Below are 57,671 nucleotides of genomic sequence, written 5' to 3' on the forward strand. Positions count from 1 at the left end.
CGGTAACGGCGGGTGACTTAACGGTTAATGCGGGTACGAATGCAGGTAACGGCATCGCGGCGTCTGGCAATGTCTTGCTGAAAGCTAATGGTACAAGTTCTGATTTGAATTTGAACGCCAACGTGACCAGCAGCGCAGGCCACATCAGCCTGAACGCCGCACAAGACGTGTTGCTCAGCGCAACACTGAACACCACTGGCACAGACAAAACTGTCGATGTGTTGGCGGCAAACAATGTGACCATGTCCAACGGTGCGACCATCACCACGAACAACAGTGATGCACGTCTTGAAGCAACCTCTGGCAACATCACGACTGAGATCGTTAACCTGGGCACAGGCAGTTTGAATCTCATTGCCGGCACAGACATCTTGGATATTGATGACAGCAGCTTAATCACCGCCAACGGCTTGACTATGACGGCGGTAGGGGCGATTGGTTCAGCGACCAATACTCTGAACACCACGGTGGGTACGTTAGTAGCCAGCGCCACCAATGGCAGTGTGTATGTTACAGACACTGATGATCTTATCGTTGGCAATGTGACCAGCTCGAACGATGTTGCGTTTGTGACGTCAGGCGCTTTGACCATGGCCGATAACGCCATGATCACGGCGAACAACTTGAGCTTGTCAGCAGGGGCAGCAATCGGTTCTGCGACCAATGCTATGACCACTACGGTTGAGACGTTAACAGCCAGTGCCGGTGCAGGCAGTGTGTTTGTGACGGAAACAGATGGTCTGACACTAGGTGAAGTAACCAGCACCAACGGTGATGTGACCTTGACGACAACCGCAGGGAATCTCGTGTTGGATCAAGCGGTAACGGCAAACGCGGTGAACTTAGTATCTGGTGCAAGCATTGTTGATGCAGGTACAAATGGCTTAATCACAGCGGATACCTTGACCATGACGGCGGTAGGGGCGATTGGTTCAGCGACCAATACTCTGAACACCACGGTGGATACGTTAATCGCTAGTGCCACCAATGGCAGTGTGTATGTCACTGACACTGATGATCTTATCGTTGGTAATGTGACCAGCTCGAATGAAGATGTTGTATTGGCTGCGTCAGGTGCTTTGACCATGGCCGATAATGCCATGATCACGGCGAACAACTTGAGCTTGTCAGCAGGGGCAGCAATCGGTTCTGCGACAAATGCTATGACCACTACGGTTGAGACGTTAACAGCGAGTGCCGGTGCAGGCAGTGTGTTTGTGACGGAAACAGATGGTCTGACACTAGGTGAAGTAACCAGCACCAACGGTGATGTGACCTTGACGACAACCGCAGGGAATCTCGTGTTGGATCAAGCGGTAACGGCAAACGCGGTGAACTTAGTATCTGGTGCAAGCATTGTTGATGCGGGTACAAATGGCTTGATCACAGCGGATACCTTGACCATGACGGCGGTAGGGGCGATTGGTTCAGCGACCAATACTCTGAACACTACGGTGGGTACGTTAATCGCCAGCGCCACCAATGGCAGTGTGTATGTTACAGACACTGATGATCTTATCGTTGGCAATGTGACCAGCTCGAACGATGTTGCGCTTGTGACGTCAGGTGCGTTGACCATGGCCGATAACGCCATGATCACGGCGAACAACTTGAGCTTGTCAGCAGGGGCAGCAATCGGATCTGCGACCAGTGCTATGACCACCACGGTTGAGACGTTAACAGCCAGTGCCGGTTCAGGCAGTTTGTTTGTGACGGAAACGGATGGTCTGACACTAGGTGAAGTAACCAGCACCAGCGGTGATGTGACCCTGACGACAACCGCAGGGAATCTCGTGTTGGATCAAGCGGTAACGGCAAACGCGGTGAACTTAGTATCTGGTGCAAGCATTGTTGATGCGGGTACAAACGGCTTGATCACAGCGGATACCTTGACCATGACGACGCAAGAGGCGATTGGTTCAGCGACCAATACTCTGAACACTACGGTGGGTACGTTAGTAGCCAGCGCCACCAATGGCAGTGTGTATGTTACAGATACTGATGATCTTATCGTCGGCAATGTGACCAGCTCGAACGATGTTGCGCTTGTGACGTCAGGTGCTTTGACCATGGCCAACAACGCGATGATCACGGCAGATAATTTGACCATGACAGCGGGTACGTCAATCGGTTCTGCGACCAATGCTATGACCACCACGGTTGAGACGTTAACGGCCAGTGCTGGTGCAGGCAGTGTGTTTGTGACAGAAACAGACAGCGTCCGCCTTGCGTCTATCACAGCAACTGATAATGCGGTAAATGTGACTGCTGCGTCGGATATTACGATCGACCGCGTTATCGCTAAGAGTGTCAGTCTTGTGTCCAGTGCGGGTAGCATTTTGAGTGGTTCAACCAGTACGGCTAACGTGACGGCAACGGATCTAAACTTGCAATCAGGCGCTAACCTAGGCACGGCGACGGCAAACCTCACCACGGATGTGGATGTGATCGAGGTGTTAAGCGGTGGCGGTGTGTATATCACGGAAGCGAATGATGTCCGTATCAATCGTGTGGCAGACAATGCGGGTGTGACAGGCAACAACGGTAATTTTGCCTTTACTACCACAGCAGGTGATATCGCGTTCAGTGATGGGGTTGTTATAAATGGCTCTGGCGATATCCGTTTGGAAGCTGGCAATGGTACTTTGCTCGGTGAAGATCTAGCGATTAGCACGTCTGGCAATGTTGAGATGATTGCTGATGCGTTAACGCTGGGCAATGTCGAAGCCACGAATGTGTCATTAACGGCTAAGAAAACAGACATTGCTTTCAGTCAGATTAAAGCTGATGAAACAGCCACTTTGTTAGCGGCCGGTAAGCTATTGTCGGTGGCGGATGACTCGGTTGAGACAAATGTTACTGCGTCTACCTTTAACGTTAGCTCGAAAGGTCATGCGTTAGATCTTGTGAATAACGGCTTTATTACCGCTGTGGCGAATGTGTCTGATGATTTGATTACGGTGAAGGCCGATGTTTTGGTGAATAAAGGCACATTCGGTGATGCTCAACGCATAACTAGTGGTCAAGATTCTTACATCACAAGTAACAACGATGCGGAAAAAGCGATTTATGCTCAGTTCGTTTCTCAAAATCCATCGGCTCAATATGGCAGCATGGTTGAGGATACCTTGTCGGAAGGGCAAATGGAGCAAAGTCTCATTGGCTTCGAGTCCCTCAATAACGCTAATAATTCACAACAAAACGACGTTGAAAATAGCTTGTTGTCTCGATTACAAGATGAAAACCGTGCTGCGTTAGCAGATCAGCAAAATGGCGTTGACGATTTTGTGTATATATCCCGTACAGAGGCTAATGCAGGGAATCGTTCTGAATCGAACGGTGCATCGGAAGCGAAAACTCAAATTGAGCAACAATTAGAAGCGTCCATTTTGCGTGGTAGTTCGCAAACAGCTGGTGCAAATAATGGTCTTACTTTTGGAGGGGATGTTGACCAAGGTCGCCCAAGCATGTCGCCAATACAAACCTTAATGTCTGACTTGGTGAATACAAACGGTAACCGCCAAATTGATATTTTAGGCAACACGACGGCCGATTATTTGTTCTTCTATTCTACAGATGACAATGACGAAGAATCGATTCTTGAATCTATTCTATAAGCTGAAACATACTCTAAATAATAGTGACTAGAGGGGAGTGATCTTCTCTTAGTCACTGAGTTTAAGGAAAATGATAATGAAAAAAAGTTCAGTGATATACATACCTGCACTCCTTGCATCTTGTTCTTTCGTCAGTTTATCTGTTGCTGCAGAAAGAGTTGTTGCGCCACAAGAGGGTGTGAAAGACAGTGTATTTACCTTGTCTGATGGCTCAGATCAGGCCGACCCCTCGCTGTCGAAAGCACTAGATGATGTGCTGGCTAATTCTAACGCTGATGCAGCGCAACCCGCTGATCCACGGGAAAGAGTATTAAGCGTTAACAGTATTGTTCAGCAAGTATTAAAGCAAAACTCACAAGTTATCTATGCGGACATTCAACGTCAGGTTAGTGCGGAAAAGGTAAATTACGAGAATGGCGCATATCAGTCTGAGTTCTTTTCCAGTTTAAATTACAGTGATGCGCATACTCAGCGGACTGCGCAAGAGAAACTGTCATCTACTACAGCTGCTAATTTAAATATTTTGGATGAAACCAATACCTCATTCAGTGCAGGCGTGCGTAAATTGCTCACCACGGGTGGTGAAGCCACAATCAGCTTTGATACAGTGGAAAAAGACAACAACATTATCCCTTATTCATATACCTATTCTGATACACCAGAGCGTGATTCTGAATTTACCAGTGCGGTCAGGCTTCAACTCACTCAGCCATTATTAAAAGGCCTTAATAATGTTGAGGTAGAATCCCGTATTCGTCGTGCTGAACTTGAGGTAGATATTGTTGAAGCACAATATCAACAACAGTTACTAAAAATAGTGTCCCAATCCCTGTCTTTATATTGGCAGCTATACAAAGCGACGCGCTTTTTAGAGATACGTAATTTGGCGGTTGAGAATGCTGAAAAAATGGTAATTGATATTGAAACACGTATCAAAAATGGTAAAGAGCCTGAAAGTGCTTTGGTGGATGCTAAGTCTGAATTGCTAAAGCGTATGGTTGCATTAGCCAGTGCTCGACAAGTACAGAATGAAGTCAGTTATCAAATTTCCACCCTGGTTAACGATGATTCTGATAACCTCGGTATGGTTCGATATGTGCTCCAGTCTGGCCCTAATCATGCGCCATTTGAGTTATCTGGTTCGTTTGAAGAGTACTATCAAAGGGTTTACGCTATCTGGCCGAATGCAAAAATTCTACAACAAAATATTGCTATTCAGGATGAAGAAATTCGGGTGGCAGAGGACAGCGATTTACCAACCTTGGATTTAGAGCTGGGTTACAGCACAAGCAACCTAGCGAGAAGCAGTAATGCGGGGGACGCATTTGATCAAGAATATCCAACTTGGAATATAGGGCTAAACTTCTCAATGCCAATTGGTCAAAATCAGCGTGCAACCGCACAAAAATCCATGGCCATGTTGAAACAAGAACAACATAAGCAAGACCTGAGAGCGGTTGAAGTCAGTTTAAAAAATGACTTACGTGCACGTTTATACCAAGTACGAACCACCCATCAAGAGATGAGCAATTTAAAAGAAAATATTGATATTCTTGAAGAGTTGTATTTATCCGAAGTGCGTAAATTCAACTTGGGTTACGGTAATATTAAAGACATTTACCTACGAGAAGATACGCTTAATCTAGAGCGTCAACGCCATATTGATGGTGTGATTAAGTATGAATTATCAAAAGTTTCTTTAGCGCTAGCTGATGGTTCATTACTCGATATGTGACGCTATGGTGTTGTTCTCTTAGGTTTTTCTAGTTGAGAGAAAAACCTAAGAGTAAGCTTCTTATCGCAAATAGCCGAAAAAAGAAGTTAGGTTCGAGACTAATATCAAAAATAGTCGTAGTATTGAAAACGTCCTATTGATGATGAAAAGTAGTCACAGCATGATAGCAATAAAAAAAAGTGTTGCCGGTTTGTTAATGGGGTTGAGCGTGTCTTTTGTGGGTGCTCAACCTGTGGTTGGTGTTTTGTATCCTGATATGAACTTGAAATTAGCCATGGCAGACAGTGGTGTGATACGCCATGTTCATGTGAAATCAGGCTCTGTCGTGAAGGCGTCTGACCCTCTCATTACCCTAGACAGCACAATGCAGTCGCTCGAAGAAAAACGCAATAAACTAATTTGGCATGACACTAAAGAGCAGCAGAGTTTAGTGGCGCGACGTGATATTTTGCAGCAAAAGTATACGGTTGCTCGATTACTTTATGAGGAATCCCGTTCGATCAGTCTAGATGAACTAGATGGATTGAAATTGCAACTCATTGACCTAGAAGGTCAAATTGCTCAGCTTAATGAACGTGAAGAGCGTGAGCGCATTGAGTATGAAATCAGTGCACAACGTGTGAAAGATCGCATTCTACGTGCTCCCATTGCTGGCATAGTTACCCAGGTGGTTCAACATCAGGGTGAATGGGCGCCTGTCGGTGAGCCTATTATTGGTTTAGTCGATGTGACTAAATTGTACGTAAAGCTCAATGTTCGTGACGCCGTTGCTCGGAATCTAGCCTTAGATTCCACCATCCCCGTGCAAGTCGAAAACCTTTCAATTCAACAAGGCTATATTGACTACATTGCCCCCATAGCTGACGCCGCAAGTGGTTTGGTTGAGGTGAAAATTAAGCTAAATAATCCTGATGGTGCGATGCGACCTGGTGTGAGAGTGTCTGTCGATTTAGACAGTCACTAGCATTTATCTATAAAATCTTCCGATAAGTTGTTTGTATGGGAACATTGGTTTTCAACGCTAAATCGAAAATGTTTGCTCACTGTTCTTTTTTAATTATTGCGATAATCAATTTAATAACACAAAAGCGCTTTTGCGTTTCTGGTAAAGGTCAATAAATACGATGGCATCCGTTAATATTATCGAGTTTATCGATCGCCTTAGAGCGCTGCGTAAGCGCAATTTCCAATCGTCTCCAGACGTTTTCTGGGCTGATTTTGTCAATATTTCTTCTGTGCTCTGCCTTTCTGAAGGGGCACATATCCTGACAGTGACGGGGGCAGCATCACTGGTACTTCAACAAGAACAGATTGCCTCTGTAGACTCTTTCAATCAAAAGGTTAGTTTACTTTCGCTCCCTGAATCAGAGTGGTTAACGGACTTAGTTGAGCGAGGGTTAAAAAATGGCTTTTCTGCTCATCATGATAAAGTCGCCCTACAAGACAAACCCCATTGGTTGTGTTTCAGGTTAACCACATTACAACCCAGAGTGCTGATATTAAAAATAGCTGAAGAAAACAATGCTCGACTGAGCGATGTGGTGCTTCGAGCTCAACTAATGGCAGATATAGCCAGTGATGTGCCTGCTAAAGATGATAAAAGCGAAGCGGATTCTTTGTCACTGTTGTCGGTGATGCCTGAAATATACGCGGCTGAATCATTAGGCTTATCCGCTTATGCTTTAGTCAATGAGTTGGTTGCGAAATGCAATGATATTGATTTGTCCGCAATAGGCTGGCAAAGAAATGAATATGTGCGGATAGAGTGTATTAGTCATTTTGATCGTTTTGAAGAAAAGGCTGACCTAATAAAACTGTATGAAGCAGCATTGGAAGAAGCGGTTGATCAGCATTCTGTGTTACACCTTTCTTATGCGAACACAACCGATGGCATGATCGTCTTAGCTCATGAACAATTACGCCGGGCACTGGGTTGCGACGATTTAGCAACACTGGTTATTTTTGACACCAAAGGTAAGCCTATCGGCAGTGTGCTAATTGTAAAGATGAAAGGGCAGATACCGTCGAGTGTGGTGCACTCATTAACCTTTGTTTTGAGTCTTCTGTCGAGTCGATTTGATGACCTTAAACGCCAACAGGATGGTTTTTGGAAACGACTAAAACACAAAGCATCTAACGCTTTGGAAGTATTAATCGGTCCTGAATGGTTATGGACAAAAGTCGCTTCTGTGTTATTAGGAGCAATCGCTATTTGGTTGGTATTTGGCTCTTTAAGTTTTCGAATTGAGTCAAATGGGGAGTTTTTAACCGACCGGACCCAGAGAATCAATGCATCACAAGATGGTGTTGTGAACGAAGTACTTGCTACGGTCGGAGACAATGTTGAGCAAGATCAAACTTTGTTAGTACTTGAAAAACAGGATATTTTGTTGCAATTAACCGAGTTGTCCGCAGAGCGACAACGCTATCTATCAGAAGAAGATAAAGCCAGGGCGACTAATGACATTATTGAAACTGAAATTGCCAAAGCCCGTGGTGCACAAATTGATGCTCGTATTGCTCGAGTGCAGGGGATGCTGGATGAGACCAGTATTCGTTCACCTTTTTCGGGTGTCATCATTGAGGGTGAGCGCAAAGACTTATTAGGAGCACCGATTCGAAAAGGCGATGCATTGATGACGGTGGCCCGAATCGAAGATATTTATTTGACCTTATCGGTCGATGAACGGGATATCCATTTTGTTGAAGTGGGTGATCGTGGTGAGTTTGCTTTAGTGAGCCAGCCTTTGTCACCATTGGCTTTTGAAGTGGATAAAATTATTCCGATTGCTGTGGATAGTGGTCAAAAAGGGGCGGCTTTTCAAGTGAAGGCCAAGCTGCTTGAAGCGCCACAAACTTGGTGGCGTCCAGGTATGACGGGCGTGGCTAAGATTGATAAGGGGGAAGCCGCACCTTATTGGATTTTAGGTCATAGGTCTTACAATCAGTTAAGGCTGTTATTGTGGTGGTGAGGGTGTGAAAAGAATTATTTTGTTCATGGTAGGCCGAAATCAACCTCTCGTAACAATTGGAAAAGGTAACGAAAAGCATCATGTCTAGCACCTTTAGTGAAGGATGGTATCAGGTCGCTCAGTTAAAAGTCGCCTTGATCCCGACGACCAAGGTACACAAACAGCTGTATCGTGGCTTAGTGTGGTATGTGTTACAGGATGCGTGTTCTGGGAAGTTTTTTCGTGTTCCTGAAACCGTATACCGTTTTTTGAGCCGTCTTACGGTGAGTAAATCCATTGAACAAGTGTGGCAAGAGTTTATTGAGGCTTACCCTGAAGAGGCTCCAGGCCAAGAAGAAGTGATTCAGGTTTTATCTCAACTCCATCACAGTAACTTATTATTTTATCGCTCCGAGTCCGATCATGAAGCGATATTAGACCGTAAAAATAAGCAAACACGCCAAGAACATCTTACCAAGTTGATGGCATTCATGTATCTACGGGTGCCAATTTGGAACCCCGACACCATGCTATCTACTTTCGCAAGGCTGTTGTACCCGCTATTCAGTAAGACGGCTTTTATCGTGTGGTTAATTGTTATCGGACTGGGTGTCGAGACGGTTTTGTCGAACTGGGGAGCTGTCCGCACACAGGGGCAGGGTTTCTTGTCACCGGATAATCTTTTTTTACTTTATGTGGGCTTGTTTGGTCTTAAGTTTATCCATGAAATAGGTCACGCGATTGCCATTAGGCATTTTGGCGGTCAAGTTAATACCATTGGTCTGATGTTTATCATTTTGACGCCTCTCCCTTATGTCGACGCAACTCAAACATGGTCTCTGCGCAATCGTTGGCAACGTGCCATTGTTGGTGGCGCAGGCATGTACTTTGAGCTGTTTATAGCGGCTTTGGCAGCCATGGTTTGGTCACAAACAGCACCAGGTGTGCTCAATAGCCTGGCGTACAACTTGATGATTATTGGTTCGGTGTCGAGTTTGCTCTTTAATGGCAACCCATTGCTGAAATTTGATGCCTATTACATTTTGTCTGATGCGACAGATTTGCCAAACTTGTACAAGAAAGGCAGCGAACAATGGTTGTACTATTTAAATCGCTGGCTTTTAGGAACACAAAAAGCTGAGTCTCCGTCTGATAATGCCTATGAAAGATCTTGGTATACGTTTTATGGTGTAGCAAGCTTATTTTATCGTTTAGCGATTGTGCTGATTATTACCTTGTATGCAGCGGACTTATGGATTGGCCTTGGTGTCGCCATGTTGGTGGTGTCATTTGGTATGTGGGTAGTGATTCCGCTGTGGAAGTTATTACGCTTTTTATCCAGTAATGGTCAGTTGCGGAAAAATCGACGTCGAGCCTGGTTTGTTAGTGCAAGTGTGTTCTTTACCTTGGTGGTGGCTATTTCTTTGATTCCTATCCCTTACAACATCAAGGCGCCTGGCGTGGTACAAGCGACGAATAGTAGCCAGATGTTTACTCAATCGGGAGGTTACCTGCTGGATGCTAACTTAGTCAGTGGGGGGGCTGTCGCTAAGGGAGATGTGCTGGCACGTTTTAATAATCCAGATTTGAATCATCAATACGAGCTGGTGACTCAACAGATGGCAGAAGTTAACTGGCGCTTACGTCAGTCTCTCGATAATGATCAAGCCAGTCAAGTGGCCTTAAGGCGCCAGCAATTGGCATTGCAGGAGCAGCGAGATGAGCTTAATAGTCGTCTGGAAAAGTTGGCCGTTGTGGCGCCTTTTGACGGTGTATGGATGCCCGCTCAGCTCAAAAGTAAATTAGGAACTTTTTTTAACCAGTTAGATGAAGTCGGCACCTTGTATGATTTATCAAGTTTGCGATTTTCTGCCGTAGTGACCCAAGAACAAGCGTCGAACCTATTTGATTCTCAACTTAGCTCAAACAGTGAATTACGCCTTGCTGGCCAAACTGATACTACACTGAGTATCCAGCAGTTGCAGCTCAATCCATTTCGTCAAACAGTATTGCCATCGCCAGCATTGGGTTGGGCTGGCGGAGGGCCTATCATGGCGCAACGAGATGAAAATGGTAGCATGGTGGCGCAAGAACCCTTTTTTGAAATTACCGTACCTTTGTCCCTTGATGAGAGCCCAGAACTTCGTACTTTGGAAGGCATGACAGGTTGGTTATTGATTGACTTACAATGGAAATCTATTTTTTGGCAAGCTCGACAAACTGTCTTGCAGGTTCTACAACGCCGGTACCAAATTTAATTTATGAGTGCATTTTTTGAACCTCGGCTGTCTTTAGATTCGCCCTCTGCTCTAGCCTCAAAATGGCATTTGTGGCGCAACAAACGTAATCATTCGGCACGAGTGCAAGGCTATTTAGAGGAAGGAAAACAGATCACTGGGTTGGTCGATCAATACAGAGCGTTAAGTGAGTCGGATTTTTCTGCTCAACAGCAACGTTTTGAAAGCCTTGCTCGACGTGGCCGACTTGCAACTCAGCGGGAAGACTTACACAAGGCTTTAGCGTGCATTGTTGTGCTTAGCGAGCGTCATCTTGGTATGGCGCCTTATCCAATACAATTAAGCTGTGCCCTTGCCATGATCGATGGTTATCTTGTTCAGCTTGCTCCCGGCGAAGGCAAGACACTGACCATCGGCGTGGTGTCCGTGATCTTTGGCTGGAGCCAAAAACCCTGTCATGTCATCACCGCCAATGATTATTTGGCAGAACGTGATCGTGAAAAGTTGCAGCCATTGTATGAAGCGACAAATGTTGTCGCCAGCTTTGTTGAGCAAGAACTGGATCCAGAAGAGAAAGCAAGGCGTTACCAAGCTCATATTGTTTATGCAACCGCGAAGCAGCTGCTTGCTGATTATTTGAATGATGTGATTAAACTCGGCGGGTTAGCAAGTCGAACACGCATGGCACTCACAAACTGGCAGGCCGGCGGCCATTCGCTGCAAATGCGCGGTTTATATTATGTGATCATTGATGAAGCGGATTCCATTCTCATTGATGACGCCACCACGCCCTTGATTATCTCAGCCCAAGAAGAAAATGGTTTGTTGCACGAGGCAGTACTGATAGCAAAAGAGTTTGTTGATACGCTAGAGGCTGATCGAGACTACAAATTGCAGCAGGACGATTGGGACATTCAATTCACGCCGTTAGGCCAGCAAAAAATCACCGAGGGAACGCAAAAGTTTCCAATGCTTTGGCATCATAGAGGACGTTTAGAGGATCTTATTTCTCAAGCTATTTTAGCCAGAGACCGTTTCAAATTGGATGAGCATTTTGTCATTGTTGATGAAGAGGTGATCTTAGTAGACGAATCAACAGGGCGCATGATGCATGGTCGTTCTTGGAGCTATGGCTTACATCAGGCCGTGGAAGCTCGAGTAGATGTACCACTAACCCCTCCTAGTAAGACGCTTGAAAAAATGAGTTTTCAGAACTTTTTTCAGTCCTATCACCATTTAACGGGAGCCAGCGGTACTTTACAGAATGTTCAGCAAGAGCTTTTTCATACCTACCGTGTTCATACATTGGAGATGCCCACGCGTTTGCCTCTGAAGCTCAAAGTATCGGACTTCCAGTGTCATTTATCAAAGGAAGATAAAAACCAAGCATTAATTGCGCTTATTCATCGTATCCAAGAATCAGGGTTGCCGATCTTATTAGGGACGCGCCGAATACGAGATACAGAACAGCTTGAGGTGATTCTAGAGCAAGCTGGTTTTGAATTTAATGTGCTAAATGCGAAACGGTTAGCGCAAGAGGCTGACATTGTCGCAACGGCTGGTGAAATGAGAAAAATTACCTTGTCTACTAACATGGCGGGGCGCGGTACGGATATTCCGGTTGAAAAAGAGGTGCTGGCATTGGGTGGGCTGCAAGTCATTATGTACGAGCCGCACGACTCTTCTCGTATTGATTGGCAGTTGTTTGGTCGAGCTGGGCGTCAAGGGAATCCCGGTCACGCATTTCCACTGCTCAGTTTAGAAGACCCCTTGTTTCAGAATTTGAAGTGGCGTCAGCGGCCTCTATTTTGGTTGGCGCGGCAGCTTTTGAATCATTCGATCGGTAGATCTCTGGTAAAAAAATTGGTGACATCCGCACAAAGAAACGCACAAGCAAAAGCGTTCAAGCAGCGTAAGTATATTGCCAAAACGGTACGTTCTTCCCAAGAAAGAATGAGTTTTATACGTAATAAAACACAGCTTAAAAGTTAACGGCAAGCTGATCACATACCCTTAATAGAGCAATAAAAAAGCCACTTACCTCGTTTGTATGATCGAGTGTAAGTGGCTTTTTTGTGTCACAGGTTCAGTTGTGTCACAGGTGTCATCAACTTGCTGGCGTATTAGGCTTTGCTAGCGGCTACTTGTGTCGCTTTGATGTAACCTAGAATTGTGTCTTTTAGTTGAAGGCGTTGTTTTTTCAATTGCTCTTCTTCTAGTGTGGTAGATGGAATGATTTCTTGTTCCATTTTTTCCACTTCTTTGGTTAGGTGGTTGTATTCTTCGTAAAGTTTTTTGAAGTGTGCGTCATCCATTTTAAGAGTATGAATGTCGTCTTTAAATTCTGGAAATTCATGTACTAAGCTGTGGTCTTCGATTGGCATGATGGCCTCCTGTCGTTATGTTATTTGCCACTAGATTAGCCCAGTTGCGTCTTCCATGACTTGATATTCATCAGGGTTTTGCGTTCTTTCTGGTTGCCCTGCTTAAAAGTTTAATTCAATGCGCGGTTTGCTGTTTTTGCTCAAGTCGATTTCTGGGGAGCAAACAAAGACTCGCGACGAAGGTATGTCTGCTTTGACCAAGTAATCTTTGAGTTCGTTGGCGCGCAGTAGCGCTAAGGCTTTGCCACGTGCTTGTGTTTCGCTGTCCAGCTCGCTTGGCGGTGTTTCAAACCCTAGGTCACGGTAGCTGGTGATGCCGCAAGCTTTGAGCTGACTGTCTTTTTTATCCTTCATTAACGCGGCTAATTGCGTTAAAAAAGGATCTTGCGCTTCGCTTAGTGTATCGGCTTCAGGCTCGAAAATGAGGGGTTCCACGCGGATCTTCAAGAGCTGATCGCCGGCAAATTGCGCGATACTAATGACGTTGGCATAAGGAATAAAAGTTTGCATTAGGTAGCTGCTTGATGCGGTGTACAGAGCTTTGCGCACCGGCAAAAACAGAAAATCGCGCCAGCCGAATTCTGGGTTGTCTATGTCGCCAGAAAACGGAATGTCTAAGTCTATGTTGTTATCGCTGTCTTTTAAAATACCCACCGCAATGTTCAGCGGCACAGCGCCTGCTTTAATAACAGAACTACTTTCTTTGCGACCGCCAAGCTCAAATTCCCGCAACACTATGTTGGATTTGCCATCGAGAACACCTTCTTTGGCGTTGAGCGTTAGGTCAAGATCCAACTGCCCAGAATCGATTTGGTAGCCCAATACGCTTGCGATGTAGGAGGAGAAGGGTGGTAACTCAGCTTCACGAACCACAAATTCACTGTTTAGAGTGAGCCTGTCTGCCAAAGGCCATAAGGTGACATCGCCGCTCAGGGTAGCGTATTTGTCGTTACGAGCCTTGAAAGCCAAAACCGTTGCTTGTTGTTTGTCTCTTGTATTGAGGTTGCGTAAAGATAGGGTGTCAATTTCCACGGAGCGCTGCAGCATAGGGGCGATGCTTTTGTCTTGAACTGATATTTTGGACTCACCGGTGGTGTCGTACGCATCTAAGATAATGTAGTAGGGTGCTTTGATGGCCGCTGTTTGTTCAGGCGCGTCGGTTTTTTCCGTGCTGATGCCGTCAGTGTTGACGTTCGTACTTGTATTGTCTGAAGACGTCGGTGTTTCCTCACTGACAAACACCAAGTTTTCTAATTGTTTCTGTTCGCCGATGAAGGCTTTGATATCAAAAGAATCCAGGGTGATTTGTTTGATTTTCGCGCCTTCTTGATCGGCGTTCACGTCTGTGACAGAGATTTTTGTAATCTTGCTCAATGGCGGAAGTGGCGATGGGGTCGTGTCTGAGAGGAATTCTGACACCGTTAAGTTATCGATGTTCAGCTGTGCAAGAGCAAGCTCAAACAGGTCTCCTTGTTGCGAGAAAGAAACGCCAGAAACGTCTGCGCTGCTCCAAGAAGCGGCGCGCTGCTCGGGAGACAAAAAAGTATCGAGGGCGGCACTGGAGAACGTCACATTGTCACCATTTATTGCTGGTGCTTGCTCGCCTTGTATATCCACATTGAATGCGTCTGCAGTGAGCAGCGCAGAGTCCAGCAAGATGCGTTGTTCGTCTTGGGAGGCCCGCAACCCGTCGATACGGGTCTCCAATTGGCTGTTTTGCAGCAACAGAGCATCGCCTTTTTTTTGTAGATCAAGGGTGTTGGTCAGGGCGAAACGATCAAAGGTGGCCTTGTTGTTGGCCTGTTGAACGTCAAACCCTGAGCTTTCCAAAGTGGTCGCAAGAGACAGTGTTATGTCTTGCTTGTCGTCCATTGAAAATGCTACCTGATTCAAACTAAGCTGCAGTGTCTGGTTTTGCAACGCCAAATCGGTCATAGCAAGGGATAAGGTGTTTAGATTGAGTTGTGTTTCAGCCAGTGTGGCGGTCAGGCCAGTGTTATTTTGTGATATATCGAACGGTGTGGTTAGCGTGGCGTTCTCGAAACGTACCGTCTGATCAGCTTGTGCTAAATCTGCGTTTATGGCTTTGATATCTAACGAGCCAGATGCCGAGAGAGCATTTTCACCCTGTGTAAAAGTAAAAGGTGTTACCAGCTGAAGCTGATCAAGCTCTACCTGTTGATTCCCTTGACTAAATAGCGCTTTTTGTAAGTCGGCTGTCAGATCTACGATAGCGTCTATTCCTGTGTCGTTTTGTTTGACATCAAAAGGTGAGCGAAGAGTGAAGGACTCAAATTGCGCTTTTTGATCCGCTTGAGTGAAAAGCGTGTTCAGCAGTGTAAGGTCGAGGGCGCCAGTTGCGGCAATGCCCAGGTCATCTTGCTTGATATTAAAAGGCGCATCGAGTGAGAGTGATTTCAGTTGCGCATTTTGATCCGCTTGCTGAAAAGCAGGATCTTGTATTTGTAGATTTAAATGGCCCGTTGCACTGAGTGCTTGATCATCTTGCTGAATCTTGACGGGTGAATTTAGACTTAATTGACTGTATTCCAGTGTCTGATCGTTTTGTGAAAAAGCCAATTTGTCAGATTGAACGTTAACCGTGCCGGTCATCGACGCTTGCTTGCCACTCTTTTCGGCATTGAACGGCGCATTAAGCTGCAAAGAGTCAAACCCCAGGCGTTGCTCGTTTTGAAGCAAGGATGTTAGCTCTGATCGCACCGACAGTTTGCCTTCACCCGAGAGATGTTCTTCGTCGCTGTACTGAAAGCTTGGTGCGACTAAAGACACCGCGGTGGATTTACTGGTAATGCGATTGTCTGCGTTATCACTGGTAAAAAGCTCAAGATCACTGGCGTTTGCACTGATATTAAGATTTTGCGTGTCTACCGAGAGGATGTCGTCTGCCTGCTGTAACGCCAGTGTCAGCCCTATTTCTAAATCGAGCTGACCTTTGCTTTGCTGAAAAGGGGCGGGAATAAAATGACGAAAGTCCTCGATTAACAGGCGAGTCTTGTCCAAACGAATGTCTGCTTTGGTTTGTTCTGGCGTGTAATTAAATTGGCTGTTTAGTGACAAAATAGAAGCATTCACCCCAGTGGCAAGGGCGATTTTACCTTTCCAGTTAAGCCCTTTCCCCGACACATTATTTAACTTCAAGGAAGATAAGGTGAAGGTGTCTTCCATCGAGTCTGTGGTCAAATCAGGTTGTCGAGCGAGATTTACCTGGCTGTCGGTAAACGAAAATGAGGGCAAGATAATCGACCAAGGTGTACTTTGGTTCTGATCACTGGCGTCGACCGTTTCGTCACTTGCATTGCTATCTGGTGTGTCTGAACCACTGTCGGTATCCGAGTTGTCTGTGCGGTACTGGGTTGTATTAATGCCCGCGACAATCCAGTCATTTTCTTTTTGTTTAAGGTCTAACGTTAAACCGGTAATTTGTGCTTCAGAGATGCGTACCGTTTTGGTGAACAAAGGCCACATTTCGACCTTAAACAAAGCGCGTTCTAGGGTAAAGGTGTCTTGTGTTTCGTCGCTGATCACGACGTTTTTTAGATCGATTCTAGGCGGGAAAAAATCCACCGATAATGAGCTAATCGACAACGCCAGGTTTTGTTCTTTGAAATACGAGGTTAATACATGCTCAGCAACATAGGGCGTCACGAACCAGGTGACTGTGATTAAACCGGTTAGAGCGGAAAATGGGTAAAACACAAAGTGGCGGATGTGTCGGCGGGTAATCATAAAGAGCCTTTTAAGTAGTGGGCTTATGAATAAAGGTTAACGTTTTTGCTCTTCTTTTACTGTTTTTTCTAAGGAATTTACCAAATCTTGTGTTTCTGATGACTCTAGGTTTTCAGTGCGTAAAGGCATGCGCATTAAATAGGTGCTCACGCACAAGCCAATGGTGATCAATCCAACAGTGGCCCAAAAACGATGAACTAAAAAAATCGAGATGCCCATACCCGCCCACATAAAAATAATGGCGCGGTTACGTGACTTTTTTGGGATGCCGTCGGATGATTGCCAGTCTAAGATTATAGGGCCGAAAAATTTATGGCCAAGTAACCAAGCGTGGAAGCGTTCTGAGGATTTTGAGAAACACCAAGCAGCCAACAACACCAAGGGCGTGGTTGGCAGTAAAGGAAGAAAGATGCCAATGATACCGGTGATAAGAGAAAACCACCCTAAAATCAAATATAAAATCCGCTTCCCTTGCATAAGGTGCCTTCTGTTTAGATAAGGAAGAGGCGAGCGTTTAGTTGAGTCGCTCGCTTTGTAAAACCGCTTTTCGAGAATGTTTACCCTATCACGGCAAAGAGTAAAGTATTAGTTTCCAGAATTAAAAATCGCTGCCATGCTGTTTTCTTCCTCATTGGCGATCAGTGGCCAGCCACCTAAGCGTTTCCAGCGATTAACCATTTCGCAAAATAATTCTGCGGTTTTTTCCGTATCGTATTTTGCCGAATGTGCTTCCGAGTTACTAAAAGGGATAGACGCCGCTTCACAGGCTTTAGCCAATACCGTCTGACCAAATACCAAACCGGCCAAACTGGCGGTATCAAAGCTTGAAAAGGGGTGGAAAGGATTTCGCTTAATGTCCGCACGTTCAATCGCGGCGTTAAGAAAACCATGATCAAAAGCGGCGTTGTGGCCAACCAAAATAGCGCGTTTACAACCGACGGACTTTAGCTCTTTGCGCACTTTAGTAAACATTTGCGTTAAAGCTTCGCTCTCGGGCATGTCTTGTCTGTCTGGGGCAAAAGGGTCTATGCCGGTAAAATCCAGAGCGGCTTTTTCGAGGTTGGCACCCTCAAAAGGTTTAATTAAAAACTCCAAGGTTTCATAGATATAAAAGTCGCCATTTTCGTCAACACGAAGAATGCTGGCGGCCATTTCTAGCAATGCGTCTGTTTTTTGATTAAAGCCTGCGGTTTCTACGTCGATAACAACGGGTAGGAAGCCGCGGAATCTATCTTTGATTTCATGGTTTGACAAAAGAAGGTCCTTAATTCTGCCGTTAGATCAAGAGTAACGGTGTATAATAAGGCGAAATCATAACACATTTGATAATGCTTGAACGAGATGTCTAAATGGGAATTACCCAACAACTTCTAATTCGTACCACCTTTTTATTGACGAGCTGTGTGCCCTTCATTCAGGCGCATGCTATCACGCATTACCAATCTGATATTGCCAACTCAGAATGGCTGCTGTCGGGAGACATTTTTTCATGCAGTCTAACGCACCCCGTCCCTCATTACGGCGAAGGCCACTTTATTAAAGAAGCGGGCGAGCCAATGAAATTTATTTTGCAGCCTCAAAACGAAAAACTCGGTCCGGGTCAGGTTTATATCATTTCTCAAGCGCCGACCTGGTCCCCTGGCATACGCCCAGAAACGTTAGAAATTTTGCCGTATCCAGGTTATGGATTGACTGTGGAAGTGGGCGGTAAAGTGGCTGAACGCATGTTGACCAGTTTGGACAGAGGTCGTCACCCTGTTGTAGCCGGAACCGCTTGGGAAAACAGCCGTGAAACCGTGGAAGTGGGTTTGTCGAACATTAACTTCGCCCCCGCTTATAACGAGTTTCGTCGTTGTTTATCGACCTTGTTGCCAGTGAATTACGATCAAATTGCGCGAACTGCAGCGCTGTTTACCAGCAATGGGGTGGATTTGACAGAGCGTATTCGAGCGCGTTTGGATTTGGTGGCGCTGTATGTGTCGTCTGATCCGACTGTGGAATACATTTATATTGATGGTCATGCTGACTCTTATGGTTCTCGACGAGATAACCGTGAGTTGTCCAAAGTCCGTGCTGAAAAGGTCACCGCGTACTTGTTAGACAAGGGCGTGCCTGCGGATAAAATCATTTCTCGCTATCATGGTGAGCGTTACCCATCGACAACCAATGGCACTTCCCAAGGCCGAGAGCGTAACCGCCGAGTGACCATTCGTTTGGAAAAAAACGACGCCAGTTAATTCTTATCTCGGTCGATCTTTATCGATGGATGAAAAGAGCCTCTTTCACGCAATTATCGTAGTGAAAGGGGCTTTTTGCTTGCTAAGCAAGAATCGAGATCTTACACTTAAGTCCCTTTTTTTAAATCATTTGCGCCGCCGTTTTACGGAATATATGGGAGCGCGAGCTCGTTGAGGAGAATAGAAATAATGTCTGACGTGAAGAAGGTAGTGCTTGCCTATTCTGGCGGCCTGGATACTTCAGTAATCGTGAAGTGGCTTCAAGAAGAGTATAACTGTGAAGTGGTCACCTTTACCGCTGATTTGGGTCAGGGTGAAGAAGTTGAACCAGCTCGCGCGAAAGCTCAAGCGTTGGGTATTAAGGAAATCTACATCGAAGATTTGCGCGAAGAATTCGTCCGTGACTTCGTTTTTCCAATGTTCCGAGCGAATACCATTTACGAAGGTGAATACCTGCTAGGTACGTCTATCGCTCGTCCTTTGATCGCCAAACGCTTGATCGAAATCGCCAACGAAACTGGCGCTGATGCCATTTCTCACGGCGCAACAGGTAAAGGCAACGACCAAGTACGTTTTGAGCTTGGCGCTTACGCTCTTAAACCTGGTGTAAAAGTGATTGCCCCTTGGCGCGAATGGGATCTAACGTCTCGTGAAACCTTGATGGCGTACTGTGAAGAACACAATATTCCAGTGGATTTCTCTACTAAGAAGAAAAAATCCCCTTACTCCATGGACGCTAACTTGCTGCATATCTCCTTCGAAGGCGATCAGCTAGAAGATCCTTGGACAGAGCCAGAAGACGACATGTGGCGTTGGTCTGTGTCTCCAGAAGACGCGCCAAACGAACCGACTTACCTAGAGATCGGTTATGAGAAAGGCGACCCAGTGTCTATTAATGGCGAAGCCATGTCTCCTGCGACTATTTTGGAAACACTGAACAAAATTGGTGGCGCGAATGGCGTTGGCCGTGTGGACATCGTCGAAAACCGTTTTGTGGGCATGAAAGCTCGTGGTTGTTACGAAACACCGGGTGGCACCATCATGATGAAAGCACATCGTGCGATTGAGTCCATTACCCTTGACCGTGAAGCTATGCATTTGAAAGATGAAATGATGCCACGCTACGCGAAAATCATTTACAACGGTTTCTGGTGGTCAGAAGAGCGTCGTATGATGCAAGCCATGATCGACACGTCTCAAAAATACGTAAATGGTACCGTTCGTCTTAAATTGTACAAAGGCAATGTGACTGTTGTGGGTCGTCAATCTGAAAACAGCTTGTTCGATAGCTCTATTGCGACATTTGAAGACGATGCTGGTGCATACGATCAAAAAGACGCAGCGGGCTTTATCAAGTTGAACGCTCTTCGCATGCGTATTGCTGCACAAAAAGGCCGTGGTTTTCTAGATAACGACAAGTAATACCTTGTTCTAAGCGAAAATACGCTTTCAAAAAACGCCTCATTCTTGCAGAATTGAGGCGTTTTTATTTTTGTACACTTGGTCAGCATTATTCACGTTATCTAGTCTAGCAATACGCCGATTAAGTGCGCCGATTTTGAAGGAAGGTAAACATGACAATTTATAACCTAGGGTCGATCAATTTGGATCACCTTTACCAACTGGATCATTTTGTGCGTCCAGGCGAAACCATGGCATCAAACAGTTATCAATGTTTGCTCGGTGGTAAAGGGGCAAATCAGTCGGTTGCCTTGGCTAAAGCCGGTGCGACGGTGAAACACATTGGCGCCGTGCATCACAGTGATCAGGCGGTTTTGCGTCAGCTAGAAGACCTTGGTGTTGATACTTCCTTGGTGGCTCAGCTCGATGTGCCGACCGGTCATGCGATCATTCAGCTGAACAAACAGGCCGAAAACTGCATTATTTTGTATCAAGGTGCGAATCATGCGTTGACGCAAGAACAGGTCGATCAGGCGTTGTCGACCGCAGAGCCGGGCGACTGGATTTTGCTGCAAAACGAAACCAACTTGATCGAATACACCATGAAAAAAGCCCAGCAGCAGGGCGTAAAAGTGGCGTTTAATCCGGCTCCTATGGACGCGGCGCTAACCAAACAGGTGCTTGAGTTGGTGGATTTGTTAATTGTGAATGAGGTCGAAGCGATGGACCTGATCGGCACCACAGACATAGACAGCACCATCGCCGCTTTCCCAAAAGTGTACCCAGAATTGGCGGTATTGATGACCCTTGGCAAAGCCGGTGTGTATTATTTTAAAGGGTCAGAGACCGTATTTGCTGCCGCATTTTCGGTGCAAGCCGTAGACACCACGGCCGCTGGCGATACCTTTATTGGTTTTATTTTGTCGTCTTTAATGAAGGGCGAAGAGATGAAAAATGCCATCACCCGTGCCTGCGCGGCATCGGCTATTTGCGTTACACGTTTAGGCGCGGCTTCGGCGATTCCAACACAAGATGAAGTGACCGAATTTCTGGCGAAAAACACCTAATTTAGAACACAGCCAAACACACAGAATGAAAGAAGGAAAACAGCATGGCTCGTAAAATTATTATTGATACAGACCCAGGCATCGACGATGCGATGGCGATTTTGTTTGCTTTTCAAGCACCGCAGTTAGAAGTGCTGGGGTTAACCACGACCTTTGGTAACGTCTCTGTGGATTTGGCGACACAAAACGCTATTAAGCTGACAGAAATTGCCCAAGTCACTGTACCAGTGGCCAAAGGGGTAGCAGTGCCGAGTCATATTGCGCCTCGTCCACATCCAGACTTTGTTCATGGTAAAGACGGTTTTGGCAATATTAATCTACCTGCTCCAGCTGGCAGTGCCATCGATAAAAGCGCCGCGCAATTTATTGTCGACACAGTGCGAGCGTTTCCTGGTGAAGTGACCATCATCGCCCTTGGCCCTTTGGGTAACTTGGCAAAAGCTTTAGAGCTTGACCCTGAGGTGGCGGATCTTGTGGACGAAGTGGTGCTCATGGGTGGTACCGCGATTGAATACGGCAATGTCTCACCCGTTGCTGAAGCCAACATTATGAACGACCCGCATGCCGCGGATAAGGTGTTTACCGCACCTTGGCAAGTCACCATGATAGGGCTTGATGTGACCCATCAGGTATTGCTGGACAACGATATTTTGAGTCGTATCAAACAGGCAAACCCAGAAGAAGGCGGTTTCTTGTTCGATTGCGCTCAGTATTACATCGACTTCTATAGCAGCCGTTTTGACATGAATGGCTGTTATTTTCACGATGCCTCTACTATTGCGTATGTTATGGATCCGAGCATTTTTGGCGTTGAGTTGGGCGCGGTTCGAGTCGCCTGTGAAGGCATTGGCATTGGCCAAACCATTTTCGCACCACAAGGCATGAGTTTCCCTGAACCTCACTGGAATGACGTGCCTATGACTCAGGTTTGCATGGAAGTAGACAGTGAAAAATTACTGACCTTGTTTGAGACAACCCTGTCTTAAATCGTTAGAATGACGCATAACACACAAGGGCGTGGGCATTTCCCACGCCTTTTTTTATAGATAAAGAGAATAATATGAAACTATTAGTTAGAAACTTAGCGCGCAATACCACAGAAGAAGAGTTAAAAAGCTTGTTTGCTGTACATGGCACCTTGCAATCCTGCAACTTGGTCATGGATAAAGAAACCGGCGAATCTAAAGGCTTTGCGTTTGTTGAAATGCCAAAGGTAGGCGAGGCCAAGGTAGCCATCAAAACCTTGAATGGAATGGACGTAGATGGCTCGAAAATTCGTGTGAAAAAAGCCGACGATGGTGCTAAGAAAGACGACCGCGACGAAGAATAAATCCTCCCTCGACACGCTTAATTTCATCGATGAAAGTTTTTTAAAGCAGAGGCATTAGGCGTGCGCCTTAGTAAAAGTATCAATAAACGCCACATCTTTGTTAGAAATCGTGTGGTAGTTCAATTTAATGTAATGCTTGTTGTGTTCGTTAAACACATCCAAAATAGGGTCACACAAGGCTTTAATGGTGGCGGTTTTTCCTTCGTGAATAGCATTTAATTCTATTTTAACCATCTTCGACCCTTGCAAACCCGCCGGTGCTTCCACTTCAATCATCTGCGTAGAAATGTGTGTGCAATGAATGGGCATAACCATCCCATTGGTCAAATACATTGAGCCTGTCCAAAAACAGCGAACATAAGAAGGTTGAGACTTGTGCACCTTGTTATCCTTTGCTTGATGAAGATCTAAAATGGTCTTTGATTTTGCAAGCATACGCATAACAATGCAAGTTTGTTCGCGATCTAGCAGATCTTGGAAAAAGAGGGAAAGCGATAAAAATCAAAGCCTTGACGATCAAACGAAAGTAGATGATCAAGGCCTTAATGAAAGGTGGCTAAGAAGCATTCAATGTACGACTAGCCTAGTTGTTTGATGGTGTCGCCCAGCGCATTGATTAAGCTATCAATCTCATCTTGCTCAGTGGTAAACGGCGGCGCTAATTGAATAGTATCGGCTCCGTATCGAACGTAATAGCCTTTTTCCCACATGGCCATGGCAATTTGGAAAGGGCGTTTTGCCGGTTCACCGTCGACAGGGGCAATGGTAATGCCCGCCGCAAAGCCAAAGTTGCGAATATCGGTGACGATGGGGCTGGTGTCTTTTAATTGATGCACGCTGTTTTCCCATGCGGCGCTCATGCCGTTCACTCGTTCGATCAAGCCTTGTTTTTTGATCTCACCAAGCGATGCCAAACCCGCGGCACAAGCAATAGGGTGAGCCGAGTAGGTGTAACCATGGGGCACTTCTAGCATGTATTCAGGGCCACCGTGTTCCATAAAGGTGTCATAAATTTCTTGCTTAAATGCCACCGCACCCATAGGAATGATGCCGTTAGTAACCTGTTTCGCGGTGGTCATAATGTCGGGCGTAACGCCAAACGCTTCGGCACCGGTTTTTGCCCCCATGCGACCAAAGGCTGTGATCACTTCGTCGAAAATTAACAAAATATTATGCTGATCACAGATTTCGCGTAAGCGTTTTAAGTAACCTTGGGGGGGAACGATTACGCCCGCAGAGCCGGACATCGGCTCGACAATGACCGCGGCGATATTAGAGGCATCGTGCATCATAATTAGGCTGAGTAGATCGTCAGCACGTTCTTTGCCTTGCTCTGCCATGCCTTTGGTAAATTCAGTACCAGGCATCTGTGTGTGAGGTAAATGGTAAGATTCCAATCCTTGGCCATACAAGGTTCGGTTGGCCGGAATACCGCCAACACTGAAACCTGACACGCTCGAGCCATGATAGCCTTTGGCACGGCCAATGAATTTGGTTTTGGTTCCCATGCCTTTTTTACGCCAATAAGCGCGGGAGATTTTCAACGCCGTGTCGACAGATTCAGAGCCTGAGCCAGTGAAAAAGATTCGATTCAAACCTTCTGGCATGAATTCGGTAATTTGTTCCGCTAGTAGAAAGGATTTTTCATGGCCATACTGAAAAGCCGGAGAGTAATCTAGGGTCTTGACTTGCTCCGCCACGGCTTCATTAATCGCCGGCACACTGTGTCCTAAGCCACAAGTCCACAAGCCAGATAAGCCATCAAAGATCTTTTTACCATCTAGGTCTGTGTAATATTTTCCAGCCGCCGAGGTGATAATGCGTGGGTCTTTTTTAAACTGACGATTGCCTGAATAGGCCATCCAATGGGCATCGAGTTGAGCTTGGGTTAAACGCGATTTAGTAATGTGGCTCATGGCATCCTCTCAAGATGAAATACATAGGGTATAAAGAGAGAATGCCGAGATCTAAAGGTTTAATAAATCATAGGTTATTTAATTTTAGATTAGTATTTAATTAACTAAGTTGAGGTTTTGGAACGGTATTCACAAAGATCTTCAATTATGCAGGCGTCGCATTTCGGTTTGCGTGCCACGCAAATATAGCGGCCATGCAAAATCATCCAATGATGAGCGTCGAGCAAAAATTCTTTGGGAACAAATTTCAGCAGCTTCATTTCCACTTCCAGCACATTTTTACCCGGTGCTACTTTGGTTCGGTTACTAAAGCGGAAAATATGGGTGTCGACTGCCATAGCGACTTGTCGAAACGCGGTGTTTAGCACCACGTTGGCGGTTTTTCGCCCCACACCGGGTAAGGCTTCCAGTGCTTCACGGGTGTCTGGCACTATGCTGTTGTGTTGTTCGACCAGTATTCGACAGGTTTTGATGGCGTTTTCTGCTTTGGCGTTAAATAAGCCAATGGTTTTGATGTAGCTTTTCAAGCCATCGACCCCCAGTGCCAGCATGGTTTCTGGGGTGTTAGCGACGGGAAAGAGTTTTCGGGTCGCTTTATTGACACTAACGTCAGTGGCTTGAGCGGAAAATAAGACGGCGATCAATAACTCAAAAGGCGAGCTGTATTCCAGCTCGGTCACAGGGTTTGGATTTTCTGCTCGTAGGCGAGAAAAAATCTCATAGCGCTTTTGTTTGTTCACAATCTCGGCCTTGTTAAGTTGCAGTTGAGGTCGTTATGTTAACTTACTTGTCCGGTGACGCGAACGCGTTTTGAAGTCGATGGACCTTCTTTGGCTTTTTCGGCCGCAAGGCGTTTTTTCTCGCGCTCGTCGAGGTAGTTTTTCCCCGCGATGAGTAAGCCCAATCCGATAAAAGCGCCAGGTGGAAGAACCGCAAATAACACATTCGGATAACTCTCAAAGACGGTCCATTTCCAATGCACTGCGGCATCGCCAAACAGCAGCTGCATATCTGAAAATAGGGTGCCTTGACCAATGAGTTCGCGCATGGCGCCAAGGGCTACCAGAATGGCCATAAAGCCTAAGCCCATCATAAAACCATCAAGTGCCGACGGTAACACCGGATTACGGCTGGCAAAGGCATCGGCACGACCTAAAATCGCACAGTTGGTGACGATCAAGGGAATAAATATCCCTAGAATTTGATACAGCTCGTAGGTGTAAGCCTGCATGATCAGTTCGATACAGGTGGTAAAAGAGGCGATAATCATCACAAAGGCGGGCAAGCGCACGGCGTCGGCCACGTAGTTACGAATTAACGACACAGCAATGTTTGAACCAACTAACACCACCAGTGTCGCCAAGCCAAGTCCCAATGCATTCACTACCGTGCTGGTTACCGCCAGCATAGGACACAAGCCGAGTAATTGTACAAGGGCGGGGTTATTTTTCCAGATACCGTTATAAATGATTTCTGCGTAGTTGGCGCTGGGTTTATTGCTTTCTACGTTGTCTTGTGTATTTTCAAGGGTAGAATCGTCGGCGGTTATTTCGTCGCTTGTTTTCATCAAAATGTCCTAATACGCCAGCAGCGTATCTTTGTGTTGTTCAAAATAAATAAGCGTGTTTTTTACCGCACGAACCACGGCTCTTGGTGTAATGGTCGCGCCAGTAAACTGGTCGAATTCGCCACCGTCTTTTTTCACACCCCAGCCTTTGCGGCTCGGATTATCTAGTGAGGTATTGGCGAAGCTTAGTATCCAATCTGATTTTTTTAGATCAACCTTGTCGCCAAGGCCAGGAGTTTCTTTGTGGCTGATGACGCGACTGCCGGTGACGATACCGTCTTTATCGATGGCAACCAGCATATCAAGGTTGCCGTTGTAACCACGAGGGGCGATGGTCTCAAAGATAATCCCAGTGACTTTGTTGTCTTTACGAGCAATGTGAATCTTAATACCGGTGGCGCTGCCAAGCAACGGATCAGCAGGCAAATAAGCGGTGTCTTTGGTAAGGTCGTTATCGTAACGCTCAGCGGGCAAAATATCGTTAAATGCGGCAATTTGGGCATCTAGAATGTTGTTTTTGATAGTGCCATCGGTCAATTGATGAGTAATAGAGATAAGCCCTGCGGTTAATACCGCAAAAATAGCCAAGCCTAAACTGTTGCGACGAATGGAGGCAAGTAATTCCATCAGTGATCTCCTCCTACTTTTAAGCCACTTTTGGCTTTTTTATGACCGTAGGCTCTTGGTTGTGTGTAGTAATCAATTAACGGAGCCGCGAAGTTCATTAACAGCACGCCAAAGGCCACGCCATCTGGGTAACCGCCCCAAGCACGAATAATGTAAATCAACACACCAATGCCTGCGCCATAGATCAATTTCCCCTTGTTGCTGGTACAAGAGGAGACCGGGTCAGTGGCAATAAAAAAGGCGCCAAACATGGCGGCGCCTGTGGTCAGGTGAAACCAAGGCGTAGCAGTTTGATCCATATCGACTAGGTGGAATACGCCAGACATCACAAACAAGGCGCCCAATACCGCCACAGGCGTATGCCAAGTGATGATGCGTAAGGCGATGAGCCCCAAACCGCCGATCAAGTAGGCAAGGTTGACCCAAAGCCAGCTATTTACACTAGCGGCTTGTAAGGCCGGCAAGCTGGCGAAAGCCGTTTCGCTGTCGAGTAGATCCTTGTGTTTAAAGCCATCCAATGGGGTGGCCATGGTGTAGCTGTCGATAACTGGAAGCTGGTGGAATATGGCCTGCAGGCTTTGCATAAAAGAAAGCGTGTTGCCGGAAGCGACCAGCTCGTGAACACCTATCCACTGGCTCATGGGCACAGGAAAAGACACCAGCACGATGGCGTAACCCACCATGGCTGGGTTGAACGGGTTATTTCCTAAGCCGCCATAAAGCTGCTTGGCGAAAATAATCGCAAAGGACACGGCAGTAACCGTCACCCACCAAGGCACAGCGGGTGGTAAGGCGACACCAAGCAATACGGCGGTTAATAAGGCGCTGTAGTCTTTAAGAAAGAAGCTCACAGCTCGACGACGAACCGCCAAAATAGCCGCTTCGCTCGCAAGTGCGGCGACACAGGCCACCATTAAATTTATCAATGTGCCCCAGCCGAACAGCCAAGTTTGTACAACAATGCCAGGAATGGTCGCTAAAATAACCATTTGCATTACCCAAGACGTTCTGTGACCGGCGCGTTGAGTATGGGGTGAGGTGATTCTCAATAAAGCCATGTTAGCGATTCTCTTGGGTGGAGTTTTGCGATTGAACTAGAGTGTTTAACAAAGCTTGCGCCGTCTGCAGTCGCTGTTTAGCCGCGTCTATTTCCGCTTGAATTGCCTCGGCTTCTTCTGGGGCATTGGCTAAGCGCTTCGTTAATTTATTGATTTGAGCATTGGCCAGAGCCACGGCAATTTTCTCTTTTTTGACTTGGCCGGCTAAGTCTAGTTCGGCAGCACTAGCGGGTGTAGCTGGGCTTGTCGCTTTGGGTGTAACGGAACCTGAGCTACTTAAGGCTTGTTCTAATTCGTCGGCTCGTTGCTGTGCATCTTTTAGTTGCTGTCGAATAGCGTCCACTTCGGGTGCTTGCATTTCTTCGGCTTTTTTAAGCGCCTTTTCGACTTTTTTCACGGCCGCCTTGGCGATGGCGGCATCGATTTTAGCTTTTTTAGCCGCATCGTCCACGGGCACTTTGGCCACGGAAGGTGCACTTTCGAGCACAGCCGCTAATTGCTTTTCCAACTCGGCGACGAGGTTTTCTTGATCTGTCACTTGAAGTTGCAACGCTGAAATGTCTTCTAAATGCTCATTCTCTTGAGCGTCTAGAAGTTGCTTTTGCAGCTTTTTCAGTTTTGATTTACCGATCGCCACATCTACTTTGAGTTTCTTCGTATCGTCTACGGCGGGCGAAGCAGGCGCGGCTGTTTTGCTTGTCGGTGCTATGGAGTCCGCGACAGGAGCGGCTTTTTTCGGTTCAGCGGATTTGGCTGTTGTGGCTTTTTGTCGAGCCAGTCGTTTGGCTTCTTTTTCGGCTGCCTCCGCTTCTTGGCGTGCTTTACGCGCTTCAAAGCGTTGTTTTGCTAGATCTGATTTTACGTTAGCTTCGCGAGCGTCGCGGATGCTGCTTTTTGTGTGTCGATAATATTGCACCAAGGGAATACTGCTAGGGCAAACATAAGAACAAGCGCCGCATTCAATGCAGTCAAACAAGTTGTAATGTTCGGCTTTTTCGTGTTCTTGGCTTTTGCTAAACCACAAGAGTTGTTGTGGTAATAAGCTGGCGGGACACGCCTGTTCACACATTCCGCAGCGAATACAGGCTTGTTCCGGAGCCGGTGCAGGAAATTCTTTTTTGCTGGCGGCCAATATGCAGTTAGTGGTCTTTACGATCGGAACGGCGGCGGAATCAAGCGTGTAGCCCATCATGGGGCCACCAAGAATCAATCGATTTAAGCGGCTGTGTTGGACGTCGGCGTATGCCAGTAAATGCTCGATCGGCGTGCCCAGTAAGACTTCAACATTTTGCGGCGAGGTCAGCGCTTCACCGGTTAAGGTGGTGATACGGGAAATCAGCGGCTTGCCGAGATAAATAGCATCGTGTACGGCAACACAGGTGCCGACGTTTTGACACAAAATACCCATGTCGGCGGGGTGTTTGCCGCTAGGCACTTCTTGACCCGTGAGCAGTTGAATTAACTGCTTCTCGCCACCGGAAGGGTATTTTGTCGGTACAACAGCCACTTGAATGTTGCTGTTTCGTTCGGCAATTACCGCATTAATCGCTGTTATAGCTGTCGGTTTGTTGTCTTCAATGCCGATAATGACCTTGTCGGCTTGGATAAGGTGTTGAAAAACCTCAATGCCTGAAATCAGTTCATGGGTCTTTTCACGCATTAGGGTATCGTCAGCCGTGATGTAGGGCTCACATTCAGCGGCGTTGATAATAAAGTGCGAAAGGGTGCTTTTTTGAGCGCCTTGCAATTTTACTTGCGTTGGAAAACCGGCGCCGCCCATGCCAACGATGCCCATGTTAGACAAGTAAGCCAATATTTCAGCTTTGTCGATGCTCTGCCAGTTGTTTAAGGGCTTGAGCTCGGTCCAGCGATCTTCTCCATCGGGGTGCAACACAATGCAAAGGTCACTTAAGCCAGAAGGGTGCGCGATGGGGCGCTCTTCAATAGCGGTGATGGCGCCAGACGTTGGAGCGTGTAAATAACTGCTCAAAAAGCCATTACTGGTGGCTATTACGTCCCCTTTTAGTACTTTATCGCCCTGATTGACCACGGGGCGAGAGCTTTGGCCGATGTGCTGACCAAGGGGCAGTATTAACTCAGAAGGCAAGCTTGGTCGACCCAAAGGCAATTGCAAAGATTGGGTTTTGTTTTCTTCTGGGTGAATGCCACCGTGAAACGAAAATACTTGAGCTGTGTTCATGAGTGAGTACCCTCCGTTTGGCGATCGGTGGCGATAATATTGAGCGATGTTGCTGAAATACCTTGAGGTTTGTCCCATGACCAGGTTTTGGTGGTGACGCCTACGTCTATCATGTCAATGCAATCCACAGGGCAGGGTTCAACACACAAGTCACAGCCGGTGCATTCGTCTGCAATGACGGTGTGCATTTGTTTCGCTGCGCCCAAAATTGCGTCGACAGGACAGGCTTGAATACACTTGGTGCAACCAATGCATTCATCTTCTCGGATGACCGCTACGCGTTTGGCGGTTTCTGTGCCGTGATCGCCGTCTAACGGGATGGCTTCCACGTCGAGTAGATCCGCAAGGGCCTGTATAGTCGCCTGTCCGCCGGGCGGGCAATGGTTGATCGCTTCGCCATCAGCAATGGCTTGTGCATAGGGCTTACAGCCCGGATGACCACATTGACCGCATTGAGTTTGTGGTAATAGGGCGTCGATCTGATCGACAATAGGGTCGCCTTCCACGTGGAAGCGCACATTGGCGTAGCCCAAAATGCCGCCAAAAATCAGCGACAAAATCACCAGCACACCAATGGCCAAAAGAACGGTTAACATCTCAGCTCCTAAATCTGCACAAGGGCGGTAAAGCCCATAAAGGCCAGTGCCATTAGGCCCGCAGTGATCATGCCAATGGCCGATCCTTTAAACACCGTGGGCACGTCAGCAACGTTGATGCGTTCGCGCATGGCGGAAAATAGAATCAACACAAAGGAGAAACCGACCGCAGCGCCAAATCCATACAGAATGGATTCGACAAAGCCATTTTGTTTACTGATGTTTTGCAGCGCCACACCTAATACCGCGCAGTTCGTGGTGATCAATGGTAAGAAAATACCCAAGACGCGATAAAGCAGCGGGCTGGTTTTGTGAACCACCATTTCAGTAAACTGCACCACCACGGCAATAACCAAAATAAAAGAAATAGTTTGCAGATACTCAAGACCAAAAGGCTGCAGCACATAGGTGTACGTAAGATAGCTGCACAGGCTCGACAAGGTAAGCACGAAGGTGGTCGCCATCGCCATACCGATTGATGTTTCCAGTTTCCCAGACACGCCCATGAAGGGGCAAAGCCCCAAAAACTGCACCAACACAAAGTTGTTAACCAAAATCGTGCTGACCAATATCAGGAGATATTCAGTCATCTCAAGTCCAAAATATGCTGTAGATTCGTTGATTTTAAATGCTTTTGAGTAAAAGCATCTTTGAGCGTCACTATACCCATCTTGTTATAACTAACAAGACTAAACCGGCTCGATGTTTAGTCTTATTTGGAATATATATAATAAGTTATGCTTATATAAAATGAGTTTATCAGAACTTTTTCATGTAGATGCCCACTATTTGAGTGGGCATCTTGTTTACGCAGAATGACCTGAATCAGATCAAAGTTACATGACGCGCTGGCCTGGTTTGGCGCCCGCATGAGGTTCAAGTAGGTAGATGTCTTCCCCACCTGGACCTGCTGCTAGCACCATGCCCTCTGACAAACCAAACTTCATTTTACGTGGCGCTAAGTTGGCCACCATGACAGTGTATTTGCCTTCAAGGTCTTCGGGTTTGTACGCAGACTTAATGCCAGAGAAGACGGTGCGCGTTTCGCCGCCAATGTCTAAAGTAAGTTTAAGCAGCTTATTGGCTTTTTCAACGTGCTCGGCTTTTGTAATAAGTGCAATGCGCAAATCGACTTTAGCAAAATCGTCAAAAGTGATTTCGGCTTCAAGCGGCTCTTTACTCAATTCCGTTTCGAAGGCTTTGGGCTGTGCTGCTTCTTTCGCCGCGGCTTCCGCCTCGGCTTCTTTTTTACCTTCTTCGATCATGGCATCGATTTGTGCTTGTTCGATGCGTCCCATCAAGGGTTTGAATTTATTGACAGTGCGACCAAACAACAAGTCATTGCGGTTGTCCCACGTTAGCTCTTTGTCTAAAAAGGCTTCCGCGTCTTCGACCATGTGCGGCATTACGGGTTTCAAGTAGGTCGCGAGAATGCTAAACAGATTCAGTGCGACGGTACAAACCTCTTGTACTTTTGGCAGAGTGGCTTCGTCTTTCGCCAATACCCAAGGGGTTTGTACAGCGATGTATTCGTTAGCAACATCGGCAAGGCGCATGATTTCACGGACGGCTTTGCCGTATTCGCGGTTTTCAAAGTGATCGGCAATCATGTCGCCCGCGTCGATGAAGGATTGGATCATCTCGGCTTCACTGACGGTGCTGGCCAATTGGCCATCGAACTTCTTACCAATAAAGCTGGCAGTGCGGCTGGCAATGTTGACCACTTTGCCGACGACGTCGGAGTTGACGCGCTGGATGAAGTCTTGCAGGTTTAAGTCGATGTCGTCCACGCTGGCGTTCAATTTAGCGGCAAAGTAGTAGCGCAAGTATTGTGGGTCTAAATGATTCAAGTAGGTACGGGCTTTTATAAAAGTACCGCGCGATTTAGACATCTTGGTGCCGTTAACTGTCACATAACCGTGAGCGTTCACCTTGGTTGGTGTGCGGTAGCCTGCACAATCCAGCATCGCAGGCCAGAATAAGGCGTGGAAGTTAATGATGTCTTTACCGATAAAGTGGTACAGCTCGGCGTCGGAGTCTTTCGCCCAGTAGTCATCGAACTCCAGCCCTTCAGTACGATCACACAAGTTTTTAAAGCTCGCCATGTAACCAATTGGTGCGTCTAGCCACACATAAAAATACTTGCCTGGCGCGTCGGGGATTTCAAAACCAAAATAAGGTGCGTCGCGGCTGATGTCCCACTCTTTTAAACCAGAATCGAGCCATTCTGCTAACTTGTTGGCGACCTGATCTTGCAAAGTGCCGCTGCGAGTCCATTTCGCCAGAAACTCTTGAAAATCGGGTAATTTGAAAAAGTAATGTTCAGACTCTTTTTCGATGGGGGTCGCGCCCGAGTAAACAGAGCGAGGGTTGATCATTTCCATTGGCGTGTAGGTGGCCGAGCACACTTCACAGTTGTCGCCATACTGATCTTCGGCTTTGCATTTAGGGCAGGTGCCTTTGATGAAGCGATCGGCTAAGAACATGTCTTTTTCTGGATCGTAGGCTTGCACAATAGAGCGCACAGAAATTTTGCCATTGTCGCGCAAAGCAGTGTAAATGCTGTTAGAAAAGTCGCGGTTTTCTTCGGAATGGGTCGAATAATAGTTGTCGTAACCGATCAAGAAATCGTTGAAATCGGTCATGTGTTCTTGGCGTACGCCGTCGATTAATTGCTCAGAGGTAATGCCCTGCTGATCAGCTTTGATCATAATCGCAGTGCCGTGTGCGTCGTCGGCACAGACAGCGGTACAAAGATGGCCGCGCATTTTTTGAAAACGCACCCAGATGTCGGTTTGGATGTGTTCCAGCATGTGCCCTAAATGGATGGAACCATTTGCGTAAGGAAGGGCGCTGGTGACTAAAATTTTGCGTTGCGATTGTGCCATTTTTGATAAGCCTGCTGGATTAAAAAAGGTCGGATATTCTATCAATAATTAGAGGGGAATGACGAATCATTCCGCTGGCTAACAAGTGGATAGTGGTTAAAGGCGTAATTATAAGTCTCAACCCATAGTGTGCAAGCGTTAGACTTGCTTTTCCGCAATTTGCCCCCACCCTTTGCTGTTACCTACGGTTATTACGACAACCCATTTATTTTGCCGCTGCTTAGGAGCACAACATGTCTGCCGATGCCCAACAATCTTCCGCTTTGCTGTCGACATTAGAAAATCTTATCGATGAAAATACCGAACGGCCGTATGGTGCGGTTTGGCATCTCGTTGAGGACGACACCCGTGTTCATGTCACCTTGACGCTTGGTTACCCAACACAAACCGAGCAAGCACGGTTAGAACACGTTATTACGCCGCTTATCGGTGATCGTGCGCTCACATTAGACATTGAGTTAGACATTAAGGCCCAAGCGACTCAAGGCAACATCGATGGATTAAAAGGGGTGAAGAATATCATCGCCATCGCATCCGGTAAGGGTGGTGTGGGCAAGTCGACAACGACCGTAAATTTGGCGTTGGCCATGGCCAAAGAAGGCGCGCGAGTCGGCATTCTTGATGCAGATATTTACGGCCCAAGCCAAGGCATGATGCTGGGATTTGCCGAAGGCACTCGCCCTCAAGTGCGCGACGACAAGTTTTTTATTCCACCAAAAGCTTACGGCGTGCAAGTGATGTCGATGGCTTTTTTGACTACCAAAGACACGCCTGTCGCCTGGCGTGGCCCCATGGTGACCGGCGCCATGATGCAAATTCTGACGCAAACCGATTGGGATGATTTGGATTATTTGTTCATCGACATGCCACCGGGTACGGGCGATATCCAACTCACACTGGCGCAAAAAGTGCCCGTGGCAGGATCGGTTATCGTGACCACGCCACAAGATATTGCATTATTGGATGCCCGCCGAGGCATCGAGATGTTTAATAAAGTGAATATCCCCGTGCTAGGCGTAGTGGAAAATATGTCGACTCATATTTGTTCGAATTGTGGTCACCACGAGGCGATTTTTGGCGATGCCGGTGGGGCGAGCTTAGCCGCAGAATACGATGTGACCGTGTTAGGGCAATTGCCATTAAGTTTATCGATTCGTGAACAAAGTGATGCTGGCAAACCTGTGGTGGAAAATGCCCCAGAAAGTGAGGTGGCTGGCATTTATCAGTCGATTGCCCGCAAGCTTGGTGCTACCCTTGCGGCTCAACAAGATCCACTTAACAGTAAAGCGTTCGCCATGCCGACCATTGGCATGAGTGACGACTAAGGAAATCGAATGCGTTTGTGTGACCGAGATATTATCAAAGCCCTTGATGAGGGTGAAATTGTGATTGAACCGCGCCCTGATAACAGTGTTATTAGCGGTGTGTCTGTTGATTTGCGATTAGGAAACTCATTTCGTGTGTTTCAAGGTCACCCAGCGCCTTATCTTGATTTGAGCAGTTCAAAAGCCGATTTAAGCAAAGTGATTGAATCTGTGATGAGCGAAGAAATTTTGGTCGATGACGGTAAGCCGTTTTTTATCCATCCGGGGGAGCTTGTGTTGGGTGTCACCAAAGAATCGGTCACTGTGCCAGATTATTTGGTCGGTTGGCTTGATGGTCGCTCTTCGTTAGCGCGATTAGGTCTGATGGTGCATGTGACGGCACACCGTATTGACCCAGGTTGGAGTGGCGGCATCGTGTTGGAATTTCTCAACGGCGGTAAATTGCCCATTGCTTTAAGCCCAGGCATGACCATTGGGGCGATTAACTTCGAAACCATGTCTGGTGCGGCAGATCGACCTTACAACAAACGTGATAATGCCAAATACAAGGGCCAAACGTCTGCCGTAGGCAGTCGAATTTCAGGCGAAAATTAATGACAAGCTATTGTATTCTCATCGTAAAAAAGAGGCCCATGCCTCTTTTTTATTGATTTTTATCTGGCTAAGTGGCATTAATCATACTAATACTAACTTTATAGTCAGATTTTAACCGTAATCGTGCTTCATATCTTCTAATGAACCGCCGATTTTTCCCTCTTATAGCGGGCTATAAATACTTAAGAGTTTGCGTCTGAGAATTTGTTATTTGGATACGTTTTATGGATAAAAAACTCACTCTTCACCTTGCTGATGTGATGGAACTAATGGTTGATCCCGTTTGTGTGGTCGATCGTTTTGGGTACTTTGTGTTTGTCAGCGCCGCCTTTGAAACCATGTTTGGTTACTGCCCACATGAAGTCATCGGCAAGCGTATGATCGATATGGTTCATCCACAAGATAAGCAAGAGACGTTAGGTGTGGTAGAAACCATTATTGCAGAAAAGGTTCTGCCGGGAATTGAGAATCGATGGATTCATAAAGATGGTCGAGTGGTGAATGTGTTGTGGTCGGCAAGGTGGTCTGAAGAACATCAGGTGCGCATTGCGGTTGCCCATGACATTACCGAACGTAAAAATATGGAAGCACTTTTAATGCACGCCGCTTGCCACGATGACTTAACTGACCTGCCAAATCGCAGCTTGCTTCTTGATCGCCTAAAGTCGTCCATCACGCTGGCGGACATCAAGCAAACCGTATTTTCTGTACTTTTTATCGATATTGATGGTTTTAAGGGCATTAACGATAGCCACGGCCACGCTGTTGGGGATGCTTTATTGAAAAAGATCGCCAAGCGGCTATGCGGTTGTGTGCGCAAGTCCGATACAGTAGGGCGATTGGGTGGCGATGAATTCTTAGTTATTCTAAATGAATCCACCGATGTGGATCATGTCACCATGGTAGCGGAAAAAATTCGTCATCATTTGGCGAAAGATTTTAGTATGAATGACATCACGGTGAACGTGGCATCTAGCATTGGGGTCGCTCGTTACCCAGATGACGGCGATCAACCCCTTTCTCTTATTCACGCGGCAGACCATGCTATGTATTTGGCTAAGCATGGCGGTGGCAATAAAGTCGTCTTAGCCCAGTCATAAATATTGAAAATACGCACTCTCTATGACGAGTGCATAGGATTTCCTTTCTTCAAGTTGATTTCCGTTTTACTATCGTAAGATTGAGAGAATCATCAAGGATTAAGCTCAGATCAGGTCGGTTTTATGACTGACGTTGCTGGTAATCATTTAACACTATAGGAAACGATAATGGCGGCTTTTGGTAGCGTGTTTATGCCTGAAATGGCATTAGCAACATTCGATAATAATCAATGGAGTGAGGCAAGTGTTGTCACCTCAGACAGTATTCAGTTGCATCCGGGTGCTCACGTCTTACATTACTCCAGTACTTGCTTTGAGGGCTTAAAAGCCTTTCGTCATGCAGACGGCAGTGTGCATGTGTTTCGAATGGACCAAAATATTAAGCGTTTGGCACAGAGCAGCCGTTTGTTGTCTTTGCCTGAAGTAAATGAAGCACAAGTGTCTAAAATGATTTTGGACATTGTGGGGCAATACGCGAGCGATGTGCCAGAGCCACCAGGATCTATGTACATTCGTCCAACGCATTTTGGTACAGAAGCGGCGGTCGGCAAAGCCGCAGCGCCTTCCGTTACCTCTATGTTGTATGTGTTGTTGTCTCCGGTAGGTGACTACTTCACTGGTGGTGCGAAAGCGTTACGTCTTTTGTTAGATGAAACGGGCATGCGTTGTGCGCCGCACATGGGCATGATCAAAAGTGGTGGTAACTATGCCAGCGCATTAGGGCCCATTGCAAAAGCCAAGCAAGAAGTGCAAGCCGATCAAATCTTGTTCTGCCCAAATGGCGATGTACAAGAAACCGGCGCGGCCAATTTCCTGTTGATTGATGGCAACGAGATCATTACTAAAGCCCTAGATTCAAGCTTCTTACATGGTGTGACGCGCTCCTCCATTTTGACTTTAGCGGCCGATCTAGGCATGACAGTGAGCGAGCGTGATTTGACCGTGAGTGAACTTCTAGAGCGTGCGGCGAAGCCTGGTGTGGAAGCGGTACTTTCTGGTACGGCTGCGGTATTAACGTCTGTTGGAACTTTCATTCACAATGACAAAGAATATCAAGTAGGATCAGGCGAGCCTGGCCCTATGGCGCAAAAACTGCGTCAAGCACTGAATGATATTCAGTGGGGCAAGGCAGAAGACAAGCACAACTGGTTAACAAAGGTTTGTTAAGGTAAGTTGCTGTATTGCGAAAAAGTCATAAAGCAAAAAGGTCAACGTTGAGTTGGCCTTTTTTATTGCCTGTAAACCACAGGATGTGAATGTGGTAAGCTAAAAAATCGCTCTGCATGAACAACAAACAATAAACAACACAGATAAGACAATGGAAAATCGTTATATGAAAGAAACTCTAAGAAAACTGTGCTCGCCGATATTGAACCTCTTTGAAACGAGCGAGGGAGATTACGATTACAAAGCGTCGCACCGAACTATTTTAGTCGTATTGGGCTTGCTGTGTTTTGTTATCGCCTCGATTTCTTTCACGGTGACCATGATGACAGGAGAGTTAGCGGGTGTCATTCCGATCGCTTTGTTTGGTATCACTGGTATGGTGTGTGAAATCGTCGGGTTATTGGGTAATGATCGAGCGGTCGCCAGAATCTGGAAACGCCATTAGCCTAGTGAGTTTTTTTTAGATGTAAAAAAGGCGACTCTGCCGTCGCCTTTTGAGTGAGTTCATGTTTCGAACCGGATTTACGTCTGATTATAAGCTTTGGGTGTTACGACGCTTATTTACGGTCTTTGCCTTTGTGATGGCCCATGTCATCGCCGCACTCTTCCATGCGTTCTTGTTGCAGTTCAATCAATTGCTCTTTCTGAGCAGGCGTTAAGATGCTGAACATTTCATGTTGTTTGCTCATCATTTCAACTTGGCGCTCGATTTGCTTTTGCGCATTTTTCTTCGCTATTTCTGTGGCTTTAGCAGGATCGAATGAATCGGCTAATAGCAATTCGTTCATATTTTTCATGCGATCTTCGCGCATGCCTTCGTCTTGCTTTGGCTTGTCTTTGTGTTGGCCTTTCATGTCGTCACGGTTGGCTTTGCGCAAAGTTTTAAGCTGTTCTTTTTGCTCATCGGTTAGATTCAGTTCTTTCATCATGCTACGGTCGAAACCAGGACGGCATTCGTCATGACGATCTTTGCCACCGGCGTAGGCACTGCCTGCACTGATAACAAGTGGTAGAACAACAGAAGCTAAAATCAGTTTTTTTGCCATTTTCATAATGTCTTCCTTTTATCTTAAATAAAGCGCCTAAAATAGGGCGTCTTGGTTAACACAGGGTGAGATAAATATCGCGTCTCAGTGCATGTGAGTAGAATAACGTCTGTTAAGTAAAGCGGCGTATTGGCAAGGTAAAGTATCGTAAAGAGCACCGAGACAAAGATATTTGAACGTAAAATACTCCCAAACCTTATTGGCTCCATGAACAGGCTAGGAAAATAGTATGCCCCATATTTTAATCATTGATGATGACGTTGAATTGAGCGATTTGCTCAAAGAAGTGTTGTCTTTTGAAAGCTGCGATGTGTCCACCGCGTACGATGGTGTGGCTGGCTTGGCGGCGATGAACGACAGTATCGACTTGGTATTGTTGGATGTGATGATGCCAAAGTTGAATGGCTTTGAAACGCTGAAACAGCTGCGAGAAAAATGGGAAGTCCCCGTGCTTATGTTGACGGCCAAAGGGGACGAGATTGACCGAGTAGTAGGATTAGAATTAGGCGCAGACGATTATTTGCCTAAACCTTTTAGTGAACGAGAGTTATTAGCGCGGATTCGTGCCATTTTACGCCGTACCCAAACGACTAAAAGCACCACACAAAATGACTTTGTGGCATATCGAGACATCAAGCTGTATCCAGGTCGATTGGAAGCCTTTTGCAATGGCGACCTACTGGATTTAACCAGTACGGAATTTGCTTTGTTGCATTATTTTTTGTTGAACCCTGGAAAGGTGTTAACCAAAGAAGTGCTGAGTTTGGATGTATTAGGTAAACGTTTGGCCGCCTTTGATCGTGCCGTGGACATGCATGTGTCTAACTTGCGCAAAAAATTACCTGATTGGCCGAATGGTAAACCGCGTATCAAAACCTTACGTGGTCGAGGCTATTTATTGGTGGAGGGCGAGTGATGCGTTTGCCTCATATCACCAGTTTGTACGGGCGTATTTTTGCCATATTTTGGTTTACCATGTTTTTGGTGACCTTGGCTGTCTTGGCGTTGCCTCATTTTGACCCGAGAAAAACGCGGGATATTGAGCCCACTCATTTTGATCGCATGCTGGAAATCAGAGATCGTATGCAACAGGTGTTTGCGGACGAACGCGATGTAAAAGCCATCTTGAAGAGTTTAGAGGAGCGTTCTTACCGAAATACCGACGATGACAAGCGCCGGGTATTTCTAACGGATCTTGATGGCACCATTATGTCGGCTGATAGACGGAATGACCAAAGCTACAGATCTTTACGTAATTTTGTCTCCATGATCGATAACCCGCAACAGCCACAACAAAAGTTGTACGGTAAAATCTTGATCGCTGGGCCTTTGCCAGTAACAGTCGCGGGTGGTGACTATTTGTTGTATCTCGCAACACGTTGGAGTGCGCCACCTAATTTTTTGCTGCAATTATTCGATCATCCGTTTCGCTTGTTGCTGGTGGTCATGCTGATCAGCACGCCCTTTTTGCTGTGGTTGGCTTGGGCGTTGAGTCAGCCAGCACGGCGTTTGGAAAAAGCCGCTCAACGCGTGGCAAAAGGGGTCTTTGAAATTGATCCAGAATTAGAAAAAGGCACGTCGGAGTTTCGTCAAGCTGGCACCAGCTTTAATCACATGGTGGAAGCCGTGAACACCATGATTTGCCGACAGCAGCGTTTATTGTCGGATATATCCCATGAACTGCGTTCCCCTTTGACGCGTTTACGTATGGCTCAAGCCTTGGCAACGCGAAAATTGGGAGAAAGTTCGGATTTGACTCGCATAGATACCGAAGCGCAGCGTCTTGAATTGATGATTGGTAAATTACTGGAATTGTCTCGAGTACAAGTGGACAGCCACATCAAGCGAGAAGAACAACCGTTGTCGAGTTTGTTTGATGCCTTGTTAGCTGACAGTCAGTTCGAGGCGGAGCATATGGGTAAAGAACTACAGACCTCTGCTATACCAAATCGCCGCATCAGTTGTCATCCACAATTGCTCACCAGTGCAGTAGAAAACATGGTGCGCAATGCCATCCACTATGGTGAGCGTTGCATAAAAGTGTCACTAGAAGTGCAAGCAGATACCCTTTTACTACGTGTGGAAGACGATGGTGATGGTGTGCCAGATGAAGAGTTAGACTCTATTTTTCGACCCTTCTATCGAGTGTCGACCGCTCGAGACCGGCATTCGGGAGGCGCAGGCCTGGGCTTGGCCATCGCGGAAAATGCTATTCGCCAACATCAGGGGACGATTCGAGCGGCGCGTAGCGGATTAGGCGGGTTGTTGGTGGAGGTTTCTTTACCGCTATTGACCAAGTCCTAATTAAGGGTGTTAAGCAAAAGCAATAGTAGACAAAGCGAGCGTTTCAGCTCATATTAGATTCTCTTGCTTTGTCATTATGTGCCAAAGAGAAAAACACCATCAATAAACCAAAGGACATTCATGATTAACACAGCAAAAGAGTTTTTACTGCAACGCATTAGTATTTTCGCCAGTCAGCCATTTGATCCAAACTCAGATTCACAAGTGGTTAGCCTGCTTAAAAGTAAGTTTAATATCCGTTTACCACAACGACGTTCTATGAATGAGTCGTTATCTTCTACCGTAAGCGATCACGAAATCATTGCCCTGATCTTGAAATACCGAGCGATGAATTAAACCAGGCTACGAACTCACTTACGAACTAATTTAAGCCAGCCTTTTTCACACAGACAAAAATCGCGTTTCCAGACTGACCTTGCCATGGCGCAATTTTATCGTGCTCATGCTCAAACATCGTCACGTCAAAATATGGCGCTAGCAAATCTTGTAGTTCATCAAAACGAATGGCCACCATAGGATGTTCGTCCGTCCAGCGTTGCGTTGACGACTCGTCGGTTTTTTCGATGCTCAACTTCAGTGTTTGCTTTTCTCCCTCGCCTGAATAGTGCCACGATGAACCAAAGGTAAACACGCTCTGTTGATAGGCCACACTGTGTGTCGCAGTTAAACGATTGTCGATGTGTTGCTTGTCTACCGCGTTAAAGCAAAATACCCCACCGTCCGATAGTGCCTTGTACACACTAGCGATGCAGTTTTTTAGTTGTATCAGGTCGCCGCTGTAGTGAATCGAATACAAAAAACAGGTGATTAAATTAAAGGGTTCGGATACTTCCAGCTCACACATGTTGCCAAGGGTAAACTGGCCATCGGGACAGCGTAGTTTGGCGAGTTCGAGCATGGGTTGATTGATATCTACACCACTGCACACATAGCCTTCTTTTTGTAAAAACGCGATGTGTGGTCCAGTTCCACAAGCCAGGTCTAAATGCCGTTTTCCACCATTGCCAAACAGCTGATGAAAGCGATGGGCGCTGTTGCTTTGCGCTTGATAATTGATATCGGCACACATTAGATCGTAATAGCCAGATAAATCGGTGTAGAGCGCATTGTTGGACATGCTTGGGTCGCTTATGAAATTGTTATTTGGGAGGAAAAAAGAGAGCGAATAATATAGCAGTGACGATGTTTTGCGAAGTAAAAAACACAGGGAAAGGCAGAATTAAAAGCAGAAACAAGAGAGGGCTTGTTTCTGCCTTTTGGCTAAGAGTTGGTGATATTCGTTAGACGAAAATAAAGAATTTGGCGATAAATAAGGCCGCCAAAATATACACTGCTAAGCTGACTTTATTGCCTTGTCCTGACAGCAACTTAATAACTGCATAACTGATGAACGACAAAGCGATGCCATCGGCGATGGAGTAAGTTAGCGGCATAGTAAAGGCGGCAATCAATACTGGCGCCGCTTCACTGATGTCGTCCCAATCCACGTGCGACAAGCTACTGGTCATAAGCACCGCGACATACATTAATGCACCAGCAGTGGCGTAAGCAGGAATAGAACCAGCTAATGGTGCGAAGAAAAGGCTAAGTAAAAACAACAAGGCAACCACAACAGCAGTCAGACCAGTTCGACCGCCAGCGGCGACACCAGAAGCACTTTCTATATAGCTGGTGGTGGACGAAGTACCGATTGCTGCACCGACAACCGTGGCGCCTGAATCGGCCAACAGGGCTTTTTTCAAACGTGGTAGTTTGCCTTCTTTGTCGAGCAAGCCGCCGCGTTGACCCACGCCGATTAAGGTGCCAGAGGTGTCGAACAAGTCAACAAAGAAAAAGGCAAAAATCACGCTGAGCATGCTGATTTGGAAGGCTCCTTCAATGTCCATGGCCATAAAGGTAGGTGCTATTGACGGTGGCATAGAGACCAAGCCATTGAAGCTATTGTGACCAAACAAGATGGACAAAAGCGTCACAAAAAGAATGCCGATCATCACTGAACCTGTGATATTCAAGTACGCTAGGGCACAAATCACAAAAAAGCCCAATAAACCATAAATAGCGGAAGGAGACGACAAATCACCTAAAGACACCATGGTGGCAGGGTTTTTTACGATAATGCCAGAATTTTGCAGAGCGATCATCGCCAGAAATAAACCAATACCGGCGGCGATACCGAGTTTCAACGAAGCAGGTATGGCGTTAATGACCCATTCGCGAATGCGAAAAATACTGATAAAAATAAATAAGATACCCGATAGGAAGACCGCACCCAGTGCTTGTTCCCAGCTGTAGCCCATACCTAACACTACACCGTAAGTGAAAAAAGCGTTCAATCCCATTCCTGGTGCAAGCGCAATAGGATAATTGGCATACAATCCCATGATCAAACAACCAATCGCGGCGGCCAAACAGGTAGCTACGAAAACCGCACCTTCGTCCATACCGGCTTGGGCAAGAATGGAAGGGTTGACAAAAATAATGTACGCCATGGTTAAGAAGGTAGTGATGCCACCAACCACTTCATTGCGCACCGTGGTGTTATGTGCATTGAGCTGGAAATAACGTTCGAGCATAGTGTGCCTATATTGTGAGTAACGATAAGCAACTCGATTTCCTAGAGGGGTAAAGGGCGTCGAGTAAGTCTATCGAGATTAAAAAACAGAGCTGATCATTTGGTCAGCTAGCGAAGTTGGCGGCAAGTATAAAAAAACTCAGGCAATTTTGGGAGGAAAATATTCAAAAAGCCAATCATGCTTGTGAGTTGCGCTTTTATCGCGTTATTGATGCTATGCTTCGCGTCTATTTTGACACTAAAAGGCGAGTTTTAAGCCAAACATGCGAGAACTATCATGACAGAAGACAAGGTGATCGTGGGGCTGATAAACCCTAAAAGCGCCTCAAATGTAGGAGCCGTAATGCGAGCTGCTGGCTGCTATCAAGTAGAGCAAGTATGGTATTCGGGTCATCGTTACGACCGTGCGGTTAAATTGTCAACCGACACGAAAAACATAAGAACCAGCATTCCACTGACTCATCTTGATGGATTAGGCGCGACGGATTTTATCGAAGCGATTGACACGATCGACGCTGATATCAAGCTGGTGTGTGTGGATTTAATCCAAGGCGCAACACCCTTGCCCGCGTTCCAACACCCAGAAAAAGCCTTGTATGTGTTCGGACCAGAAGACGGCACCATTCCTCAACGCATTGTAGATAGTGCTGACCATGTGGTGTTTGTGCCGACGGTGGGTTGTATGAACTTAGCGGCGTCGGTCAATGTGCTGCTTTACGACAGATTGGCAAAATCGGAACGCGCTCACGCAGGGGACGAATTGATTCGACAGAGTAAAGATGTGAACAACAATGTGAAAGTGCGAGGGTTAGGCGCGAACACCTAGGGCCTTGTCGGCGAAGTGTCAGTCTTCTTGATTATTTAATTCATTATTATTCATATAGTTAACGGTAATTTGACTGTGTTTTTTTGACGTCAATGCAAAAATATCTCTCAACCTAATGGGTGTTAGGAAGAGAGGTAAGTGTTAGGTTGTTTTCGTTGCATGCCTTGTCTCTTGTTATTTCCTTTTTCCATCATGTCCGCGATCGATTGAACACAAATCGATGAAATGAAAATCGATGACATAAAGGAAAACGTCTTCATGAAACCGTCAAACCCCGTTCACTACACGTTTAAACCCATTCTTGTTACGGCGCTGATTTGTGCTGCGCCTATTGCCTTGGCGGAAAAGCCCAAACCGGCTTTAGAGCCTCTAAGTGCTGAGTTGGAGCTGGGTGTCATTGCCATTACGGGTAACACAGAAAGTTCTGCACTCAAGGGTAAAGCCACTATTAAGCAAGATTTTAAAGAGTGGAAAAGCAAATATCAGCTTGATGCCTTGTATAAACGTGGCCGTAATGAGGGTGAAACAGAGACGAACACCACGGCACAAAAAATATTTTTGTCTGCTCAGAGTGATTATAAATTGAGTGGCGATAACAGTTCGGTATTTGTTTATGGCTCCTATACGGGAGATAGATTCAGTGGTTACGAATACCAAAATACCGTGTCTGTGGGTTATTCTGGTCGCCTTTACGAAGACGAGGAATCGTCATTGGATTACAGCGCCGGCCCTGGTTATTCCTTCACAAAAACGGATGAAGGTGAAGAAGATGAGTCTGCTATCGCGCATATTGAGCTACAATACGAATATATTATTAGTCCGAGTGCGACCTTTCATCAACTCGTGAGTACCGAGGCTGCTCTGCAGGCCGATAAAAATACCCGGTCAAAAGCGGAAACTTCGGTGAGTGTGAAATTAAGGGATGACTTGAGTATGAAAGCCGCGTATAGCGTGACGCACAATAGTCAAGTGTTGGATACAAAGGAAAAAACAGACGCGACGACAAGCGTGATTTTTGCTTATACTTTTTAATTAGGATGTGTTCAAGAGAGCTTGTATCGGTCAGTGTGATGCATTATCACATGTCTTTCTGGTGATTGTTTTCATTTCCTACCATGCAGTACATGAAGGTGAGTTATGCGTTTTCAGGGAATCAAGGTGACCTTAGTGACGGGCTTTTTAGGGGCGGGTAAAACCACCTTGATTCGTCATTTGTTGGAGCAGGCGCCACCTAATGAACGTTGGGCGGTGTTGGTTAATGAGTTTGGCGATATTGGTTTGGATCGTGCTTTTTACGAGGATTTAGGCGTGGCTATCAGTGATGTGCCTGGTGGTTGCGTGTGTTGTACGACGTCGGCGGCGTTTCAAAAAGGTTTGAATCAGTTGATACGTCAACACAATCCAGACCGCATTTTTATTGAGCCTTCTGGTCTTGGTCACCCCAAGCAAATCATTCAAAAACTGCGTGGCGACGAATATCGCGATGTGCTTTTGTTATCGGGTGTGTTTTGTGTGCTAGACGCCAGAACCCTCAGCGATGAGCGATATACCACCCATGATATTTACAAAGACCAAATAGAGTCCGCTGATGCACTGGTGTTGAGTCATATTGATCAATACACCCCAGACGATTTTGTCGCATTGAAAACGCGTTTACGTGAGCCGCCTTATATTACGCCTACGGTGTTTCAGTCGAATCCCATGAGCTTAAATATCAATTGTTTGGATTTGGGCTTGGCAGACATTGCGCATTCAAAGCGTAAAAACTCTCTGTATGAATACATGGCACACAAGCACATAAAGCATTTTAATGTAAACCATCGTCACCATTTGCAAAACCATTCTCATGATCAGAGCCACGATCATTCCTCTGTAAAGGCGCAGACAGAGGAAGAGCGCAACGATGGCTGGCATTATCAAAAACAGCAAGATGGCATGAAGGTGTTAGGTTGGTTGTGGAGTAAGGGCGAGGTGTTTTCACGACAATCTGTCGATGGGTTTATCCAGTCGATAGCGCATCTAGAGGATGTGTATCGTATAAAAGGCGTATTTGATATTGGCGATGAACAGGCTATTTTTGTCAATGTTGCACGGGGTGAAGTGTCGACCAGTCAGCGACATTGGCAAGAAACCAGCCGATTGGAAATTATCGGTTCAGTTGAAGGGGATTGGCCAGAAAAAGCACAAATTGACTGTTTCAATCATCTTTTAACCTCAAAATAAGCGATTTTTTCACATTGAGCTTTTTATTGTTTTGTTCTTTTTGTTGGGTTTTCTTTAAGGGTTAATGATCAATACAATCACCTTGGTGTATTTTGTCATTAACTTTGGCAACTTTTGTTATTGAGCGAAAGTCGCTGATAGAGGAACCTTTCAGGCATAAGCGGTTCCTATTGGAACGGATGGAATAAAAACAATAAGAGGTCTAGGCCATGCCTGAATACAAAGCACCGTTACGCGACATTAAATTTGTTACCGAAGAAGTTCTCGATTTTCCAGGGCATTACGCTAAGTTGCCCGGTGCCGAAGAAGCCACACCAGATATGGTGTCGGCGATTCTTGAAGAAGGCGCAAAATTTGCCGAGCGTGTTCTCTCTCCCCTAAACCGTGTCGGTGACCAGCAAGGTTGCCAATTCAAAGACGGTGTGGTCACCACGCCAGACGGTTTCAAAGAAGCGTATCAACAATATGTCGAAGGCGGCTGGCCGTCTTTGTCACATCCTGAAGACATGGGTGGTCAAGGTTTGCCAGATTCCCTTGGCATGATGGTCACCGAAATGATTGCCACGTCGAACTGGTCTTGGGGCATGTACCCAGGCTTGAGTCATGGCGCGATGAACACCATTGAGCTGCACGGCACCGATGAGCAAAAACAAACTTACCTGACCAAGCTGGTATCTGGCGAATGGACCGGCACCATGTGTTTGACTGAGCCTCATTGCGGCACCGATTTGGGGATGTTGAAAACCAAAGCCGAGCCGCAAGACGACGGCAGCTACGCCATCACTGGCACGAAAATTTTTATTTCGGCGGGTGAACACGATATGGCGGACAACATTGTTCACATCGTGTTGGCGCGTTTGCCTGATGCGCCAGCGGGTACCAAAGGTATTTCGTTGTTTATCGTACCTAAGCACAACGTTGACGCGTCTGGCGAAATAGCCGACCGTAATCAAGTGTCTTGTGGCTCCATCGAACACAAAATGGGCATTCATGGCAATGCTACCTGTGTGATGAATTTTGATGGCGCGAAGGCCTTTTTGATCGGCGAAGCCAATCGTGGCCTAAATTGTATGTTCACTTTTATGAACACAGCGCGTATCGGCACCGCATTACAGGGTTTGGCGCACGCTGAGTGGGCGTTGCAAAACTCAGTGGCTTACGCCAAAGACCGTTTACAAATGCGCGCGTTATCTGGCGCGAAATCTCCAGAAAAACCGGCCGATTCGATTATGGTTCACCCCGATGTGCGTCGTATGTTGCTGACGCAAAAAGCCTTCGCAGAAGGCGGTCGAGCCTTGATTCATTATTGTTCTATGCTGGTGGACACAACCAAAAAAGGCACCGCCGACGAGAAAGCCGAAGCCGACGAGTTAATGTCTTTGCTAACGCCAATCGCCAAAGCCTTTTTAACCGAAACGGGCTTTGAATCCGCCAACCAAGGGTTGCAGGTGTTTGGTGGTCATGGCTTTATTGCAGAATGGGGCATGGAACAAAACGTACGTGATTGCCGTATTTCCATGTTGTACGAAGGCACTACGGGCATCCAAGCGTTGGATTTATTAGGCCGTAAAGTGCTGATGACTCAGGGTGCGACCTTACGTCGTTTTACCAAAATCATCCATAAATTCTGCAAAGAGCACAAAGGCAATAAACGCCTAAAACCTTACATGACCGCACTGGATAAACTAAACAGCGAATGGGGTGATGTGACCCTGAAAATTGGCATGAAAGCCATGCGCAACAAAGAAGAAGTGGGCGCGGCGTCTGTCGATTATTTGATGTTTTCCGGCTATGTTGTATTGGCTTATTTCTGGGCTCGTATGGCAGCGGTGGCTCAAACTAAGCTTGACGAAGGCACAGACGAAGTGGCGTTTTATACGGCCAAGTTGCAAACAGCGACTTTTTACTACGAGCGTATATTGCCACGAACTCGTGCTCATGCCGACGCCATGTTGTCAGGGGCTGATAATTTATTGGCGATGGACGAAGACAGCTTTGTTTTTCTCAATGCTTAAGGTTAGGCATAAAGTTAAACAGTGGCCTGCCACTGGCTTACGCAACCATACATAAATATACAGTCGCCTACACACAAATAGACGACCAATAATTACAATAATGAGGACAAGACGATGAGCGATTCTAAAACTGTATTTGATGCCATGTTAAACCGTTTCGATGCCGACGAAGCCGACGATATGGAAGCCATTTTTCAATTTGACTTAGATGACGCAGACAGTTATCACTTAAGCATTGCTGATGGCTCTTGCATAATGGGCGAGGGCGAGCACGACGACCCAACGGTGACTTTAAGTATGGACTTGGCGACGCTAAAAGAAGTGATGAGCGGTGAGCTCGACGGCATGGCGGCCTTCATGCAAGGTAAAATTCGTGCCGACGGTGATATCATGTTGGCGACCAAACTGACGCAAATTTTCCCTAACTAGGGCTGATCGTCACGTTTTTAGCTTTAAAGCTCAGCGGCCACAGATGTCGCTGAGCTTTTGTACTTTTATTCTCCACATAACAACAATAATGGGAGCTTTATATGACAACGGATACGCCACTTCATAACAATGCAGAGACAAACCAAGCGCCAGGCAGCTATTTGCCTAGCTCCCTTAATCCTCACGGTTATCAGTCGTTAACCGACGTACTGGCCTTGGCCAAGGCAAAATTCGCCGATCTGCCTGCATTTACCAGCGTGGGCCATACCATTAGCTACGGTGAGTTAAACGAAAAATCCGATCAGTTCGCGGCTTATTTGCAGCATGAGACAAACTTGGTTCCCGGCGATCGCATCGCTATACAGTTGCCTAACGTGATTCAATACCCAGTGGTGCTGTTTGGCGCGATTAAAGCGGGCTTGATTGTGGTGAACACCAACCCACTTTACACACCAAAAGAATTAGAGCACCAATTCAACGACGCTGGCGTTAAAGCCTTAGTGGTGTTTGCTAACATGGCACACAACGTCGAAAAAATTCTCGCCAAAACCACCATTAAGCAAGTCATTATCACGGAGATTGCCGATTTTCATCCACCGATAAAGCGCTTGTTAGTGAACTCTGTGGTGAAATACGTGAAAAAAATGGTACCCGCTTACCACATGCCGAGCGCATTATCTCTGAATGATGTTTTAGCGAAGGGCAAAGGAAAAACCGTTACACCAGTGGTTTGCAAACCAGAAGACATTGCCGTGTTGCAGTACACTGGAGGCACGACAGGGGTGGCGAAAGGCGCCATGTTGACCCACGCCAACCTGATTGCCAACATGACCCAGCTCGGTTCGCGGTTAAAATCTACCATTGAAGAGCGCACCGAAATCTACATTGCGCCCTTGCCTCTGTATCACATCTACGCCTTTTTGATTCACGGTCTGACCTTGCTTGAGCGAGGTGCGCACAGCGTGTTAATCCCAAATCCAAGAGATCTGCCGGGCTTTGTCAAAGAGCTAAAAAAATGGCCGTTTACCGGTTTTGTTGGCCTAAATACCTTGTTTGTTGGTTTGTGCAACAACGCCGAGTTTAAAACCCTCGACTTTTCTAGTCTTAAACTGACCTGTTCGGGCGGTATGCCGTTAACTCACGCGGCGGCCGATGAGTGGAAAAAAGTAACCGGTTGCCAAGTGGTGGAAGGTTATGGCCTGACCGAAACCTCTCCAGTGGTGTCGTTTAACCCTATTGGTAAAGAGCGAATTGGCACCATAGGGCTGCCAGTGTCCGACACCGACATCAAAATTCAAGATCTTAATGGTGATGCTTTGCCACAAGGGGAGTCTGGTATGTTGTGCGTGCGTGGTCCACAGGTGATGAAAGGCTACTGGAATCGTGACGCTGCGACCAAAGACGTGATGACCGACGATGGCTTTTTGATCACCGGTGACATTGCTATGCAGCACCCAGACGGTTACTTACAAATTGTCGATCGTGCCAAAGATATGATCATAGTATCGGGTTTTAACGTGTACCCAACGGAAGTGGAAGATTGCCTTTCGTCTCATCCTTCTATTATGGAATCCGCCGCCATTGGTGTGCCAGATGAGAAAGCGGGCGAAGCGGTAAAAGCCTTTGTTGTGCTACGAGCCGGTGCGCCAAAGCCTGATGCTAAGGCGCTAAAAGCCTATTGCAAGGAAAATCTTGCGGCTTATAAGGTACCAAAATATTTCGAAATCAGAATGGAATTGCCAAAAACCAATGTGGGTAAGGTACTTCGTCGAGCCTTGCGCGAAGAAGAGGAAGCCTAAGTTTAGCCTCTTGCTTTAATACTGCACCCTTAGGCAAACGTTAAAGCAAGAGCACATCCATTAAGGAGTGATTCCATGAGTGATTTTGTTACGGAAACTGTTGAATCCGGTGTGCAAATTTTGTCTCTTAATCGAGCCGATAAGAAAAACGCCATCACGCTGGACATGTACCAAGCGTTAACCGATGCCCTAATCCGCGCTGACACGGACGAAACAATCAAAGCCACACTGATTTATGGTGTAGGCGGAGAGTTTTCATCAGGGAATGACATCAATGAGTTTGTACATATTGCCCAAAAACCAGACAAGTTATCGATCATACTGTCGTTTCTAAAGGTGCTGAGCGCCTATAAAAAACCCTTAATTGCTGGTGTTGAGGGTCGTGCGGTTGGGGTTGGTGCTACTTTATTGCTCCACTGCGACATGGTGTTGGCCTCTCGCGAGGCGCGTTTGCAATTTCCTTTTGTGCAATTGGGTTTGGTTCCAGAAGCGGCCTCCAGCTATTTACTGCCTAGGCTGGTTGGGCATCCAAAAGCCTTTGAAGCCTTGGTACTTTGCGAAGTGATTGGCGCCGAGCAAGCCGAGAATATGGGGCTGATTAATCACCTTTGCGAAACGGGAGAAGCTTATCAAGTGGCGCTCAGTTATGCGCAAAAAATAGCCACTTTGCCAGTAGAGGCGGTGGCTCTGAGCAAAAAGTTACTAAAATCACCTACCCAAGATGACGTACAAAATGCACTGTTGCGAGAAGGGCGTATTTTCAAAGAGCGTCTTAGCTCAAGCGAGACGATTTACGCCTTCTCGTCGTTTTTGTCGCGTAAAAAATAACCCCAAGCACGGCAGTAAAAAGCGCTTTTTAACCAACGAATGAATATTTTTGTTAGTTAACTGGCGCTTTTTTGTTATTGATGAAAAATCCACTCAAACTACTATAGATGACAGCAAAATAATAAAAAACGAGGGACTTATGAAAATATTAGTATCCGTAAAACGCGTCATTGATTACAACGTCAAGGTACGTGTTAAATCTGACAACACCGCGGTCGATCTGACCAATGTAAAAATGTCCATGAATCCTTTTTGCGAAATCGCCGTGGAAGAAGCGATTCGTTTAAAAGAGAAAGGTATCGCGACAGAAGTGGTAGTGGTTTCTGTTGGCACAAAGAGCTGCCAAGAAACCCTGCGTACCGCGCTGGCTTTAGGCGCAGATCGTGCCATTCAAGTTGACACCGAAGACGGCCTAGATTCTTTGGGTGTGGCAAAATTACTTGCCAAAGTCGCTCAAAACGAAGCCGCCGATCTTATTATTATGGGTAAGCAGTCCATTGATTCAGACAACAATCAAACCGGCCAAATGGTCGCTGCATTATTAGACTACCCACAAGCCACCTTTGCTTCGGACGTTGTTATCGAAAATGGAGAAGCCCAAGTGACTCGTGAAATAGACGGAGGCTTGCAAACCCTATCCATTACCTTACCTGCCGTCGTCACCACGGACTTGCGTTTAAACGAACCTCGTTTCGCGTCCTTGCCTAATATTATGAAAGCCAAGCGAAAACCGCTGGAAGTAATTACACCGGCCGATTTAGGCATAGATGTGGGTTCTAATGTCAGCGTGATTGCGGTTGCACCTCCTGCTGAACGTGCGGGTGGAGTAAAAGTAGGCTCAGTAGCTGAGTTGGTCGACAAATTGAAAAACGAAGCGAAGGTGGTGTCATGAGCATATTAATTTTAGCCGAACATGATAACAAATCATTGAAGCCAGCAACCTTGAATACGGTAACCGCAGCGACACAAATTGATGCCGATGTGCATGTTTTAGTGGTGGGTTTTGAATGCCAAGCTGTGGCTGATGCCGCGTGCAACATAGCCGGAGTCAGTAAAGTGTTGATGGCGGACAATGCGGTTTACGAACATCAATTGGCGGAAAATGTGTCTAAATTAATCGTTGATGTGGCCAGTGGCTACAGTCACATTCTAGCGCCAGCGACCACAACGGGAAAAAACACCTTACCTCGTGTTGCCGCCTTGTTAAACGTGGCGCAGCTTTCTGATGTGATCAAGGTCGAGTCAGCGGATACCTTTGTACGACCTATTTACGCTGGCAATGCCATTGCGACGGTAAAAAGCACCGATTCTGTCAAAGTCATTACGGTTCGTATTACCGGTTTTGACGCCGCTGCGAGTGAAGGGGGAAGCGCTGAATGCGAAGCCGTGACCCAAGTGATTGAGTCGGATCGCAGTCGCTTTGTGAAAGAGCAGCTGGCGGTATCGGATCGCCCTGAACTAACCTCAGCCAGTGTGATCGTATCCGGTGGTCGCGGCATGGGCAATGGCGAGAACTTTGCTTTGTTAGAAGGCGTAGCGGACAAGTTAGGCGCAGCGATTGGTGCTTCTCGTGCCGCGGTTGATGCGGGCTTTGTTCCTAATGATTTCCAAGTCGGCCAAACCGGTAAAACCGTCGCACCCGATTTGTACATAGCCGTCGGCATTTCTGGTGCTATTCAACATCTTGCCGGAATGAAAGGCTCTAAAGTCATTGTCGCGATCAACAAAGACGAAGAAGCACCGATTTTCCAAGTAGCCGACTACGGCTTGGTTGCGGATTTATTTGACGCAGTTCCTGAATTAGAAAGCAGCCTTTAGTCTTTTTAAGCATTCTTTATATGGCTATAAGCTACTTAGATATAAGTTACTTAGGCATAAGTTACTTAGACACAAGCCATACAGACAAAATAACAATAATAGGAGATCAGCATGATATTCGAAGGACAAGCCATTAAGGTTGCAGTCGACGATGCCGGAGTGGCCACTGTCACTCTGGATCTGATCGGCGAATCGGTCAATAAATTTAACAGCTTAACGCTGAATGAATTGGCTAAAGCCGTGGAAGCGTTACAACACATTGATGATTTACAAGGGGTGATTTTTGCCAGCGCCAAAGATGTGTTTGTTGTCGGTGCTGACATTAATGAGTTTACTTCTTGGTTCAAATTAGAGGACGAAGAGTTAACTGACAAACTGCGTCATGCCCATCGTATTTTTAACGATATCTCCCATTTATCTTGCCCAACGGTCGCTGCGATTAACGGCATTGCTCTTGGTGGCGGCATGGAATTGGTATTGGCCTGTGATTACCGTGTGATGGCGGATTCCGCCAAGATAGGGTTACCAGAAACGCAATTGGGCATTTACCCAGGTTGGGGTGGCACAGTGCGTTTGCCGCGTTTGATTGGCGCCGACAATGCCTGTGAATGGATCTGTGGCGGCGCACAAAAACGCAGTGCCGATGCGTTAAAGGACGGCGCCGTCGATGCGGTGGTTCCGGCCAATAAAGTACAGGCCTCAGCCCGTCATTTGATCCAACAAGTGATGGACGGCAAGCTGGATTACCATGCTCGCCGTGATGAATTGCGTGCGCCTATGGTATTTTCTCCGATTGAAAAAATGATGATCTTTGAGTCGGTACGCGGTGTGGTCGGAGCCAAAGCAGGCAAACATTACCCTGCACCGATGGCGGCGATCAAAACCCTCGAAAAGGGCATCAGCCAAGACATGGACAAAGCCATTGAAACAGAGATCAAAGGCTTTGTGAAATTGGCCAAAGGCCCTGTGGCGAAATCCTTAGTAAATCTTTTCTTGAGCGATCAGCAAATTAAGAAAACCGCTGGTAAATACGCTAAAAGTGCGACACCAGTTAAACAAGCCGCGGTACTGGGTGCCGGTATTATGGGGGGCGGTGTAGCGTATCAGTCTGCTTCTAAAGGCACGCCGATCATTATGAAAGACATTCGCCCTGAAGCCCTAGAACTTGGGTTAAAAGAAGCGAATAAGCTCTTTAACGGTCAAGTAGAGCGCGGTCGCCTGACCACAGAAAAAGCCTTTAAAGCCATGAATGCCATTGTTCCGGCGTTGACTTACGGTGAATTTGCGCACGTTGATCTGGTGGTTGAAGCGGTCGTGGAAAACGTCAACATCAAAAAATCTGTGTTAGCCGAAGTGGAAACCAAGCTGGCTGATGACGCCATTCTTACATCTAATACCTCGACCATTTCGATCACGGAATTGGCGAAAGGCCTAGCACGTCCTGAAAACTTCTGTGGTATGCATTTCTTTAACCCTGTGCATCGTATGCCATTAGTGGAAGTGATTCGCGGTGAAAAAACCAGCGATGCCGCCATTGCCAAAACGGTGGCGTACGCCCAAGCCATGGGAAAAACCCCTGTTGTAGTAAACGATTGCCCAGGATTCTTGGTAAATCGTGTTTTATTCCCGTATTTCGCAGGCTTTTCTTTAATGATGCAAGAAGGCGCGGATTTCCAAGTGGTTGACAAAACCATGGAGAAATTTGGCTGGCCAATGGGCCCTGCTTACTTGCTAGATGTGGTGGGTGTGGATACCGCCTTCCATGCGGATCAAGTCATGGCAGAAGGTTTTCCAGATCGCATGAAACACGAAGGCACTAACGCGGTGGATCGTTTGTTTGAGCTAGAACGCTTTGGCCAGAAAAATGGCAAAGGCTTTTACACCTACGAACCCGATCGTAAGGGTAAGCCGAAGAAAATCTTCAACGAAGACATCAATGCTTTATTAGCGCCTGTGGTGACGTCTTCGTCTGAATTGAGCGAAGAAGACATCATTGCCCGCATGATGATCCCGCTGTGCATTGAAACCGTGCGCTGTGTGGAGGAAAACATAGTGGCATCACCGGCGGAAGCCGACATGGGCTTGATCTACGGTATTGGTTTCCCGCCTTACCTTGGCGGTGCCATGCACTACCTAGACCAAATGGGACTGCAGGCATTTTGTGACCTTGCAGACAAATACAGCCACTTAGGTAAGTTGTACGAGCCAACCGCAAAAATGCGTGAGATGGCAAACAACAATGACACTTACTACGGCGCATAATTTCCCAGAGGCTAGAGGAGAATTTCCATGAAACTGAATCCAAATGATGTCGTGATTATCGACGCGGTTCGCTCACCGATGGGCAAAACCAAAAACGGTGTTTTTCGCAATGTTCGAGCGGAAAATTTATCCGCAGGGCTGGTAAAAGCCTTGTTTAAACGCAATCCTGATGTTGATCCAAACGACGTGGAGGATTTGATCTGGGGTTGTGTTAACCAAACCCTAGAGCAGGGCTTCAACATGGCGCGTGCTGTGTCCTTGTTGGCCGGTTTGCCAATCACTACCGCAGCGCAAACGGTAAACCGTTTATGTGGTTCGTCCATGTCGGCGATTCACACTGCAGCGCAAGCCATTATGACCGGCCAAGGCGATGTGTTTGTTGTGGGCGGTGTTGAGCACATGGGGCACGTTGGCATGATGCACGGGGTGGATGTGAACCCTGCCTTGTCAAAGCACATGGCCAAAGCCTCGATGATGATGGGCGTGACAGCAGAAATGCTCGGTAAAATGCATGGCGTAAGCCGAGAAGCGCAAGACGAGTTTGCGGTGCGTTCTCATCGTTTGGCACACGAAGCGACCTTGCAAGGGCGTTTCAATAATGAAATCGTATCGCTTGAAGGCCACGATGCCGAAGGCAATAAAATCTTAGTAGAAGTGGACGAAGTGATTCGCCCTGAGACGTCGATGGAATCTTTAGCAGGTTTGAAACCTGTGTTTATGCCAAAAGTGGGCACGGTTACCGCGGGTACTTCGTCGGCGTTGTCGGATGGTGCGTCGGCCATGCTGATGATGTCGGCACAAAAAGCCGAAGAACTTGGTTTAACACCGATTGCCAAAGTGCGCAGCATGGCGGTGGCGGGTTGTGATCCAGCTATCATGGGTTATGGGCCGGTGCCGGCGACGAAAAAAGCGCTCAAGCGCGCGGGCTTAGCCATGGATGACATCGACATTGTCGAGTTGAATGAGGCGTTTGCCGCACAATCTATTCCCGTACTAAAAGACTTGAAATTGATAGATCTAGTCGATGAGAAAGTTAACTTGAACGGTGGCGCGATTGCGCTGGGTCATCCGCTTGGCTGTTCAGGTACGCGTATTTCTACGACCCTACTTAATGTGATGCGTGATAAAGACGCTAACCTTGGTTTGGCCACCATGTGCATCGGCATGGGGCAAGGCATCGCGACGGTATTTGAACGAGTGTGATGCACTAGGTTTTCCTTTCTGTCTTCGCCCCGCCTTGTGTGGGGCTTTTTTTTAGGTTCTCGGCTAGAATCATGGTGTATTTTGTGCGGTCATTTTTGTCAAAACAATAAGAGGTATCTATGAAAATAGCGGTATTGGACGATTATCAAAACAGCGTTAAAGACTTGGCATGTTTCTCTATCTTACAAGATCACGAAGTAACGGTGTTTACCGATACGCTAACCGATATCGACTTGTTGGTGGCGCGCCTAATAGAGTTTGATGCCTTGGTGCTGATTCGTGAAAGAACGCCCATAACCGAGCCATTATTGGCGCGTTTACCGCAATTAAAGCTTATTAGTCAAACGGGAAAGGTCAGTAATCATATTGATGTGAACTTGTGCCAAAAGTACGGTGTGACGGTTTTAGAAGGAAGCGGTTCGCCCGTGGCACCAGCGGAGTTGTGCTGGGGCTTGATTATGGCAGCGAGTCGTCACATACCGGCTTATGTTTCACACTTTGCCCAAGGGCATTGGCAGCAGTCGGGGGCGTTAGGGCTTGGGCGAGTGTTGCACGGATCAACCTTGGGCATTTGGGGTTTTGGCAAAATTGGTCAGCGCATA

Annotated in this window: 48 protein-coding genes (1 of these 48 running past the window's edge); 31 read left to right on the forward strand and 17 right to left on the reverse strand. The window is 46.6% G+C overall.

Annotated elements, in window-relative coordinates; translation table 11 throughout:
- From J9B83_RS11365 to J9B83_RS11390, 6 genes are all read left to right on the forward strand, one after another.
- The coding region (locus J9B83_RS11365) for a beta strand repeat-containing protein (protein ID WP_211536867.1) at positions 1–3,617 on the forward strand (3,617 nt) is incomplete at its 5' end.
- Positions 3,618–3,693: 76 nt separating this feature from the next.
- The gene (locus tag J9B83_RS11370; protein WP_211536868.1) at positions 3,694–5,352 is read left to right on the forward strand and encodes a TolC family protein; all 1,659 of its coding nucleotides are present in this window, start codon (positions 3,694–3,696) and stop codon (positions 5,350–5,352) included.
- A gap of 160 nt (positions 5,353–5,512) precedes the next feature.
- Complete coding sequence (locus J9B83_RS11375; RefSeq protein WP_211536869.1) at positions 5,513–6,316, forward strand: efflux RND transporter periplasmic adaptor subunit; 804 nt, start codon at positions 5,513–5,515, stop codon at positions 6,314–6,316.
- 160 nt (positions 6,317–6,476) lie between these two features.
- Positions 6,477–8,324, forward strand: coding sequence for an efflux RND transporter periplasmic adaptor subunit (locus tag J9B83_RS11380; RefSeq protein ID WP_211536870.1), 1,848 nt, complete (start codon positions 6,477–6,479; stop codon positions 8,322–8,324).
- Between the two features lie 80 nt (positions 8,325–8,404).
- On the forward strand, positions 8,405–10,561 hold the full coding sequence (locus J9B83_RS11385; RefSeq protein WP_211536871.1) for a site-2 protease family protein: 2,157 nt from the start codon (positions 8,405–8,407) through the stop codon (positions 10,559–10,561).
- Between the two features lie 3 nt (positions 10,562–10,564).
- Entirely contained in the window at positions 10,565–12,532 is a 1,968-nt protein-coding gene (locus J9B83_RS11390; RefSeq protein WP_211536872.1) for a preprotein translocase subunit SecA, read from the forward strand.
- 131 nt (positions 12,533–12,663) lie between these two features.
- Here J9B83_RS11390 and J9B83_RS11395 read toward each other — a convergent pair whose 3' ends face one another.
- The 4 genes from J9B83_RS11395 to rnt all read right to left on the reverse strand — a co-directional run bounded on the left by J9B83_RS11395 (position 12,664) and on the right by rnt (position 17,925).
- On the reverse strand, positions 12,664–12,924 hold the full coding sequence (locus J9B83_RS11395) for a YdcH family protein (protein ID WP_211536873.1): 261 nt from the start codon (positions 12,922–12,924) through the stop codon (positions 12,664–12,666).
- Positions 12,925–13,026: 102 nt separating this feature from the next.
- The gene (locus J9B83_RS11400; RefSeq protein ID WP_211536874.1) at positions 13,027–16,671 is read right to left on the reverse strand and encodes a DUF748 domain-containing protein; all 3,645 of its coding nucleotides are present in this window, start codon (positions 16,669–16,671) and stop codon (positions 13,027–13,029) included.
- A gap of 36 nt (positions 16,672–16,707) precedes the next feature.
- The gene (locus tag J9B83_RS11405) at positions 16,708–17,148 is read right to left on the reverse strand and encodes a YbaN family protein (RefSeq protein ID WP_211536875.1); all 441 of its coding nucleotides are present in this window, start codon (positions 17,146–17,148) and stop codon (positions 16,708–16,710) included.
- A 108-nt stretch (positions 17,149–17,256) separates the two neighbouring features.
- On the reverse strand, positions 17,257–17,925 hold the full coding sequence (gene rnt, locus J9B83_RS11410) for a ribonuclease T (protein ID WP_211536876.1): 669 nt from the start codon (positions 17,923–17,925) through the stop codon (positions 17,257–17,259).
- 95 nt (positions 17,926–18,020) lie between these two features.
- Here rnt and J9B83_RS11415 point away from each other — a divergent pair, with 95 nt between their 5' ends.
- The 5 genes from J9B83_RS11415 (at position 18,021) to J9B83_RS11435 (ending at position 22,706) form a co-directional block, all read left to right on the forward strand.
- Positions 18,021–18,908, forward strand: coding sequence for a flagellar protein MotY (locus J9B83_RS11415; protein WP_211536877.1), 888 nt, complete (start codon positions 18,021–18,023; stop codon positions 18,906–18,908).
- Positions 18,909–19,097: 189 nt separating this feature from the next.
- Positions 19,098–20,330, forward strand: coding sequence for an argininosuccinate synthase (locus J9B83_RS11420; RefSeq protein WP_211536878.1), 1,233 nt, complete (start codon positions 19,098–19,100; stop codon positions 20,328–20,330).
- A 152-nt stretch (positions 20,331–20,482) separates the two neighbouring features.
- Positions 20,483–21,376 carry a ribokinase gene (locus J9B83_RS11425; RefSeq protein WP_211536879.1) on the forward strand — a complete coding sequence of 298 codons (894 nt, stop codon included), beginning with the start codon at positions 20,483–20,485 and terminating at the stop codon, positions 21,374–21,376.
- A gap of 44 nt (positions 21,377–21,420) precedes the next feature.
- Positions 21,421–22,362 carry a nucleoside hydrolase gene (locus J9B83_RS11430; RefSeq protein ID WP_211536880.1) on the forward strand — a complete coding sequence of 314 codons (942 nt, stop codon included), beginning with the start codon at positions 21,421–21,423 and terminating at the stop codon, positions 22,360–22,362.
- Positions 22,363–22,436: 74 nt separating this feature from the next.
- Complete coding sequence (locus J9B83_RS11435; RefSeq protein ID WP_211536881.1) at positions 22,437–22,706, forward strand: RNA recognition motif domain-containing protein; 270 nt, start codon at positions 22,437–22,439, stop codon at positions 22,704–22,706.
- A 54-nt stretch (positions 22,707–22,760) separates the two neighbouring features.
- Here J9B83_RS11435 and J9B83_RS11440 read toward each other — a convergent pair whose 3' ends face one another.
- The 10 genes from J9B83_RS11440 to metG form a co-directional block, all read right to left on the reverse strand.
- Positions 22,761–23,087 (reverse strand): hypothetical protein, encoded by a 327-nt coding sequence (locus tag J9B83_RS11440; protein ID WP_328797733.1) that lies wholly within the window; start codon positions 23,085–23,087, stop codon positions 22,761–22,763.
- A gap of 197 nt (positions 23,088–23,284) precedes the next feature.
- Positions 23,285–24,622 carry an aspartate aminotransferase family protein gene (locus J9B83_RS11445; RefSeq protein WP_211536882.1) on the reverse strand — a complete coding sequence of 446 codons (1,338 nt, stop codon included), beginning with the start codon at positions 24,620–24,622 and terminating at the stop codon, positions 23,285–23,287.
- 104 nt (positions 24,623–24,726) lie between these two features.
- Positions 24,727–25,362: an endonuclease III gene (gene nth / locus J9B83_RS11450; protein WP_211536883.1), complete on the reverse strand. Its 636-nt coding sequence runs from the start codon at positions 25,360–25,362 to the stop codon at positions 24,727–24,729.
- Between the two features lie 38 nt (positions 25,363–25,400).
- Complete coding sequence (locus J9B83_RS11455) at positions 25,401–26,189, reverse strand: electron transport complex subunit E (RefSeq protein ID WP_236037263.1); 789 nt, start codon at positions 26,187–26,189, stop codon at positions 25,401–25,403.
- A gap of 9 nt (positions 26,190–26,198) precedes the next feature.
- Complete coding sequence (gene rsxG, locus J9B83_RS11460) at positions 26,199–26,816, reverse strand: electron transport complex subunit RsxG (RefSeq protein ID WP_211536884.1); 618 nt, start codon at positions 26,814–26,816, stop codon at positions 26,199–26,201.
- Positions 26,816–27,874 (reverse strand): electron transport complex subunit RsxD, encoded by a 1,059-nt coding sequence (gene rsxD, locus J9B83_RS11465; RefSeq protein WP_211536885.1) that lies wholly within the window; start codon positions 27,872–27,874, stop codon positions 26,816–26,818. Before rsxD ends, rsxG begins: the two co-directional genes overlap by 1 nt.
- 1 nt (position 27,875) lies before the next feature.
- Complete coding sequence (gene rsxC / locus J9B83_RS11470) at positions 27,876–30,074, reverse strand: electron transport complex subunit RsxC (protein ID WP_211536886.1); 2,199 nt, start codon at positions 30,072–30,074, stop codon at positions 27,876–27,878.
- The gene (rsxB, locus tag J9B83_RS11475) at positions 30,071–30,670 is read right to left on the reverse strand and encodes an electron transport complex subunit RsxB (protein ID WP_211536887.1); all 600 of its coding nucleotides are present in this window, start codon (positions 30,668–30,670) and stop codon (positions 30,071–30,073) included. Before rsxB ends, rsxC begins: the two co-directional genes overlap by 4 nt.
- An 8-nt stretch (positions 30,671–30,678) precedes the next feature.
- Positions 30,679–31,260 (reverse strand): electron transport complex subunit RsxA, encoded by a 582-nt coding sequence (gene rsxA, locus J9B83_RS11480; RefSeq protein ID WP_211536888.1) that lies wholly within the window; start codon positions 31,258–31,260, stop codon positions 30,679–30,681.
- 246 nt (positions 31,261–31,506) lie between these two features.
- Positions 31,507–33,558, reverse strand: a complete 2,052-nt coding sequence (gene metG / locus J9B83_RS11485; RefSeq protein WP_211536889.1) for a methionine--tRNA ligase — start codon at positions 33,556–33,558, stop codon at positions 31,507–31,509.
- Between the two features lie 233 nt (positions 33,559–33,791).
- Between metG and apbC the strand changes: the two genes are divergently transcribed.
- The 5 genes from apbC (at position 33,792) to J9B83_RS11510 (ending at position 38,189) form a co-directional block, all read left to right on the forward strand.
- Positions 33,792–34,883, forward strand: coding sequence for an iron-sulfur cluster carrier protein ApbC (gene apbC / locus J9B83_RS11490; RefSeq protein ID WP_211536890.1), 1,092 nt, complete (start codon positions 33,792–33,794; stop codon positions 34,881–34,883).
- Between the two features lie 9 nt (positions 34,884–34,892).
- Positions 34,893–35,477 carry a dCTP deaminase gene (gene dcd, locus J9B83_RS11495; RefSeq protein ID WP_211536891.1) on the forward strand — a complete coding sequence of 195 codons (585 nt, stop codon included), beginning with the start codon at positions 34,893–34,895 and terminating at the stop codon, positions 35,475–35,477.
- A gap of 224 nt (positions 35,478–35,701) precedes the next feature.
- The gene (locus J9B83_RS11500; protein ID WP_211536892.1) at positions 35,702–36,577 is read left to right on the forward strand and encodes a sensor domain-containing diguanylate cyclase; all 876 of its coding nucleotides are present in this window, start codon (positions 35,702–35,704) and stop codon (positions 36,575–36,577) included.
- A 168-nt stretch (positions 36,578–36,745) separates the two neighbouring features.
- Positions 36,746–37,744, forward strand: coding sequence for a branched-chain amino acid aminotransferase (locus J9B83_RS11505; protein ID WP_211536893.1), 999 nt, complete (start codon positions 36,746–36,748; stop codon positions 37,742–37,744).
- A gap of 166 nt (positions 37,745–37,910) precedes the next feature.
- Positions 37,911–38,189 (forward strand): hypothetical protein, encoded by a 279-nt coding sequence (locus J9B83_RS11510; protein ID WP_211536894.1) that lies wholly within the window; start codon positions 37,911–37,913, stop codon positions 38,187–38,189.
- 112 nt (positions 38,190–38,301) lie between these two features.
- Here the strand turns inward: J9B83_RS11510 and J9B83_RS11515 are convergent, their stop codons facing one another.
- Positions 38,302–38,796, reverse strand: coding sequence for a CpxP family protein (locus J9B83_RS11515; protein ID WP_211536895.1), 495 nt, complete (start codon positions 38,794–38,796; stop codon positions 38,302–38,304).
- 223 nt (positions 38,797–39,019) lie between these two features.
- Between J9B83_RS11515 and J9B83_RS11520 the strand changes: the two genes are divergently transcribed.
- The 3 genes from J9B83_RS11520 (at position 39,020) to J9B83_RS11530 (ending at position 41,430) form a co-directional block, all read left to right on the forward strand.
- The gene (locus tag J9B83_RS11520; RefSeq protein WP_211536896.1) at positions 39,020–39,706 is read left to right on the forward strand and encodes a response regulator; all 687 of its coding nucleotides are present in this window, start codon (positions 39,020–39,022) and stop codon (positions 39,704–39,706) included.
- On the forward strand, positions 39,706–41,094 hold the full coding sequence (gene cpxA, locus J9B83_RS11525; protein ID WP_211536923.1) for an envelope stress sensor histidine kinase CpxA: 1,389 nt from the start codon (positions 39,706–39,708) through the stop codon (positions 41,092–41,094). The genes J9B83_RS11520 and cpxA overlap by 1 nt, the downstream gene beginning before the upstream one ends.
- Before the next feature lie 120 nt (positions 41,095–41,214).
- The gene (locus J9B83_RS11530) at positions 41,215–41,430 is read left to right on the forward strand and encodes a hypothetical protein (protein ID WP_211536897.1); all 216 of its coding nucleotides are present in this window, start codon (positions 41,215–41,217) and stop codon (positions 41,428–41,430) included.
- 25 nt (positions 41,431–41,455) lie between these two features.
- Here J9B83_RS11530 and J9B83_RS11535 read toward each other — a convergent pair whose 3' ends face one another.
- Positions 41,456–42,211: a class I SAM-dependent DNA methyltransferase gene (locus J9B83_RS11535; RefSeq protein WP_211536898.1), complete on the reverse strand. Its 756-nt coding sequence runs from the start codon at positions 42,209–42,211 to the stop codon at positions 41,456–41,458.
- A gap of 163 nt (positions 42,212–42,374) precedes the next feature.
- Complete coding sequence (locus J9B83_RS11540) at positions 42,375–43,667, reverse strand: NCS2 family permease (protein WP_211536899.1); 1,293 nt, start codon at positions 43,665–43,667, stop codon at positions 42,375–42,377.
- 276 nt (positions 43,668–43,943) lie between these two features.
- Between J9B83_RS11540 and J9B83_RS11545 the strand changes: the two genes are divergently transcribed.
- The 12 genes from J9B83_RS11545 to J9B83_RS11600 all read left to right on the forward strand — a co-directional run.
- Positions 43,944–44,492 (forward strand): RNA methyltransferase, encoded by a 549-nt coding sequence (locus tag J9B83_RS11545; RefSeq protein WP_211536900.1) that lies wholly within the window; start codon positions 43,944–43,946, stop codon positions 44,490–44,492.
- Positions 44,493–44,750: 258 nt separating this feature from the next.
- Entirely contained in the window at positions 44,751–45,524 is a 774-nt protein-coding gene (locus tag J9B83_RS11550; protein WP_211536901.1) for a DUF481 domain-containing protein, read from the forward strand.
- A 105-nt stretch (positions 45,525–45,629) separates the two neighbouring features.
- Complete coding sequence (locus J9B83_RS11555; protein WP_211536902.1) at positions 45,630–46,715, forward strand: CobW family GTP-binding protein; 1,086 nt, start codon at positions 45,630–45,632, stop codon at positions 46,713–46,715.
- Positions 46,716–46,924: 209 nt separating this feature from the next.
- Complete coding sequence (locus tag J9B83_RS11560) at positions 46,925–48,730, forward strand: acyl-CoA dehydrogenase C-terminal domain-containing protein (protein ID WP_211536903.1); 1,806 nt, start codon at positions 46,925–46,927, stop codon at positions 48,728–48,730.
- 114 nt (positions 48,731–48,844) lie between these two features.
- Positions 48,845–49,159, forward strand: coding sequence for an SCP2 sterol-binding domain-containing protein (locus J9B83_RS11565; protein WP_211536904.1), 315 nt, complete (start codon positions 48,845–48,847; stop codon positions 49,157–49,159).
- 101 nt (positions 49,160–49,260) lie between these two features.
- Positions 49,261–50,958, forward strand: coding sequence for an AMP-binding protein (locus J9B83_RS11570; protein WP_211536905.1), 1,698 nt, complete (start codon positions 49,261–49,263; stop codon positions 50,956–50,958).
- 75 nt (positions 50,959–51,033) lie between these two features.
- Entirely contained in the window at positions 51,034–51,786 is a 753-nt protein-coding gene (locus tag J9B83_RS11575; protein ID WP_211536906.1) for an enoyl-CoA hydratase-related protein, read from the forward strand.
- A gap of 139 nt (positions 51,787–51,925) precedes the next feature.
- On the forward strand, positions 51,926–52,678 hold the full coding sequence (locus J9B83_RS11580; protein WP_211536907.1) for an electron transfer flavoprotein subunit beta/FixA family protein: 753 nt from the start codon (positions 51,926–51,928) through the stop codon (positions 52,676–52,678).
- Positions 52,675–53,604 (forward strand): electron transfer flavoprotein subunit alpha/FixB family protein, encoded by a 930-nt coding sequence (locus tag J9B83_RS11585; protein ID WP_211536908.1) that lies wholly within the window; start codon positions 52,675–52,677, stop codon positions 53,602–53,604. Before J9B83_RS11580 ends, J9B83_RS11585 begins: the two co-directional genes overlap by 4 nt.
- A gap of 111 nt (positions 53,605–53,715) precedes the next feature.
- Positions 53,716–55,866: a fatty acid oxidation complex subunit alpha FadB gene (fadB, locus tag J9B83_RS11590; protein ID WP_211536909.1), complete on the forward strand. Its 2,151-nt coding sequence runs from the start codon at positions 53,716–53,718 to the stop codon at positions 55,864–55,866.
- 27 nt (positions 55,867–55,893) lie between these two features.
- A complete protein-coding gene (fadA, locus tag J9B83_RS11595; RefSeq protein ID WP_211536910.1) occupies positions 55,894–57,069 on the forward strand; it encodes an acetyl-CoA C-acyltransferase FadA in 1,176 nt (391 codons plus the stop codon).
- A 119-nt stretch (positions 57,070–57,188) separates the two neighbouring features.
- Positions 57,189–57,671, forward strand: partial view of a D-2-hydroxyacid dehydrogenase family protein gene (locus tag J9B83_RS11600; RefSeq protein WP_211536911.1) — the 5' portion only. The gene runs 459 nt beyond the window's last position; the window shows 483 of its 942 coding nt (coding positions 1–483); its start codon is at positions 57,189–57,191; the stop codon falls past the right edge of the window.

This window comes from Marinomonas vulgaris (assembly GCF_018145875.1).
Taxonomy (GTDB): Bacteria; Pseudomonadota; Gammaproteobacteria; order Pseudomonadales; family Marinomonadaceae; genus Marinomonas; species Marinomonas vulgaris.

Coding starts and splice junctions, on each gene's coding strand:
- J9B83_RS11570 (WP_211536905.1), top strand. CDS start 49,261: ATGACAACGGATACGCCACTTCATAACAATGCAGAGACAAACCAAGCG.
- J9B83_RS11515 (WP_211536895.1), bottom strand. CDS start 38,796: ATGAAAATGGCAAAAAAACTGATTTTAGCTTCTGTTGTTCTACCACTT.
- J9B83_RS11415 (WP_211536877.1), top strand. CDS start 18,021: ATGGGAATTACCCAACAACTTCTAATTCGTACCACCTTTTTATTGACG.
- J9B83_RS11540 (WP_211536899.1), bottom strand. CDS start 43,667: ATGCTCGAACGTTATTTCCAGCTCAATGCACATAACACCACGGTGCGC.
- J9B83_RS11585 (WP_211536908.1), top strand. CDS start 52,675: ATGAGCATATTAATTTTAGCCGAACATGATAACAAATCATTGAAGCCA.
- J9B83_RS11555 (WP_211536902.1), top strand. CDS start 45,630: ATGCGTTTTCAGGGAATCAAGGTGACCTTAGTGACGGGCTTTTTAGGG.
- J9B83_RS11425 (WP_211536879.1), top strand. CDS start 20,483: ATGACAATTTATAACCTAGGGTCGATCAATTTGGATCACCTTTACCAA.
- J9B83_RS11405 (WP_211536875.1), bottom strand. CDS start 17,148: ATGCAAGGGAAGCGGATTTTATATTTGATTTTAGGGTGGTTTTCTCTT.
- apbC (WP_211536890.1), top strand. CDS start 33,792: ATGTCTGCCGATGCCCAACAATCTTCCGCTTTGCTGTCGACATTAGAA.
- J9B83_RS11580 (WP_211536907.1), top strand. CDS start 51,926: ATGAAAATATTAGTATCCGTAAAACGCGTCATTGATTACAACGTCAAG.
- J9B83_RS11445 (WP_211536882.1), bottom strand. CDS start 24,622: ATGAGCCACATTACTAAATCGCGTTTAACCCAAGCTCAACTCGATGCC.
- rsxD (WP_211536885.1), bottom strand. CDS start 27,874: ATGGCTTTATTGAGAATCACCTCACCCCATACTCAACGCGCCGGTCAC.
- J9B83_RS11575 (WP_211536906.1), top strand. CDS start 51,034: ATGAGTGATTTTGTTACGGAAACTGTTGAATCCGGTGTGCAAATTTTG.
- J9B83_RS11535 (WP_211536898.1), bottom strand. CDS start 42,211: ATGTCCAACAATGCGCTCTACACCGATTTATCTGGCTATTACGATCTA.
- dcd (WP_211536891.1), top strand. CDS start 34,893: ATGCGTTTGTGTGACCGAGATATTATCAAAGCCCTTGATGAGGGTGAA.
- J9B83_RS11430 (WP_211536880.1), top strand. CDS start 21,421: ATGGCTCGTAAAATTATTATTGATACAGACCCAGGCATCGACGATGCG.
- J9B83_RS11565 (WP_211536904.1), top strand. CDS start 48,845: ATGAGCGATTCTAAAACTGTATTTGATGCCATGTTAAACCGTTTCGAT.
- J9B83_RS11520 (WP_211536896.1), top strand. CDS start 39,020: ATGCCCCATATTTTAATCATTGATGATGACGTTGAATTGAGCGATTTG.
- cpxA (WP_211536923.1), top strand. CDS start 39,706: ATGCGTTTGCCTCATATCACCAGTTTGTACGGGCGTATTTTTGCCATA.
- J9B83_RS11420 (WP_211536878.1), top strand. CDS start 19,098: ATGTCTGACGTGAAGAAGGTAGTGCTTGCCTATTCTGGCGGCCTGGAT.
- rsxC (WP_211536886.1), bottom strand. CDS start 30,074: ATGAACACAGCTCAAGTATTTTCGTTTCACGGTGGCATTCACCCAGAA.
- J9B83_RS11435 (WP_211536881.1), top strand. CDS start 22,437: ATGAAACTATTAGTTAGAAACTTAGCGCGCAATACCACAGAAGAAGAG.
- J9B83_RS11560 (WP_211536903.1), top strand. CDS start 46,925: ATGCCTGAATACAAAGCACCGTTACGCGACATTAAATTTGTTACCGAA.
- J9B83_RS11500 (WP_211536892.1), top strand. CDS start 35,702: ATGGATAAAAAACTCACTCTTCACCTTGCTGATGTGATGGAACTAATG.
- J9B83_RS11505 (WP_211536893.1), top strand. CDS start 36,746: ATGGCGGCTTTTGGTAGCGTGTTTATGCCTGAAATGGCATTAGCAACA.
- J9B83_RS11510 (WP_211536894.1), top strand. CDS start 37,911: ATGAAAGAAACTCTAAGAAAACTGTGCTCGCCGATATTGAACCTCTTT.
- J9B83_RS11380 (WP_211536870.1), top strand. CDS start 6,477: ATGGCATCCGTTAATATTATCGAGTTTATCGATCGCCTTAGAGCGCTG.
- J9B83_RS11395 (WP_211536873.1), bottom strand. CDS start 12,924: ATGCCAATCGAAGACCACAGCTTAGTACATGAATTTCCAGAATTTAAA.
- J9B83_RS11385 (WP_211536871.1), top strand. CDS start 8,405: ATGTCTAGCACCTTTAGTGAAGGATGGTATCAGGTCGCTCAGTTAAAA.
- rsxG (WP_211536884.1), bottom strand. CDS start 26,816: ATGGAATTACTTGCCTCCATTCGTCGCAACAGTTTAGGCTTGGCTATT.
- J9B83_RS11550 (WP_211536901.1), top strand. CDS start 44,751: ATGAAACCGTCAAACCCCGTTCACTACACGTTTAAACCCATTCTTGTT.
- J9B83_RS11370 (WP_211536868.1), top strand. CDS start 3,694: ATGAAAAAAAGTTCAGTGATATACATACCTGCACTCCTTGCATCTTGT.
- J9B83_RS11545 (WP_211536900.1), top strand. CDS start 43,944: ATGACAGAAGACAAGGTGATCGTGGGGCTGATAAACCCTAAAAGCGCC.
- J9B83_RS11455 (WP_236037263.1), bottom strand. CDS start 26,189: ATGAAAACAAGCGACGAAATAACCGCCGACGATTCTACCCTTGAAAAT.
- J9B83_RS11530 (WP_211536897.1), top strand. CDS start 41,215: ATGATTAACACAGCAAAAGAGTTTTTACTGCAACGCATTAGTATTTTC.
- J9B83_RS11390 (WP_211536872.1), top strand. CDS start 10,565: ATGAGTGCATTTTTTGAACCTCGGCTGTCTTTAGATTCGCCCTCTGCT.
- fadB (WP_211536909.1), top strand. CDS start 53,716: ATGATATTCGAAGGACAAGCCATTAAGGTTGCAGTCGACGATGCCGGA.
- J9B83_RS11400 (WP_211536874.1), bottom strand. CDS start 16,671: ATGATTACCCGCCGACACATCCGCCACTTTGTGTTTTACCCATTTTCC.
- J9B83_RS11375 (WP_211536869.1), top strand. CDS start 5,513: ATGATAGCAATAAAAAAAAGTGTTGCCGGTTTGTTAATGGGGTTGAGC.
- rsxA (WP_211536888.1), bottom strand. CDS start 31,260: ATGACTGAATATCTCCTGATATTGGTCAGCACGATTTTGGTTAACAAC.
- metG (WP_211536889.1), bottom strand. CDS start 33,558: ATGGCACAATCGCAACGCAAAATTTTAGTCACCAGCGCCCTTCCTTAC.
- fadA (WP_211536910.1), top strand. CDS start 55,894: ATGAAACTGAATCCAAATGATGTCGTGATTATCGACGCGGTTCGCTCA.
- rsxB (WP_211536887.1), bottom strand. CDS start 30,670: ATGTTAACCGTTCTTTTGGCCATTGGTGTGCTGGTGATTTTGTCGCTG.